The following is a 55,099-nucleotide window of genomic DNA, read 5'->3' on the forward strand; positions in this document are numbered from 1 at the left end:
AACCAAGCACTGATCGCTCTCGCAAGGCGGCGCTGCGACGTGATGTACGCCATGATGCGAGACGGGACACTTTATTGCCCTGCACCTCTCGCAACTGCTTGACGAAGTACATAGGGACACCCCCCGCTGCGCCCTAGCCGCGCTGTTTATCCGTGATGGCGGTAACGCCACCTTCTAGGCAAGCTATCCAGTCTTTTTCGTATTTGTTTAGCGAAAGAGCTAATAAATTTTATGTGCAGGGTTTTATGTCGCTGCTAAATACCGGGCGGTAGAGCTGGCTGCGATACCGGCGTTTGCATGTGCTGTTGCGGAGAGAAGGTTGGGAGCTCAACTGCGAACGCACCTACCGCGTGTACCACGCGGCAGGCCTGATGGTTCGTCGCCGTAAGCGCAAACGTATCGCTGGCATCGAGCGCGCAGCCAGGATGCAAGCCAAAGGGCCAAACCAGAGCTGGTCGATGGATTTCGTATTGGATGAATTTGTTGATGGCATGAGGTTGCGCTGCCTCAACATCGTGGATGATTTTACGAAGGAATACCTGGCCATTGAGGTCGACAAATCACTGCTTGGCTATCGAGTCGTGTCGGTACTGAGCGGCTAACTGACTAAGAATCGCTGGCAGGTTCTGTATTCCCGTGTTCCATTTGTCGAAGTCGAGTTTGTTTACTCCGACAACCATCCGAGAGAGGTTCGTTTTGCCTGTTTCCCGCATCTCCGCAATACCTTTTGAGGTATCCTTGATTTTCGTGAATCGACGGCGGTGGAACTCCAAAGCTACTTGATACGGAATCCAGATTCTGTCCGATATTTTTTCTAATACAGACAAGAATTCTTCTCTAGCAGTTTCCGGAAGAGCATACGCTTCCAAAACGACATTGGTATCGAATATGAAGCAAGCGTCCCTCCATAGCTCCTCCAGCGCATCATCATTGGGACGGTAGTAACCGTGAAAAAGTGTCCTCATCTTGTATCCGAATTTGTCTGAAGGGAGGGGTTCGCCCCGTTGCGGACTACCATGAATTTATAAGCGCCCGTTCAACGATTGCATTAGCCCACGCCGCTTTACGGCGTAGGCTGAATAAACTGTTAGAGATCAAGATTCGAGCAAACGGACACGCCTGATCCACAGGACCTCGGCGTCTTATTAACGAACGCCCTTAAACAGGCGGTCGTTTCACTCATTTCGTCCTTTGAATCTAAGATCAGTTCGGAATAATGCGATGCCTAAATATCGTCATGTTGGTACCATAATTGGCTTCTGTGTTTTGGTAGTAGACATACAGGCCGCCCGGGAGTCTGACAATGTCTGGATATTGAACCCAGCAAGAATCCGTCTTAACTGCTGTAATGAACGGATTTTTGGCCGACTTTGTCCAGCTGCTGATGGTCCCTGGAATATTAGAACGTCGCACACCCAGCCCCCAACGCCCATTGCACACGTAGTCAGTTGAGCCGTCATATACCATGTAGTAGTAGCCATCTTCATAGATGACGTTACCTGCGCTGTTATTGTTGGACTCCCAAGTGCCGGCAGCGGCCTGCGGGAATGCATAAGCTTGTATCTGAGCTGCGCTGGAAAAACTCAACTGCCCCTGGAACAGCCCGTTTGCAAGAGGGTATTGATAGCGACGGGTGGTTTTAGTGGTATCGTCAATCGTTCCCCACTGAATGTATTCAGCATTCGTCTCGACATCGGTGTAGTAATTGGGAACGCTGGCCCCTAGTGACGACACACCAGTGGTGCAGACCGGCACATTTTTCACGACCCAGTTATTGACGCCATCTGGCGAAGACGCTGACATGGACGAGAAATTGCAACCCGAAGAAAGTACGCCTTCGAAGACCATGTAATAACTGCCATCGGCCTTCTTGGTCACTTGCTGGTCATAGGCCTTGATGACCGATCCCAATGCTGTGGGAAGCTGGATGACAGCATTGGGGAAAACAGTAAAGGTCTTGCCGCCATCGGTGGAAGACGCCATGTAAATTTGATAGACGTAATTGCTCGTCCCGGGCGGGGTCAATTCCTGCCGGAAGTAGGCATACGTCGTCGTGGCATTCGCCTGGACGATGGAGACGCGCCCCGGATCCTTGAGGGCACTCAAACCGTTAGGCACACCGTTGAAAACCACTTGCTCCCTGGCCCCAAGCGCTGCCGAGCCGGCAGCATATAAGGCTTGCGCGCCCGACATGCGCTCGTAGGGCGTGCGACGTACCAAGCGTATCTTGTCAAGCTTCAGCTTTTCCGTGGAATAGTCGCCGATGCGCACGGTTTGCGCTCCGCCGGCATACACAAAGGAATTTAGTTGCACCCATTGATAGCCGGTGGAGCTAACGTTAACGCTGAATATCTCGGATGCTACGTCATCCAGCGCAACGCTTTCACCGAAGTTATGCGCAGCGCCATCGGAGGACGCCAGCAGCCCGTAGACGATATAGTCGCCAGGCTGCAATTCGGACGTCGCTGGCAACCACCACGAATAATTACCAGGCGTGGAGCGAGTTACAGCCCGCCCTCCCGATGCGGCAGCATCCGTCACAATCGTAGCTGAAGTGGCGAGTTCGGCCTCGATGGTGACGTCTTTGACAATGGCCAGTTTATCGATGTTCAATCCTGGTTGAGACCAATCAGATACCCGCAGCTGACTGCCAATCTGCGTCAAATCGAACGATGCAACACGCACCCAGGCATATTCATGGTTAGTGACGGTGATCGCCGACGCTGGAAGGCTCGTGGTGCCATAGAAAATGGCTGGACCGAAGCTGGCCTGAGAAATCGATCTCGAGTTCAAGGCAATCCGTGCATAAACCGAGTAGCTACCCGTTGACATCGTGGAGGTGTCCGTCAGCCACCACACATAAATGCCGTCGGCACTACGACTGACGACGGAGCCGCCGCTCGCACGTGCGTCGCTGGTAATTGTCCCGCCAGCCACCGACTCAGCTTCCACGGTCAGTTGTGTGAAGGCCGCTTGCGCAGTTTGTAAGCAAAGCAGTGACGCTATCAAAACCATGTATTTCTTCATCGCTTTTTCCGTCTACGAGTGAGATAAGAATGAAATTTAAGCCAGCTTGAAACAAAGCTAACTCGACGTCATTCTATAGAGAAGAGATAGTGACAATCTCTCACAATGTAACTCGCAGTGTCGGTAGTGAATCACCCCGGGTTTGAAGGAGGCTCCAACATTTGAGAAAATGGAGCCACCATGAAAAAATCAGTCCGATATTCCCCCGAAGTGATGGAGCGCGCCGTGCGCATGGTCCAAGAGGCCGGCAGCGAGTACGAGTCGCAGTGGGCCGCCATCACGTCCATCGCAGCCAAGATAGGCTGTACCTCGGAAACTTTGCGTTGCTGGGTGCGCCAACGTGAGCGCGACACAGGCCAGCGTGAGGGCACCATAACCGCCGAAAGCGAGCGCCTCAAGGCGCTGGAGCGCGAAGTTAAGGAGCTACGTAAGGCGAACGAAATCCTGCGTCTGGCCAGCGCGTTTTTCGCCCAGGCGGAGCTCGACCCTCGCTTCAAATCGTGAGAGCGTTCATCGACCAGCGCCGCCAAGCGTACGGGGTCGAGTCGATTTGCGCAGTCCTGCAGGTCGCCCGGTCCGGCTACTGGCGTTACGCTGCGCAGCGGCGCAATCCGGCTTTGCGCAGTGTTCGCGCAAAGAGTGACGAGGTGTTGGCCCCGCAAATTGAGCGCGTTTGGCAGACCAACATGCAGGTGTATGGCGCCGATAAGGTCTGGCACCAGCTGCGGCGCATCAAGCGCTCGAAGTTGCCCGCTGCACCGTCGAGCGCTTGATGCGCCGCGCCGGCCTGCGCGGCGTGATGCGAGGCAAGGTGGTGAAAACCACCATCGGCAACGCAGTCGCACCTTGCCCGCTGGACCGGGTCAATCGCCAGTTCAAGCACAGCGCCCCAACCAGCTCTGGGTGTCCGACTTCACCTACGTCTCGACCTGGCAAGGTTTTGTCTATGTGGCCTTTGTGATTGATGTCTTTGCCCGACGCATCGTAGGCTGGCGCGTCAGCAGTTCGATGCGCACTGACTTCGTCCTTGGTGCCTTGGAGCAGGCGTTGTACGCCCGCCAGCCCGAGCGTGACGACGCCTTGATTCATCATAGCGACACGGGCTCGCAATACGTTTCTATCCGCTACAGCGAGCGTCTGGCAGAAGCCGGAGTTGAACCCTCTGTTGGCAGTAAGGGCGACAGCTATGACAACGCGCTGGCCGAGACCATCAACGGCTTGTACAAAGCAGAGCTGATACATCGCCGCGCTCCCTGGAAGACGCGTGAAGCCGTCGAGCTGGCCAACCTGGTTCAATCATTATCGCTTACTCGAACCGCTTGGCTATCTACCTCCGGCCGAAGCTGAGGCAAACTACTATCGACAACTTTCCGAGCAAGCTAGGTCTCCTGACTCACACCAAACGGCCTCCTAAATTTCCGGGGCGATTCAATGCCGTCTGCCCGCCGGTGGTGCGCGACATCATTTTCGCTATGAAGGCGGCGGCATGAGCATGCAGCTCAGCTTCGACTTCGACGCGCCGAATCAAGCTGCGCCGGCGCGCCGCCGTGCCCAGCCGCGCGCGGCAAAAATCGACCTCGCGGAGGCGGAGCGCAAGCGCCTGACCGAATACTGGTCCGCGCGCAACGCAGCCGAAGACGCCGAAGCACGTGGCTACTGGATGGTAGGCATGGTTACCTGCCTGCCGCTGTGGAGCGAAGTGCAGGACAGCGACCAGACCTAAACGCAGATGCTGCCGGGCGTGATCGAAGTGATCGATGGCGACTTAGCCAGCGTACGCATCTACGCTGCGCCGGAGTATGGCTGCTGGCTGGAGAACTACTCCATCCACAAGAAGCTGGCTGTCAACGTACCACTGCGCGACCTGGGTAACTACTGCATCGATCGCGGGTTGCAGTGCGTCGTAGATGCCAGCCTCCTTGCGACCGGCGATCCAACATTGGCTGCCGAGGTGCGTGCACGCCACCGCACCGACATTTCCAACTTTACGCACAAGCGTGAGATGGGGCGGGTGGCGGCGTGAACGAGCTAGTTTCGAAGCGACTCCAACCGCACGGGCGAGATGACATATGTTGCCCCGTTATTGTCTTGCTTGATTACAAATCCGTAGTCAAACGAATCTTCATGGGGAACCCAGAAAACCACCGGCTCATTTCGGAAGTCGCCCTCCCACCCAACATTGGCTGCAAGGTCCTTTGCGGTCTCCCATCGTTTCAAGAATTCAGCGGGGTCGGGAAATGCGCCGGAGGGATTAGTTCCGTTTGCTTTAGCTGCCGCATCCAGAAGAGCCAATTCCCCCGCTGTAACGCTAACCGTTTTCAGTTGCTCCCAGAAGAAATCGATTGGGATCGATTCATAGACGAACATATTCCCTCCTAGTTGTAGGAAAGGAAATAATATCATGATCTACGACCTGTCCCGCGCGGAGCGCCAGCACCGCGCCATCCAGAACGAAAAGCCCGGCCCAACCCATGAGCCGAAGCGCTGCGCCTGCGGCAAAAACGTCACTGCGCGCCAGTTGGCGCAGCACGGCAAGTGCGAACACTACCGCCTGACGGCCGGCCTGGCCGAAGGTGACCTCGACAAGCTGCGCCACATGCTTGGCGCCACGGCGCACCACCCGCATATGAAGTGGGGCTTTCGCAACCACTACCTCTGCAACGTACAGGACCGCGAGGCCATGGAACGCTTGGTGGCCGCTGGTCTGGCCGTGCGCGGCGAGATGATGTTACGCACCCAGTACTACCACGCCACGCGCGTCGGCTGCCGCGCCGCAGGCCTTGACCGGTCGGGTATCGCACGCGCGTTGGGAGCGGTGTTGTGAGCCGTCTTGTTTCTGAAACTTCCCGAGTTCGGCCGATTTTAGGCGCCGGGTCGTGCATCAATATGCCGAGCTACTGCATTAAGACCATGCTGGCGCGCATCACTGGACTGTCTAAAAATAGTCTTGATTGTCGGGATGATCCGGCCATCAACCTCTACACCCGCCATCCATTGGCCACCAATAAGAGCGAGCAGCGTAATCCTAATTTTGTGCCCATTCTGTTCGAATTCCTCAACTATATTTTGGTCGCTCACATTGCCTCCCATGCAAAAAATTGGAGCATACCATGAACCAAATCGACATCTTCGCCTCTGGAGCCAAGCGCCTGCAGATGACCGACGCCATTGAAATGACGACGCAGTCGCTGTTGGCCTACGGTGCCTCGCACGATCACTGGGGCATCGCTTGGTCGGGTGGTAAGGACAGCAGCGCCACGCTGACGCTGGTGATGAGGCTGCTCGACAATGGCCGCGTGCCGCGCCCTAAAACCTTGACGGTGTTCTACGCCGACACGCGGCAGGAGCTGTTGCCGCTGGCGTATGCCGCGCACCAGATCATCGTCGAGCTGCGCGAGCGCAACATCCAGGTCGAATCGTGATGGCGCCGATGGACAAGCGCTTCATGGTCTACATCCTCGGCCGTGGCGTGCCGCCGCCGAACAACAACACGCTGCGCTGGTGTAAGCGGCAGATCAAGATCGATCCAATGCAGCACGCGCTGGAACATCGACTGGCCGAATTGGAGGGGCAAGTGCTCATGATCACCGGCGTGCGTCAAGGGGAGAGCGCGATCCGCGACCAGCGCATCGAGATGAGCTGCAGCAAGGACGGCGCTGAGTGCGGTCAAGGCTGGTATCAGAAGGTGCTTCCGGAAGCCAAAGGCCTGCGCGGCCGGCTTCGCGCCTACGATCACGAGTCTGAGATGGTCTGGGTGTTCGAGATGGCCGCCTACTAGATCGCAGAGCGTTTGAAGGCCGACGACAAGCGCTGTTTGGGCGTCCAAGCCGACTGCGACGATCTGCAGGAGAACGCGCATTTGCGCGGGTTTTACGAGAAATACGCTAGTCCTTCAACATGAAAAAGCACGAGATTTTGGAAGCCCCTTACAAGCCCCTTGTAAGCCCCTCCGAAGCCAAGAACAGGAACAGGAGCAGGAACAAGAGCAGAAACAGGAGCAAGGAAAACCCGTTTGCACCGAGCCGCAAAGCGACTCGCTACCGACTGAGTCCGGCTTGGTCGACCTGTCTGATGTCGCGGCGCTGGATGAAGCGCTCGCTGGCGGCACGTTGTCGCATCCGCCCACACCGACGCCAGCTCCAGCTCCAGCTCTGCGCCATCACCGCAGCTTGTGCTGATGATGCCGCTGGCCGGTAGCGGCGAGTTCAGCATCCTCCAGTCTCACATCGATGCGTGGGTTGGCGCCTACCCCGGCGTCGACCTAATCCGGCAGCTCGCCGCGATGCGCCAGTGGTGCGTGGCCAACCCGCGCAAGCGAAAGACCAAGCGGGGCGTGCTGGCCTTCTGCAATTCCTGGCTGGCGAAGGAGCAGGACCGGTCGAGTACGCGATTGCCGGCTGCCGGCGGCGGGCGGCCTGCGCAGTTCGACCTGGTGGCGCACGTGAAGCAAGGCAGCCACACGATCATCGATGTTGCGCACGGCGTGGTGCTGGCCTGTGCTGAGATCCAGAACCGCGCCCAGCGGATCGGGAAGGCCAGCGCAACCGGCGACGAAATGCGTGTCCTCAAAGACGGCTTGCCGTGGCTGATGGATTTCCTGAGGACGGTGTCGAATGTTGCCATCGCGCGGGCGGCAGCTGCGGCCGTCGCGGAGTACGATCGAAACGGAGTGGTGCGCGTTTGAGTAGCTGTTAAAAGATGGAAAGTTGCGAATAGAGCACTTTCTTGATATTGTTTTACCCTTTTGTTAATTATTGGAAATACATGATGCGTTTTACACATACACTCGCTGCGCTTGTTGCAATTTCTTGTTTGCTCAGTGGATGCGCTAGTCCGCAAAAAGTCGTTGCTAGTGGTGCCCCTATTTCCAAGGATCGTGGATATGTTGGCGGACTTTTTGTACAAAAAGTCGTTGCAGATGTCACGGGTTTTACTTTGACTAACGTGGATACAAAGCAAGAATTTGAGATTCCATTCGTGTCTGGTGTTGAAAAATTTAAGTCTGTCCCGCGTGAACAAAAATGGGTCATCGAAACTATCGTTATTGACATTCCACCAGGGAAGTACGCTGTTACCCACTGGTTTCAATACCAGATATCCACTAACGCCCGAAACATTAGGCATGAGTTTTCAGCAGCTGTAAAACAGAAAACCTTCATAGTTGAGCCCGGAAAGATGATGTTCTTGGGGAAATTCGCCGGGGATCAGGTCACGCTTGAGCAAAACGTTTTTCAGGTAACAAAGTATGAGCAAAGTACTCATGCTCTTCCGATTTCAAACAATGAAGCAAGGGGTGTCGTAAATAAAGTATATCCAGAGTTAAACTCCCTAAAATTTGAGTGTTTAAACTGCGCGCCATAGACCCATAGACCCATAGACCCATAGAGTCGAAAAGTGGGATGAATTCCGACTGGATGTTTCTTGGAATGCAACGCAGATCTCTAGGGCTGATGTCGGTAACCTTGACAGCAGCTGGGGGGCAGCAAAAAGGAATTCCGATCTTCCTTTTTTCCGTAGATGTGTTAACGTCCAGCCACACACCGAGGAGCGCACCACATGGGCTTTGCTGACCGATATCTTCACGCCGTCAATTCGTCCGACCTGCGCGACGATGAACTCCACCACGCCACCGATGCGCTGTGCGCCGCAGCGCTGGTCGACGCCACCGGTGCAGGCTTGGGTTCGCTGCTGTCGCGCGTGAAGTACGCCGACGGCACGCAGAGCAAATTGTTCGAATCCGGTACTGCCAACCTGGCGCAGCTGCTGCGCCTCTGGACAGCGCGCGTGATCGAAAAGGGCCGCGAGCGCAAATGGGTGAAAGAGGGAAGTGCTTGGGATGCGCAGGCCGCCCAGGCGCTTTACCGTCGCGTTGCCGAGCGGTCGCTGGCGCATTGGTTGGACGGCAAGTGTCAGGCGTGCAGCGGCAGTGGCAATACCGTGGACCGGCGCATCTGCGTGCCGTGTAAGGGAAGCGGGAAGGGTGAGATAATTGGTGTCGGCGGCTTCGAGATCGAGAAGGTCAAGGATATGGCCAGGGAGCTGGAAGGGCTGCTGCAGGCACTTAACGCACGCGCTGCAACAGCACTCAGAGGCGATTGGGTCTAATTCCAGGCTTCCCCTTAAATGCTAACGCCAAGCCATAGGGATACCCAAGGCTTTACGACAGACGGGTCGCCCTTCCGATCATCCTTGCTCACGAAGTCCTTGCCAAAAAGGACGCCGGCGCTGAACTTGGAATCCTTGATTGTACTCAGCGTGAATCCAAGAGAAGCCGAAAACGCCCCGATGTTTTGGTTGGCGGTCTTTGCCTCGTTCGGCACTGATACCAAGGCTATGCCGGCGGCGAATACGGGCCTCAGTTCATATCCAAAACCCTGAAGAACGGACCAGCGGACACCGATATAAGGCGCTATCGTCGCTGAGTTCACTAGTTTTTTGTCGTCACCGAGGCGGAATTTAAATGGTACGACCAGTGCGCCATAAGAGAGGCCAGTCGCCTTTATTGCAACTGAGTTATAGGTCGAGTTCGCGATTTTATAAGTGGTACCTTTTTGTACAGATTTGGCGCTCCCGCACGTATCTGTGCTCTTTGGCGCTTGCACGCCATGGAATTCTACGAACGTAAAATCGTTCGTTTTGCTTGTGATTGAGAGCGACGATTCGGATCCGGCGCAACGTGGTTGCTTGTCGACGTCTGCAGCGTCGGTTACTGGAACAAACCCGTACACATCGGTATGAAGTGCGAGGTGGTCACCGATGTCGTTGCCATCGCTACTTGGGTATTTTGGATCACCATCGCCGACAGCGAGTGCATGCGAGGCTGAGAGAGCGAGCGCTGTAACAAACGCGGCTTTCAATGCGAACGAATTTTTCATTTTTTTCCCTAGGTTTTGAATCAGATACCGTCTGACGCGGTTCCCTGATGTTATCAATTTGAAATTGTCTAAACAATCATTATGGGAAAATATCCAATATTTGTTGTTCTGGCGTCAATAGTGACTATTAAATGAAAAGGGAGTGGCTGTGTGCAACTACGCAAGCAACGTTGCTCGGTAGCTTGTTGATAGCCCTCGATTAGTACGTTAACGTCTACCTACACACACTCCCGGCACTCGTAATGCAGGCTTCAAGCCTCACCGATAGCTAGGATTCGAGGCTAGCACCAATCCATTGATGCTTTCGCTCGAGTGTACAGCTCACTTCGCAGATAGCGCTGGAGCGCAAAACGAAGCCACCCTTGCGGTGGCTTTTTCATTTCCCGCGCCAGATCGCGAGGCCCCATGAATACCGACCTGACTTCCGCCGATTACCTCGCCCGGATTCGTTGGATTCGCATGTGCATGGCGTTGCTCGCTGTGCAGAACGACATGGCCGCCGCGCGCGGTGCCGCAACGACGCTGCCACGTGAGCCGGCGCGCTGGTAGCGCCGCCCACCAGGAGATCACTATGACCACCACCGCCACCATGCGCGCCAAGCTACAGGTCCGCAACGTCGAGAACTTCACCACCAGCGAGCGCGTCACCTTCGGCACCGTCTGCAAATCGGGTGGCTAATCGGCCGATGGTACGGACGAGGACAACACCTTCGCAAAGTGGACGCCGTCTGCCGATCTGACCATGACGATCAACACCCCCGCGCTGCTGGGCAAGCACAAGATCGGCGATAAATTCTACGTGGACTTCTCGCCAGCCGATTAAGTCCGCGTGCGCAGGCCGCGCGAAGCCGGCCGCCAAGGAGGTGCATCATGAAGAAGTAGCGCCGCCAATCACTTTGTAGAAAACCATCAGCCGACCGCCGGGACGCTGTAACCCGGTACCCGAATTCGCTGTACCGGCGTTAGTCCCGGAGCTGCGGCCATGGATGAGACCGCAGGTCAGCATGCAGTATCCGCTGGTTTATGCTCGGCGACGTGCAATAGCGCCCAGTAAAGAAATGCCAGCGAGGAGCATCAAATATGCTGTAGGCTCCGGCACCGCAGTGATCGAAGCGTCGACCAGGCCAGTCCAACTTGGGCCGCCATTCGCGACGATCTCAACATACCGACCACTTGTCGAGAGGTTGAGGGTGATCACCTCGGCGTTGTGTCCGGCGGCGTCGGCGAATGTGGCGATCGGCGTCAATAAGCTCCAGTCCGAGCCAATCGCAGTATCCGATACATACACGTTTTGCCAAATCGATCCGTTCGGCGCCATCGTGATCGTGTATTTGATGCTAGAGAGGGAGAGGGATGAGCCGAGATCGACTTGCACCCATTGCGTGCCAAAGTTACCGGACGACCACCAGCCACCGTTGAAGAGTTCCTGAGCGGTCTGCCCACCATAGCTACCGCTTTCAGTGTAGCTGCCGGAGGACAGACCTGCCGCGATGTTATCCGCGGCATGCGACGAGGCTGCAAACACAGTAAGCGCTGCAGCCGCCAATACGGAAGTTAATTTACGCATCTTCACACCCTGTTCAAATGGTTTCGTGAATTCGATTTCCATTGGTGATGACACCAATGACTCTTTCCAGTTTTTCCTGCCCCCATCGAATTTCACGCGCGCTACCCTACTAATTAAAAATTTTCTGGTTTTCGTGAAATGCAAGGGGGGACTGGATAGGAACGTTATCGAAATTGCCTGTACCAGTCTACGATGTAAATGCATCAAGACTAGCGAAACACTAGTCACATCAGAACAGGCCCGTAAGGCCATCGTATGGCAGCCGGTCGGCGTGCGACATCAACCGGGAGCACGTGCGCAATGTGTTCCAGGTGCGGCCGACGAAGTACATCACGGCATGGGCGACGTTGTGAGCTGGCACGGCATTCTCGCGGCCGCGCTGGCCGCTGGTGCGCTGATCGCAGCCGAGCAAGCCTACGAAGAGCACCTGATTTCTAGGGGTGACAAGATCGGCTCTGATCGCGTGCAGGGGCAGTGGGAAAAACGCGAAGCGACCATTAAGGTAGACGCGGAACGTGAGGCGGCCGTAGACTCAGCCCGCGCCCGCGCCGAAACCGCAGCACTTCAATCGAAGTTTGACCAGCTGGCCGGACGCCAGCAGAAAGATCGGGTGGACCATGAAATCGCTACAAAAATCGCTGTTGCCGCTGCTCTTGCTGGCACTGAGCGCCTGTCAATCGCCATTGCCCCAGCTGCAACCGACTCGGTACGTGAAGGCGGAGAAGGTCAAAGTGCCGGACCTCGAGCCGGCGCTGCGCGAGAAACGCGAGCCGACCTCCAGCCGACAACTGCTGGAGCTATTCTACGAATCGCCGGCGACTATGGACAGCTTGTGCGGGACTATAACGCAGTCGTCGAACGATTCGATGCAGCGCGGGTTACTTGCAATACAGAATGACGACTAGCGCGGATTGGTCTAAATATTCTCATTGCTGGCGTTAGAGTTTCTCATACCTCACTGCAACTCACTCTCACAAGTCCGTCCCACCAGACCTCGTCAATCGCCCCGACATTCTCTGGTTGGCAGACGGTCGTGTAAAAAGCACCTTACATCAAGCGATCTCAGGAGTGGCAAGGCCACAAAATACCCATTTCCGCCCCGACTCAACAACAAACGCCTCCAGTTCCGCACAAGGTCCAGGATTACAGTAATGTACTACCGCATCCAAGGGTAGTGCTGAAATTATTTGATCTATCTCGGGCCGATCAACCACCCCATAAGAGTGACCAATTACTACACAATGCTTAGTCGCAGCATAACGGTGTTTAATCTCCTCCCACATGTGGCTCTGCCAGCTAAAATCTTGAAAAATATTTCTTTCGTGTGGCAGGACGGTGTATGCCTCTCTCCTTGGGTGCATTGTGCGATCCGCTGGAACCTCTTTGTATGAATGAGTGTCGTTCTTTTCTTGTAAAACTCTAATCGGATAGCCGTAGCCAGCGACAATTGTATTGTCGCCCATATCAAATCGATTGCAGCCATGAGGTTTGAATATGCTCAAGTACTTATCATGAAAACCATTTATGCATAACAATGGAATTCCAGTATTATAAATTGCTTTCTCCAATGTTGAATCATAATTAAAAGAAACTGCCCCTGAAATTCTTTGTATGTTTTCGTTTATAAAAACGAACCACTTCCACTTTGGCCATATAATAAGTTGTTGATCCAAGTGAGCAAAAGCCAACGCCAAGAAATGTCGGGCCTCAACTCGCAAACGAACATCGCCGTTTTCAATAATCTCCCTAAACAGGAGAAAATTGTCGCCGGAAAATGAATCTAAGTTCTTGGTTACGTATGCGTGGAACTGTGGGAACGCATCCTGCCACTTTAAATCGCCAGACTCTTGTTTTATATTAAAATTCCAGTTGAGTGGCTTTGAGGTGTTGATACCCGCATAGAAATTGCCATATCTGCAAAGATCTATAGATAAACCATTTCCAACAATTAGCAACACATCGTTCATGAAAAGTATTCCTTTTTATTTTATAAGGTGATTTGGTGGCAAGCCCGAACTGGGCGTGCGCTCGATGAGATTGGTCGAAGGCGACTAATGAGAACCACTAACGGCTTTAGAGGGAGTTTTGAGGCAGCCCGACAATCACAAGTTGGCCGGGCCGGTACACCTCGAATCGTTCTTCGCCATCGATGTGCCAGACGCAATAAATCCCATTCCTCACTCCCTCCCAATCGTGCTGCTCGCCTAGCGCGTTGTTGGTCACCTCCATGATCTGTCCGTCAGGATCACCGACAGCGCGCACCAGGCTGCCCACCGGCGGGCGACCGTCCTTCATTTCGTTTTTCATATCAATCCCATCTGGCTATCCGGCGCCGGCGCGGTCGGCTCGGTCTTCTTGGCGCGCGGCGGCACCGGGAATTCCCACGCACGCATTTTCTCGGCTGGATAATGGCGCAGGAAGCTGCACGCATACTCCGGGTCTTGCAGTTTAACTAGTCGTCCCATTCAGCCTGCGGCACAATCACCAGCGCACGCTTTTCATCGCCCGGCGTGTGGAACCGGCGCATCAGCGGGTGTTCGTCGGCGTTAATCGTGAGCTGCGTGAAGCTATGCTCCGGGCCGCTCTCACCTTCCCATTCGCGCACAGGCCACCCACCGCAAACATCGACTCGTCGGCCATGCCGATTCCCCAGCGCACAGGCTTTCCGCTTTCGTAGTTCGGTTCGTAGAAGGCGGTCATCGGTACCAGGCATTGCTGCGACTTCTTCCACGCACCTGAGAATGAGCGCAATTGGCCGACCGTTTCGGCGCGTGCGTTCATCGTGTCGAACGGCCGGACGCCGACGGGGATACGCTTGCGCGGCACGATGCCGTAGCTAGCCAGCATGCCTTCGCGCTTGCCATCGGCGCCGCGCCGCACGATTGGCGCACCGTAGTCCTTCCACGTTTCCGTTTTCCAAAAGCCGGTGTCGTGCAGGTCGATGATCACGCCCATGACGGCGTCGAGCATTTCAGGATCTGGTGGGCGGAAGTTGACGCACTTGGCTTGCTCCAAGTGTTAATAAGCAAATAATAGCGCTAAACCGCCGAAGTGATTATACTGTTTATGTGCACAGTGTTTACTTGAGGCAAGAATGAAGGTGTGGGCACAAAGGCGGCGGGAGGACGGCGCAGCGCTGGCCAGTCTGGTGCCGGTGGTGGAGGGCGCGTCGCTGCTGGAGCTACTGGTGGTCGACACGACGCTGGAAGGAAACCGGCGCACATCGAAAGTCGCGAGGCTGCAGACGATTGGCGAGCAGCGTATTCTCGCGCAGCTGGCGGTGCCGGAGCTCGTTCAGTTGAAGGGCTGGACACTGGCCCTCAGCGGGATCGAGGAGCGGAAGGGCGAGTCTAAACGAGTCCGCGGTACATCGCAGACCTGGGTGTGCCAACTCTACGTGCCAGGCAACGCGGTTGGCTTTCGGGTCAAGGATTTGCACCGGGCGGGCGTGGCGATACCTAGGGGCGCGGTACGGGAAGGTAGTGGTACGCGCGGCCGACTGGTGGTGGCCGGCGACCATTCCAACGCGCTCCATCGCAATACGACATGCGCCGAGCTGCACAGCCACCAGATTGCCACTTTCCCGCAGAAGCGTTTGATCAACTGCAGTCTGCTGTGGATGTCCGATTCCACCTTCGAGCTGGGTGGCCTGCATGTTAGCCCGGCTCACGATGATCGGCCAGAGCAGCTCGAGCGCGCCGGTTGGCTGTGCGAGCTCGATACCGAAGTGCGAGAACTGTCGAAGCGAGAGGCACGCCTGTTGCGCTAGTTCAGTGTAATTCTCAGTGTAATTCAGTGCAAAAAACTGGCATTCAGAGACGTCCTTGAGAAATTCCTCCCTATGAGAGCACTGCGTTTTCGCTACAGCAATGGCATTCACACTGCAGGGGTCGCAAGTTTGAAATTTGCACCTCTGGCTTCAGCTGTTCTTGGTCCGACCATCGTGCTCCTGTCTCCTGAGGTTTTATGTATGCTGGCCCAAGGAGGTCACCATTTAAAAATCGTCTGGGGTCTAGCAAATTGGTTTTGGGGGTCGTTTTGGGAGTCGCGAATGTTACCAATGCTCTTTAGACAGCCGTTTTTCGCTCTGCTCGGGATTTCAATACGGCTCCCACCGTCCCATCCTACTCAAGCGTTCTGAATTGATGGCATTTCGGATGGTATCGAGTCGTCGATAGAGCAAGAAGTCTTTATGGATCAAGGGCTTGCGTGGTCAATTAATAATCGAATGGGAGTGACGAGTCCGCTATAACCTTTTGATTTTAAAGGAAAAATTGCGAAAATATCGGAGGCGCGGTTTGAATTATCACCAGCGCGTACAGCTAGGATTGGATGGCTGATTTTGCTAAGTGGCATCGGATTGGCTATGCAGCGGCCTGTAAAGCCGCGTAGATCGGTTCGACTTCCATCCTCGCCTCCAAAGACTCCGAAGCGGGAGTAGCTCAGTTGATAGAGCGTAACTTTGCCAAGGTTGAGGTCAAGAGTTCGAGACTCGTCTTCCGCTCCAAAATGTATAAGGGCAGCCCTGTGTGGCTGCCCTTTTGCTCTTGGGGCCGATACGTCTTCCCAAAGTTTTGAACCATCAGTCAATTAGTGTAGCTGCTTGTCGTTCGATCGCAGGAGCACCATCCACGGTATATCGTATCGTCAGCACTTCGCCATCCTTGTAATCCATCTGGCCTTGGTCGGGCGGAAGAAGGGCAGTTTCCAGCAGCAGTCGATCATGGATGAGCGCAAGCTCTGTCGCGCTGTCATATTGAACGAGGAAGTTGGGAGTGGAGGTCAGAACAGGGCCGGTATAAATTCCACGGAGTTCGTCGGTGTCACCACATGAATAGCCGACACCATCCAGCGATTCCAGCAGAAAGCTCAACTCATCTTCACGCGCCTGAAGCGGTTTGATCAATTGCTCGACTGCCCACTCCTTGGCGTCGTCTGCTACGGAAAATTGGCCCTCGCGTTCAATCACAACTTGCAGTGTCGCACCTTTGCCATCGACGCTGTTATCGTAGACGTATACCGCGTCGGCGATTTCGGTCGCGCGCGGCAGCAGGGCTAGGGTTCTGTGGTAGCGTTCTCGCACTTTTTCTGGTTTCACATAATGGCCGGTCGTACTGCCGGTCTCGTAGCGGTATTTAACTCGTTCGACGTTTTTTTCTGGATCATCAGTGGTGATGAACGTCAAAAACAAGTGATAGCCTTGCTCCTTCAGTAAAAGCATTTCATTGATGCGCGAAGGGTGCGACATTACTGTCTCGAACGCAAACGGCAGCCTTCCTGCAATCGCATTGGCGCGTGCCTGCATCGCGGCGCGCTGAGCTGCTTCATCGCGCGCATTCTGGTCAGGAAACTCTCCTTCGAGGTCCTTGGCGACTTGGTCGGGGTTGATGAAGTAACTCGGCAGAGGAACGACGCCACGCATGGTGGCTAGTCCTGTGTGTTTGAGTTCTTCAATCAGTGAGGTCTTGCCGGAACCATTGGGGCCGGCAAAGACCACCACCAATGGACCCAGTGCGGACTCGTCTTTATTGTCAGCCATTGCAAAAAACGCGGCCTCAGCCGCGTTTCCAAAGTGGTTGGGTCATTTTCGCTTTGCCAGGCGTCGGCCTGCATAGCTCGCCAAATCAAACGTTGTCGCGGTGTTGATGTCGCGTTTCGGGGAAAGTGCGGCATGCCGCTTAATTTCGGCCAAGGTCTGCTCCATGTTGCCGACTATGGCGTTATCCCATTGCCTCACGGTGGCACCGAGAAACGGCGCATCGCCCCGCAACACGGTGGGGTGCTTAAATCGATGAGCTTCACCACGCATCTTGAGTTTCATGACATTCCTCCTACTACGATGGCTTCATTATAGACCAAAGCCGTACTCTATCCGCGTGTGGCCAACCTAGCGGCATCGCATGCACGTTTTTCTCAAAAATGTTGCCGCAGCCTAGCGCTCAGGGAGAGTGCTACCAGGGTCCGTTTCGGGGTGCAAGCGGGCTTAGGGTAGGGGGCGATGCAGGCCCGCAGTTGCTGTTGTGAGACAAACACAGGTATTTATTGCTGTGGTTTGACGGCGCTCAGAACGGCGCAAAATCACGGGCTGGTGCGGTGTAAAAGGCGGTATGGCTGTAAGTATTTGATTTATAAAGGCAGATACGGCCTGCAAAGCCGCGTAGATGGGTTCGACTCCCATTCTCGCCTCCAAAACACTCCACACGGGAGTAGCTCAGTTGGTAGAGCGCAACCTTGCCAAGGTTGAGGTCGAGAGTTCGAGACTTTTCTCCCGCTCCAATAAAGAAGGGCAGCCAGTTCATTCGGGGCTGCCCTTTTACGTTTGAATTCGGAAGGGAAGGGCACTTGCCCAAGGCCGTTTCCGACCGGCAGCTGCCGCAGCCGAAACCAGGCACCGCTTATTCACGGAAAATTCTGCTCTTTCACCAGCAACGCGACACAACCACCGCAACCAGCCAGGTCTCAGCTGCGCGCACGGCGGCGGGCCAGCGCGCCAAGTCCGGCGAGTCCGCCCAGCAGCATCAGGGCAGTGCTGGGTTCTGGCACGGCGCTGACCGTCCAGCGCATCGTGGGTCCGATGGACCCCTTGCAGACAAAGCCCGGGCCGGCGTCGCCGGTGTAGTTGTCGCAGGCGTCGCCCACGCCCTGAACTTTCACGCCAAAAAAGTTGGTGCCCGGCGGGCCGTAGACAGGGCCGGCGTCCGCAGAGATGAAGAAGCTGCTGTAATCGCTGTTGTAGAACACCAGCTTGTTCTGCCGGCCATCGAACGAGGCGATTGCGGGAGAGAGTCCGTACTCGTCGCCTGCGCTGCCGATCAGACCGGTCACGGCCACACCGTTGAGGCTGAAAGAAATGTGCGTCAGATCGTTGATCAGGTTGCCGCTGGCGTTGCCACTAAAGCCGCCGGTGATGACGTCGCCGTTGGACCAAGTGTAAGAGAAGGTGTAATTGTTGACGGCCTGTGCCATACCGGCTGATAAGCCAAGCAGGAGGACAACGATCAGACGCAGCATTTTGTTCATGGTTTGCTCCAAAACGAGGAAAGTCGGAACATGATAGCCGCTTTTTGTTGTAAATTTTATATTTATTCGTGCTGTCGTATTTTTGTGTTTAGCGAAGTATACGGTCTGTTTCCAATAACAAAAAAACGCCAGCGCGGAGGCTGGCGTTTCGGAATTCCATCCAGCATCTCCAGAAAAAGCCTGCTCCCATCGAGGCGGCTCATCGGCAGTCGCTGTCCAAGTGAAACGAACCCTGATTGGATGCCCATTCAAGATGTCATCTGCATAAAATATCCCGATGCGATTTTCAAACTTCCCGACAACAGGAGTATCTAGTTGCGTAGGACTACGTCCATCAAGCCACCCAATAGACCAGTTACCGGACTTTGGGCAGTACGAGGCGGCCCTTGGGCTGCGTCATATTCAGGGTATGCAGAATGCTACCTTGATTGCTTAGACCGGCTGGGGGGGCCGCGTCGGATAAGCAGCGGGCCGCCGATGCTGGCTTCGATCATCACCTCACGAAACCAACTGACGTCGCCCAGGTCAACGTATTGCTAGAAAAGATTGTCATGCAACATTGTTGGTGACGGGATGCGCGAACTTCTGGCACAAATTTATCCCGCACTGGTCTGCCGTCTTGGCGCGTGATTTGATCACCGGGCCGTGCTGCAACTGCTGCAACGGCAAGCTTCAGCGGCTAGCCTTGCAGCCCGCCGCGAGAACAGGCTGACGAACCAACGCAGTCAGCTCTTACCGACAATGCGGACAGACTTCGTCACGAGGTCCGCTTGGCGTTTTTCGAACAGATGGTGATTGTGTTAGGAAGCTATGCCGCCACGATTGTCCTGCCGTGCTCGGCGCGCCCGCTCGCTGCATTACGCTGTTAGTACGACGAAGTCGCTTAACAGCTTGGATGGCGGGTGCCAGTGTAGTCTCTTCATTCAGTACTGACCAGCATGCTAACCGCAAGGGCAGGCGCTTTGCACAACCCGATGATGTTGACAGTGCGCTTTGGTGGCGGACCCGGCAGGGGTACCGGTGCAGAACTTGATCAGGTAGCAGCGACAGTAGGGGAATTTCAGCTAGGACGGCGGTATGAACGTTCCCACTTCCAAAGCAGAATTACTCAAGGCAATCTCCACCCAGTTCGACAAGCTGATCACCGATCTGGTGGAGGTACCAATCGACCGTGCGCGTGAGGAGAACCTGGAGGGCATGTGGCAGCAACCAGCATGAGTCCCGCCGATCTGGTGGCGTATTTGCTGGGATGGAATGAGCTGGTGTTGAAATGGCTGGGTGCTGCGTCCCACAAGCCATAAACGCTTTCGCGTGAGCGATTGCCGACGCAATTTATGTATTAAATGCAAGAAATTGCGATTGGGAAATAACTTCGGTTAGAGCGTAATTGCAAAAAAATATGCTCAGGCGTAGACATCGATCAGGCCGTGGGTTGTCTGCGGATTTGGTGTACCTGGCGCGGCAGACGGCTTTTCAGTTTGTTCGATAGCCCGTTTGATTTGGCTGATACGCTCAGAGATTGCTTCTATATCGGCCTTGCCCTGCGACGTTTTGGCGGATGCGCAATTGACACAGTCGGATAACTGTTTTTGATAGCGCTGCAATTGCGCTTGCAAGCTGACCGACGAACGCACCCCAGTGCTATAGGTGGAGGCGGCCGGCGGGGAACCGAGTGTGATGGCGGACGGCATGATGAAGTGGTGGTTATTTTTTCATCTCATTGCTGGCAGTGTAATCTTTCTTCCTGCAGTCTTTTGCCATTGCGTCTTTGGACATCTGGTTTTTCTTCATCGCATCCTGTGCAAAGACAGTACCGGACATCATGAGGCAGACAGTAAGCAGTTCGGCGGAGATTTGTCTCATAATGTTTCCTTGAGGAAAATGGGCGCAATGTGGTCTCAGCGACATACGATAGTTAGTTCGCAGGGACTATCAGTTTGGTTACAGCAACGCCGGAAATTTCTCTAATTTTTCCAAACGCTGTCAACGAAGGCGGCTATGCAACTAGGCACTTAGGCTGTTCGTAGCTGTCGGATGCGGGCTTAAGGCAGGGGCCGGCGCAGACACTTTGGGCTGTTGTGAGACAAATGTAGCCCTGGATTGACGGCAATCAAAACGTCGGAAAATCACGGGCTGGTGCGGTGTAAAAGGCGGTATGGCTGTGCTGGTGCGGTGTAAAAGGCGGTATGGCTGTAAGTGTTTGGTTTTTTAAGGTGGAATACGCCTGCAAAGCCGTGTAGATGGGTTCGACTCCCATCCTCGCCTCCAAAGACTCCTAAGCGGGAGTAGCTCAGTTGGTAGAGCGCAACCTTGCCAAGGTTGAGGTCGAGAGTTCGAGACTCTTCTCCCGCTCCAAAATAAAGAAGGGCAGCCCAGTTTATTCGAGGCTGCCCTTTTTACGTCTGAGTTCGGAAGGGAAGGGCTCTTGCCGCAGGCCGTTTCCGACCGGCAGCTGCCGCCTGCGGATTCAATCGGTCAATGCAACACATCGTTCAAATCGTTGCGCTGGAGTTTCATAGTCTAACGTCTTTCTTGGCCGGCCGTTCAGTCGATTCGCCACCGCGTCGAGCTGGCCTTGTGAATAGTCTGACAGATCAAGCCCTTTGGGGAAATACTGCCGAAGCAAGCCGTTGGTGTTTTCATTGGAACCGCGCTGCCATGGGTTTTGCGGATCGCAGAAGTAGACTTGGATATCGGTCGCCAACTTAAATCGCTTGTGATCGGCGAGCTCTTTACCTCGATCCCACGTCAGGGATTTGTAGAGTTCCTGCGGCAGTTTCATGGCGTGCTGAATCAACGCGTTCACGACGGTTTGCGTGTCCTTGCCCGCTACCTTAACCAGCATAACGTAGCGCGTCTGACGCTCGACGAGCGTGGCGATTTGACTGTTATGACTGCCGAATAGCAGATCGCCTTCCCAATGCCCAGGGACCGCCCGATCGGCCGCGGATGCAGGACGCTCGCTAATCGAAATGGCATCCTTGATCCTGCCGTGGTTGTCGTTCTTCTGAGAGTGATGACGGGAGCGGCGCATGGCGCGAGTCCTGCGCAGATGCTCATGGTGTTCAACCTTGGCGCAGGCACGCCGAGGTGCCCTTGCTAATTAAGACGGCGCCAACTGAACACTTGGTTGACATTGCCGCCGTGCGCGCGGGTGATGCGACCGACCGAGGCTCCCGGCTGCAGCGACAGCGACAGCGCCACCAGAGGGTGTTTAACTCTAACGGCTGCTGACGATAATGGACGGGTGCATTCGTGGAAGTGATAGGTTGAAAATTTGTGCCCGTAATCGAAATTTTTAGGCACAGACGGTGGTGGGAGGAGGAAAGGCGGGGCAAATAGCGGGGGCCAATTCTGCGAGCAAACGAACAGGTATGGTGCAAATTTCGCTATAAATCGCGCGACTTTCTGCAAAAAACCAATCTACATGTTGACTACTTAACAGGGATTGCATATGATTTGCAAAAAAATGACAACGTTGGACATTTTGGTCTTACCAAAGAATCCGATCTAAATTGCAGTTGAGGAGACGGTGTGGCAACGATACATGATGTGGCCGAGCAGGCCGGGGTTTCAATCAAAACAGTATCGCGTGTACTGAACGGTGGCACCGAGGTGTCGCAGAAGACCCGCGACAAGATTGAGCAAGCAATGCGGACGCTGGAATTCACGCCGTCGGCAGCGGCGCGCATGCTGCGTGGCCGTCCGACTGGTCTGGTGGCCGTGATCGCCGAAAAGCTGACCACCACACCCGATTCCTCCGAAATCATCAAGGGTATCCAGCAAGTGTGCGAGCAAATGGGCAAGGTATTGTTGATCGGCGAAACCGGCGGCCATGCCGGCATTGCCGACCGCCTGGTGGCCGACATGCGCGAACGCCGCGTCGAAGCCATCCTGTTTGCAACGCCGTTCCACCGCCAGGTTGCACTTGATGCGCAACTTGGCAGTACGCCCACCGCGTTGGCCAATTGCTTCGAGGCCGATGGCCGCTACATGCAAGTGGTGCCCGATGACGAACGCGGCGGCTACGCAGCTGCGCAAATCGTGCTGCAAGCCGGCCATCGCAAGATCGCCTTCCTGCAACTGATCCCCGGCATGGTGGCAACCGGCCTGCGCCTGCGCGGTTTCGAGCAAGCCATGCGCGAACACGGGGTGACGCCGAATCCGGCGTGGCTGATCCACGGCGCCGAGGCAGGCGACGCCGATGAATTCTCCCATTTGTCCGACGCCGTCGACCGCCTGTTTGCCAGCGCCGACCGGCCGACCGCCATCCTGTGCGGTAACGACAAGATGGCGATGCGCGTTATCTTCATCCTGCAACGGCGCGGCTTGCGCGTGCCGGCCGATGTCTCCATCGTCGGCTTCGATGATTTCCGTTTGATTTCCGAAGCACTCGATCCAGGCCTGACCACGGTCGCTTTGCCCTACCGCGAGATAGGCGAAATCAGCGGGCGCTACGTACTCGAACAAACCGAGCAGCCGGCGCGGACGGTGCGCGTGCCTTGCGTGCCCGTCATGCGCGGCACCGTCGCCGCGCCGCCGGTCAAGGTCGCGCCATGAAGCGCGGATTGATTGTCATGCTGGCCGTGCTGAGCGGTCCGGTGCTGGCGGCACCGCAGGAAATCAAGCTCTGGCGCCACGACACCGGAGACCTCGACATGGCTGCCGGCCGTGCCGCCGTCGAACGTTTCAATCGCGCCCAAACGCAATGGAAAGTGGTGGTTGAAGCGATTCCGCAAGGCTCGTACACCGAATCGATCACCGCCGCGTCGATGGTCGGCCAGTTACCGTGCATCATCGCGCTGGACCAGCCGACCGTGCCTAATTTTGCCTGGGCCGGCCACATCCGTCCGCTGGAAACACTGCTGCCGCAACCTGCACTGGCGCAGTTGCTGGAAGGCGGGCGCGGGACTTACAAGGGACAGATTTACAGCGTTGGTCAGCTCGACGTGGTGCTGGCGCTGTTTGCGCGCCGCTCGCAACTGGCAGCCCTGGGTATCCGCGTGGCGACCATGGAGCAGCCGTACACGGCGGAAGAATTCCACCTGCTGCTGACCACCGCCAAGCAAAGCGGCCGCTATCGTTTCCCACTGGATCTGAACGGCCGCTTCAAGGGCGAATGGTATAGCTACGCCTTCTCGCCATGGCTGCAAAGCGCCGGCACCGACCTGATCGACCGCGCCAACTACCTGCGCGTGGATGGCGTGCTGAATAACGATTCGGCAGTGGCGGTAGGCCGCTACTACGGCAAGCTGTTCAAGGAAAAACTGGCCGAGCGCCATCCGGCTGACGACAAGGCATTCGAGCAGGGCCGGGCGCTGCTGCATTACACCGGTTCGTGGAAAGCACGTGATTACACCGAGCTGTTCGGTGACGACCTGGTGGTGATGCCGCCGCCGGATTTCGGCCACGGTCCAAAAATCGGCGCCGCCTCGTGGCAGTGGGGCATCACGCGCAGCTGCCGCCAGCCTGAGGGCGCGGCGGCTTTCCTCGCGCATTTGATTTCGCCGTCGGAAATTGCAGCCGCATCGCGCATGACCGGGTTGGTGCCGGTCAGCGTGGGGAGCGCAGCATTGACCGAACACTACCGCCCCGGCGGCGACTGGCGCACCTACTTTGACTACGCCCAGCGCTACGCCGTGCCACGCCCGGCGACGCCAGCTTATCCGGCACTGTCCTCGACCTTTGAAAAGGCCATGGCGGATATCCGCAGCGGCAAGGATGCGGCCGAGGCACTCGACGAAGCAGTCGAGGCCATCGAACACAATATCGCGCGCAACAACGGTTACGGCTATAGCGCGCGCAAAGCGGGAGGCGGCTTATGAAAATCACATTAGGACAGGATAGCCCGTTCGCGGTGGCGTTGTTTGCGTCGCCAGCCATGCTGCTGTTCGCGCTGTTTGTCGCGCTGCCGATGCTGCTGGCCGCTGGCGCCACCTTGACCAACCATCGCCTGATGTCGCCGGAGCCGACGCAGTACATCGGCCTTGATAACTACCGCCGCTTGCTGGCACTGGACGTGGCCGTAATTGAGCCGCTGCGCAACACCAGCGGTCAACTGGTGCAGGACGAGGAAGGCGTACGCTATCCAACCTGGCGCCAGGTGCGTCGCCAGCATCCGCAACTGGGCAGCTACCGCGAAGCGTTTCATGTGGATCTGGGCGAGCGCCGCGTGGTGCTGGCCGCCAGCGATCCGCTGTTCTATCGCTCGCTGATCAACACCTTCTTGTTTGCCTTGCTGGTGCTGCCGTTGCAGTGCGGCGCTGCACTCGGACTGGCGCTGCTGGTGAACCAGAAAATCCGTGGCCGCATTTTCTTCCGCACCGTGTATTTTGCGCCGGTAGTGACCTCGATGGTGGTGGCATCCATCGTCTGGGCCTTCATGCTGAACACCGACCGTGGCATGCTGAACGAGCTGCTGCGCAATGTGCTGCACGATCCCAACGCCGGTCCGGACTGGCTGGGCGACAGCCATTATGCCTTGCCAGCCATCGCGCTGATGTCGGCGTGGCAGGGCGCGGGCTTCCAGATGCTGGTGTTCCTCGCTGGCCTGCAATCGATCTCGCCCGAGTTGTACGAGGCGGCCAAGCTGATGGGCGCGAATAGCTGGCAGCGTTTTGTCCACGTTACCTTGCCGGGCTTGCGCAACACCATCGTGTTTGTGCTGGTGTCGACCACCTTGCTGGCTTTCGGTTTGTTCACGCAGGTCGATGTGATGACCTCGGGCGGTCCGCTCGACTCCACTTCAACCGTGGTGTACCACGCCGTGCGCAGCGGCTTCAAGGAGCAGGATGTCGGCTATGGCTCAACCATCACACTGGTGTTCTTTGCAATCGTACTGGGCTTGTCGCTGCTGCAGCGCCTGCTGGTGGCGAAAGGAGAAAAATAATGACCACGACCTGGCGCCAACGCCTGCGCGACCTCGCACTGTTCCTTGCCATGAGCGCGATCGGTATCGTGTTTATCGCGCCGCTGCTGTTCATGTTCATTTCCTCGTTCAAAAGCGATGGTGCGATTTTCGCCAATCTGAACAGCTGGTCGGCCTATCTGCCGTCGGCCGACTGGTCGATGCGCAACTACACAGCCGTATTTGAGAAAAGCGACTTGCCTGCCTTCCTGCTGAATTCGACGCTGATCGCCACCCTGATCGTGATCGGCGGCGTGCTGGTCAACAGCATGCTGGCGTTCTCGATTGCCCGCATGCGCTGGCGCGGCCGCAACCTGCTGTTGGCGCTGGTGGTAGCGCTGGTGATCGTACCGTTTGAAGTGATCGCCATTCCGCTGCTGTCGCTGGTAGCGCGCCTGCCGTGGCCAGCCATCGAGCATGGCCAACTGGTGCTGCACACCGGCTGGTTCAACAGCCTGCACGTGCAAGTGATTCCCTTCCTTGCCAATGCGTTTTGCGTGTTCCTGTTCTACCAGTTCTTCCGCGATATTCCGCCTGAACTGGACGAGGCCGCGAAGATGGATGGCGCCGGGCCGTGGACCGTTTACGCCCGCATCATCATGCCCAACAGCGGACCGGTGATTGCCACTGCCGCCATCGTGCTGTTCATCTCGGCATGGAACCAATACCTGTGGCCGATCATGGTGATTCAAGGCGAAGCGTTCCGCCCGGTACAGCCCGGCATCCAGCAATTTTTTGGACGCACCAACTCGTGGGGCCAGATCATGGCCTACGCCTCGGTGATTACTTTACCCGTGCTCGCGGTGTTCCTGGCTTTCCAGCGGCAGTTTGTCGCGTCGGTGGCGGGCGCCGGCGTCAAGGGCTAACTTTGGAAGCAACATGACACTTCACATCAGCGACAAATTCATCTGGGACTTCTGGCATTACGAGGAGGCTGGCCAGCAGCACCTGTACTTCCTGCAGGCCGACCGCGCCATCGGCAATCCCGACCTGCGCCACTGGAATGTCTCGGTTGGCCACGCGGTCTCGACCGACTTGCGCCAGTGGACGCCGCTGGGCACCGTATTCCGGCCGTCGGCCGAACCGGCCTGGGACGACTACACCACCTGGACCGGCTCCATCATCAAGGCCGAGGGCAGCTACCACCTGTTCTACACCGGCACCAGCCGTGCTGAAAACGGCATGCGCCAGCGCATCGGCCATGCGGTGGCGGATAGCCTGAATGGCCCCTGGACCCGCGTTGGCAGCGGCCTGGCACTGGATCTGGATGAACGGTTTTACGAAGAGCACGCGGAAGGGCGCTGGCACGACCGCGCGCTGCGCGACCCGTGGGTGCTGCCGGAAAAAATCGACGGCATGTATCACATGTTCTTCACCGCGCGCCGCAACGATGGCCCGAAATATGAACGCGGCGTGATCGGCCATGCCGTGTCTGCGGATTTGGTGAATTGGGAAGCGACCGCGCCAGTCTACGAGGGCGGCCACTACGGCCAACTGGAAGTGCCGCAGATCTTTGAGCGCGATGGCCGTTGGTACTGTGTGTTCTGCAACGTCGCACCGCATTGGTCGGAAGCGATGCGCGCTGCGCATGACGGCGGCGTGTCCGGTACCCACTATCTGGTAGCTGACAATCCGCTCGGTCCGTGGCAGCCTGCGCCGGGCTTCCTCGATGGCGATACGCCGTGCCGCCGCTACGCAGGTAAAATCCTGCGCGATCCTGTGACCGGCCGAGACAGCCTGCTAGCGTTTGAAGACAGCGGTGCCGATGGCCAGTTTGTCGGCCGCATCGGCGATCCGATTCCGCTGCGCCTGGAGAACGGCCTGTACCAGCTGGATGTCTCGCCAGCTGAAAAATGACAACGATGGACATCCGCATATAAAAATAATCAAGGAGACACGATGATGAACAAGTACCTGCTGGCCGGCCTGATGGCGGCGATGCAGGCGGCCGCTGCCTCCAGCGCGCCGCTACTCGCGCACTGGCCGCTGGACGACGGCAGCGGCAAGCAAGCGGTGGAGACGGTGTCGGGCCGCCATGACGCGGTCGACTACGTCTTCAACCACGCGCGCTACAAGCCGGACAGCGCGCCCTTGTGGCGGCCGGCCACCGCCTGCATCCGTGGAGGTTGCTTGCAGTTCGACGGCTACTCCACCGATATCAAAGCGCCCGCCTTGACTTCGACCCAACTGGCGAAAGGCTTTACGCTCAGCGCCTGGATAGCGCCGCATGCGTTCGAATGGGGCGATGGCGGCCACTACTCAGCCTTCCTGAGCCAGTTCGATACCGAGGCCAAGCAGGGCTTTTCCTTCGGTGTGTATCGCTTCGGTACCTGGGGCATCAAGCTGGGCATGGGCAGCGCCATCATTGATGTACGCGTCAAGGAACGCAAGCTGCCGCGCGACGCATGGTCGCACGTGGCGGCCAGCTACGATCCGGTGACCCGGCAAGTGGCGTTATTCCTCAATGGCGAGCGGCTGGTGCATGTGACGGCCCCCGTCGATGGTGTGTTCGGCATGCCAGCCGTGCCGCTGACTGTAGGCCGTTACTCGCAGCCGGAAACCGTCGGCGGCGTATTCAAGCTCAACACCTTCCTCGGCTTGATGGACGAGGTGCGCATCAGTGCCGGTCCATCCGATGCCGTCAGCGTGGCTGCCGGCATGAAGGCCGACCTGGCCGAACGCCACGGTGTCGTGCCGACGCTGTCGCCATCGGACCTGCGTATTGCGCCCGCGACCTTTGACGGCGACCAGTATCGCCCACAATACCACCTGATCCCGGACGCCGGCTGGATGAACGAGCCGCACGCGCCGTTTTACTACGGCGGCCAGTACCACCTGTTCTTCCAGAAAAATCCGTTCGGACCGTTCTGGCATCAGATCCACTGGGGCCACTGGGTCAGCCCGGACATGGTGCGCTGGCGCGAACTGCCGATTGCCCTGGCGCCAGAAGATGATGGCCTGGCCACCGACGGCATCTGGTCCGGCAGCGCCACTTATGACGCGGCTGGTGCACCAGTCCTGTTCTTCACCGCCGGTAACGACACCGCCAAGCCCAACCAGCGCACTGGCATGGCAACGCCGCACGACCTGCGCGATCCTGACCTGACGCGCTGGGATAAAACCCTGCAGCCAGTCACACTGCAACAAGAAGGCCAGGGCCGCTATGGCGAGTTCCGCGATCCGTTCGTGTTCCGCGACGGCGCACAGCAGCGCTGGTTCCAGCTGGTCGGCTCATCGCTGACCGGCCGCAGCGGCACGGCGCTGGTTTATGAATCGAGCGACTTGCGCAATTGGACCCCGCGCGGCCCGCTGTTCTCGATCGACGCCATGCGCTACCCGGGCTTTGACGCGACATGGGAACTGCCCGTGCTGCTGCCAGTCGGCAAAGGCAGGGATGGCCGCGAACGCCATGTGTTCCTCAACGACGTGCGCGGCCAGGCCTACTACTGGATTGGCGTGTTCGACACCACCACTGCGCGCTTTACGCCGGACGTGGAAGCGCCGCGCATGTTCGACCTCGGCCAAGGCCATTTTTCCGGACCGAGCGGTTTTGTCGACCCCAAGACTGGCCGTAGCATCGTGTTCTCCATCGCCCAGGGCGAGCGCACGCTGCAAGACGAATATGACGCCGGCTGGGCCCATAACGGTGGTCTGCCGATCACGTTATCGCTGGGCGACGATGGCGAGTTGCGCCTCGCGCCGATCAGCGAGACCGCCACACTGCGCCGCCAGCAGTTGCTCGACCTGCACGACGTCAGCGTGGCAGAAGCGCAAGCTGCGCTGGCCGCCATCCACGGCGGCGCGCTTGAAATCGCATTGGAGCTGGCGCCATCAAGCCAGCAAGGCAAGCGCGGACTGCGCGTGCGCAGCGCGCCAGATCAGACCGAACTGACCGACCTGTATGTCGACACCGCCAGCCAGCGGCTGGAAATCGACCGCAGCCGCAGCACCAGCGGCCGCCATGGCGGCGTGCAGGGCGGGGCGTTTGCCTTGAACGCCGAAGCACTGCGCCTGCGCCTGTTCCTGGACGGCTCCATGATTGAAGCCTACGCCAACGAGCGCAACAGCCTGACTAGCCGCATCTACCCAAGCCGGCGCGACGCCGATGGCCTGGGACTGCTGGCGCAAACCGGCGACCGCATCATCTCGCTCAAAGTGTGGGCGATGGGTAGCCAAGAAAAGAGGAATTGAGATGGTAGCAATCGCATTGCAGGGCGTCGGTAAGACTTACCCTGGCAACGAAGCGCACTACATTTTGCGCGACATCAACTTCACCATCGCCGATGGCGAATTCGTGGTGCTGGTCGGTCCATCGGGCTGTGGCAAGTCGACCTTGCTGCGCATGATCGCCGGTCTGGAAGACATCAGCGCCGGCGAAATCAACATCGACGGCGAGCGCGTCAACGACACGCCGCCCGCCAAGCGCGGCCTGTCGATGGTGTTCCAGAGTTACGCCTTGTACGCTCATATGACGGTGTTTGAAAACATCGCCTTCGGCCTCAAGCTGGCGCGCGTGCCCAAGGCCGAGATCAGGACGGCGGTGCAGGGCGTGGCCAAGATGCTGCAAATGGAGCATCTGCTGGAACGCCGGCCGCCGCAACTGTCGGGCGGCCAGCGCCAGCGCGTAGCGATCGGCCGCGCCATCGTGCGCAAGCCGCGCGCTTTCTTGTTTGACGAGCCGCTGTCCAATCTGGACGCCGCACTGCGCGCCGACATGCGGGTGGAAATCGCCCGGCTGCACCAGCAGCTCGGTGCGACGATGGTGTATGTCACTCACGACCAGGTCGAGGCGATGACGCTGGCCGACCGTATCGTGGTGCTGGGACCGTCCGGCGTGCAGCAGATCGGCGCGCCGATGCACTTGTACGACCAGCCGGCGAATATCTTCGTGGCTGGTTTTATCGGCAGCCCGCGCATGAATATGCTGCCAGGCAGGATCGATGCCGCCGGCCAGCTGTGGGTAGGCGAGGTGCGGCTGGCGTGGCAGGCGCCAGCCGGTGTGGCGATCACCGACGTCACGGTCGGCATCCGCCCCGAGCATCTGGCGGCGGCAATCGATGGCGCACTTGGCGGCAAGGTGTTGCTGGTCGAACGGCTGGGCGCGGAATCGTATGTGCACCTGCACGTGGCTGGGCTGGACAAGCCGTTGATGGTAGTGGTGCAGGGCGAGCCGCCAGCCAGCGGCGCGCAGTGGCGGGTTGGTCCAGCGGCAGGACGCATCCATGTATTCAATCAAGCCGGCCTGCGCATTGATGCGCGTGCGCCGGAGTTCAATGCAATGTCGGAGGTAGCATGATCGTGGTCTGTGGAGAAGCGCTGTTTGATGTATTCAGCGATGGCGAGACGCCGGACGGCTATGCGCTGTCGGCGCGCTTCGGCGGCTCGCCGTTCAATCTTGCGGTCGGGCTGGCGCGGTTGGGCGCGACGCCGCTGTTCTTCGGCGGCCTGTCGAACGACATGTTCGGCCGCAAGCTGACCGCCGCGCTGCAAAGCGAGGGCGTCGACATCAGCGTCGCGCCACGGCCGGCGGCATCCACCGCGCTGGTGACGGTGGATGTGGGCGCTAACGGTACGCCAACCTACACCTTGTACGGCAGCGCCACTGCCGAGCGTGAAGTGACGACGGCCGATCTAGCGCCGTTGCCGCTGGACGCCGCCGCCATCCACGTCGGTTCCTACTGCATGGCAGTGGAGCCGGTGGCGTCGACCTTGAAAGCGCTGGTCACGCGTCAGCAAGGCCGCAGCCTGATTGCCTTCGATCCCAACGTGCGCCTGACCATACAGCCGGACCGCAGCGTCTGGACTGATGCCATCAGTTGGATGCTGCCGGTCACCGACCTGCTCAAAATCAGCGACGAAGACATTGAACTGGTTTTTCCCGGCCTGGCGCCGCAAGCCTTCATCGACCTGGCGCTGGGCGCGGGCGTGGCGCTGGTGGTGGTCACGCTCGGCGGCAATGGTGTGCTGGCGGCTACCCGCGCGGTTGGCACGTTATCGCTGCCGGCGCAAAACGTCACCGTGGTCGATACGGTAGGCGCCGGCGACACTTTCCAGGCCGCGCTGCTGTCCCACCTGTCGCGGCAAAGGCTGCTGACGCGCGCCGCACTGGAAACAGCAGACCGGCCGGCTTTGCTGGCAGCGCTGCATTTTGCCGGCCGGGCTGCAGCCATCACCTGTTCCCGGCGCGGCGCCGATATGCCAAGACTTGAGGAGGTGCCTGACCACGATTAAAGCGCTGTACCTGGTATGACAACGTTAGACATAACAAAACTTACCCCGGCGGCGGCATGCCGCTTGATAATCATAATAGGAGATGAGGCATGAATTATTCGATTACCCGTTACACCCGTTACATCAGCCGTTCGGCGGCACTGGCCATTTGCCTGGCGCCGGCGCTGGTGTATGCGCAGCAGCAGGCCGGTGTCGCCAAGGATGCATCCAAGGCCGCCGAGATTAGCGATCCGGCGGCAGTGGTGATCGTCACTGGCGTGACCAAGACCACCACCAAGAAAAACGCCACCTTCTCGATCAATACGCTGGGCAGCGAGGAAATCCAGCGCCTCGCGCCGATGAGCACGGCCGATTTGCTGGCCAACTTCCCGGGCATTTATTCGGAAGGCAGTAGCGCCGGCGAAGCCAGCAACAACATTACCGTGCGCGGCTTGCCAGTCACCGGCGGTTATCGCTTTGCACCGCAGCTGATCGACGGCTTGCCGGCCTACGAGGAACCGGAAGCGCCGTTCATGAACAACGACGTCTTCATCCGCGATGACCTGATGACCGACAGCGTGGAAGTGGTGAAGGGTGGTCCAGGCGGCATCTTGTATTCCAACGGCCTTGGCGCGACCGTCAACCACGTCACCCGCACCGGCGGCGATCACCTCGCTGGCGGCTACAAGATTGAGTACGCCGACTACGGTTTCCTGCGCCAGGACGCCTTTATCTCCGGCCCGCTGACGCCGAACCTGACCGGCGCGGTGGGCGGCTTCTATCGCCGCAGCGACGGTATCCGCGACACCGGCTACACCGCTGACCGCGGCGGCCAGGTGCGTGGTAACCTGGTCTACACCAGCAATGACCGCAAGACCACCGCCCGCGCCGATGCGCTGGTGCTCAACGACCGTACCGCGTTCTACCAGAACTTGCCGATCTCGGTGCCGCGCTTCAGCAATCCGGGCACGCCAGCCAATCCGACTGCCATCAGCCAGGACACCATCCAGCCGCTGGGCATCGACTTCGCGCACGGCACCACGGCATCGCCTTACAACCGCTACTTCAACATGATAGGTGAATACGGCACCCGCACCATCGACCAGGCGGACGGCATCCATCCTGATTTCAAGATGCTGACGCTGAGTGGCTCGCATGAGCTGGAAGATGGCTGGAAGCTGTCGGCCGGGCTGCGCTACACCACCGGCACCAATGGCTTTAACGGCGTCTTTACCGGCAACGACACTGCCACCTCGGCCAACTTCCTCAATGCCCGCTATCAGAACGATGTGATCTCGGCAGCGCATGGCGCGGCGCTCAACTGCAACCTCAGCAACGCCAAGCTGATTGGCTTCTTCAACGTCCCGACCAGCAACGCCTGCGCTTCATTTGCTAACATCAGCCGCGACGACTTTATCAAGAAGTATGCGAAGGCGAGCGGCGTGGCGGCACGCTACCTTGATGGCACGCCGGTGCCGGTATCGGCCAACCTGAACTTCATGATCCCGTTCATTGCCGATGTTGACGCGTCCAGCACCTCGCTTGATTTGAAGACACAAAAAACGTTCACGCTGCAAGGTTCGCATGACCTGACCTTCGGCGTCTACAAGAGCCGCTACAACTACGCACCGAACTTCCAGCAGGCGCTGCTGGTAAGCGATGTCTCCAGCCAGTCGCGTCTGGTGGACCTGTACGCGGTCGATGCACAAGGCAAGCAAGTGGGCCCGAGCCTGACGCAGGGCGGGGCGATCTTGCCGGGCTGGGGCGGCTTCGTCAGCCAGATACATGGCGACAGCAGCGCAGCCTATCTGCTCGACCATTGGGAAACGATGGGTAACAAGCTAAAGATTGACGCCGGTGTGCGCTGGCAAAATCTGAAGGCCGATGTGGTGCGTCGCGACCGTAACGTCATCACCGACCTGACGCCGGCCGGCGTGGTGGTCGGCTCCACGCAGGACACCACTGCGGACAATGAAATCAGCCTGCCGGGCGATCCGCACAGCTTGCAACACACTTACCACGGCTTCGGCTGGTCGCTGGGTGGTAACTACAGCTTCAACAAAGCGTTTGCCGTGTACGGACTGGCGTCGGATTCGTTCCGCCTGCCGAGCCTGCAAGACTTGAACGACTTCGCTACCGCCGGCGCTACCGTGGTCAACGGCAAGCCGGTGGAAGTCAGCGCGGTCGAGCATATCCGCCAGTACGAGTTCGGCCTGCGTTACCTGACGCGCGGTTTTGGCGCCTCGGTGGCAGCGTTTTACAACAACTTCTCGCCGCGTAGCGCGATCAACATCTACAAGGACATTGGATCCTCGTCGTGCGCGGTGCAAGGCGGTGTCACGCAGATTAATTCCTGCCCGGACGTGGTCCAGCTATACCAGCGCGGCGTGCAGAACATCGGCACCGAGGTTGAACTGAGCTGGCGTCCGGCCGCGCTGGAAGGGTTGGAGCTGAAAGGCAACGTAGTGCTGCAGAATCCGAAAGTGAATGGCGCTAACTACACCATCACGCAGGAAGACAAGGACAGCAAAGGCGTCATCACCGGCTACCACTATGTGCAGATCAGCGAAGACGGCCGCCGTCCGCGCCGCCTGCCGAAAGTGATGCTCAACCTGATGCCGTCGTACGATCTGAAGCCGCTGACCGATGTGCCGGTGAGCCTGTATGCGCAGTACCAGTACTACGGCGCGCGCTACTCCGAGGCGACCGACAGCAACGTGACGCTGTACCCGTCCTACCACATCATCAACGCCGGGGCGCAGTACCAGATCAGCGAACGCCTGAGTGCGCATCTGCACGTGGCCAACCTGACTAACCAGCTGTCGTTCACCGAGGGTGATCCGCTGTTCAACGACCTGCTGTCGCCGGATGGCAGCCGTAACCGCGGCGTGGCGCGGCCGCTGTTTGGCCGTACCGTACGCTTTAGCCTGACGTACATGTTCTAAGCAGTGTGATGGGGATGGTCGTCCATGCGACGGCCATTTTTAAACATAACCGGCTCCCTGATGAATCGATTTTTTACCATGACCTTATTGACCCTCGGCGCCGCTGTGCTGGCCAGCGTCAGCGCGGCTGCGGACTACCTGCAAGCGTTCCGCCCACAACTGTCGTACTCGCCAGCGCACAACTGGATGAATGATCCGAATGGCCTGGTTTATCACGATGGCGAATACCATCTTTTCTATCAATACAATCCGAATGGCAGCACATGGGGCGACATGTCCTGGGGCCACGCGGTCAGTCCGGACTTGCTGCACTGGCAGGAACTCCCGCTCGCGCTGAAGGTGGAGAAGACCGCGCGGGGCGAGGTCACGCAGATGTTCTTTTCAGGTAGCGTGGTGGTTGATCAGGCCAACACCAGCGGACTTGGCGAGTCAGGCCGGCCGGCCATGATCGCCATGTACACCAGCGTCTATCCGCTGGCGCAGCAGCTCGCCAGTGGTCAGCCAGTATTGGCGGGCACGCAGGCACAATCGCTGGCCTACAGCCTGGATCGTGGCCGTAGCTGGACGCAGTACGCAGCCAACCCGGTGATTGCGCTGCCCCCCGCGCCGTACACGGACCAGTACCGCGAGTTCCGCGATCCCAAAGTGTTCTGGTACGCGGCGGGGAATAAATGGGTGATGGTGCTGGTGTTGCCGAACCTGCACAAAGCCTTGCTCTATAGTTCGCGCGACCTGCTGCACTGGCACTGGATGAGTGAATTCGGCCCGTCCAATGCGATAGGCGGGGCATGGGAATGCCCGGACCTGATCGAGCTGACGGTCGACGGCGATCCCAATCAACGCAAATGGGTGCTGGTGATGAGTCTCAATCCCGGCGGTCCGGCTGGCGGCTCCGGCACCCAGTACTTCGTTGGCGACTTCGACGGCGTCAAGTTTTCTGCCGACCCATCGCCCGGCGTGCAATGGCTAGACTATGGGGCCGATTACTACGCCGCCGTCAGCTGGAATGGACTGCCCGGCAATCGGCAGATCATGATCGGCTGGATGAGCAATTGGCTGTACGGGCAGCAGGTACCAACGGCGCCGTGGCGCAGTGCGCAATCGGTACCGCGCGAATTGTCCTTGCGGACGCTGGATGGCCGCGTGCGGCTGGTCCAGCAGCCGGTCACTGAGTTCCAAAGTTTGCGCACGAACTTGTTGTACCGCGAACCGGTGCTCAGGGTGCCAGCGAATGCTGTCACGCTGAATCACGTGCTGAGCGATGCCGGACCGGCGGAACTGGAGCTGCATCTGAAACCGGGCGGCGCACAGCGCACTGGCATACGCTTGCGCAGCGGCGCAACCGATCACGAAATCGAACTGGGCTATGACCGCGAGCACGGAACGCTCTATCTGGATCGAAGCCGCGATGGCTACAGCGCCGCGCTTGCCGGATTCGCCCAGCGCCAGAACGCGCCGGTGCAGCTGCGTGATGGCAAACTCCGTCTGCGGATCTTGTTCGACACAGCATCGCTGACCGTATTTGCAGGCGAGGGCGAGGCTGTGTTGAGCAGCCAGATCTTCCCTGATCCGCATCAAGCGCGGGTTTCGCTCTTTGCCGAGGGTGCTGCGGCTGAGGTGACGGACATCAGCATCTGGACACTGTCATCGATTTGGCGGCAGCCGGAATAGTCATTGGTCAGCGGGTGGAGCGCCAAGCCGCCGGCGTCAGTTCCTCCCACTGCCGGAAGGCACGGAAGAATGAGTTCTGGTCCTCGTAGCCCAGCATGTAGGCGACTTCAATGATCTCTATTTCGGGATCGGTCAGGTACTCCAGCGCCAGTTGGTGGCGGGTGTCGCTGAGCAGGCTCTGGAAGGTCAGCCCTTCGTCCGTCAGCTTGCGTTGCAAAGAGCGCGAGCTCATCGCCAGTTCGGTGGCGACCGCGCGGATGTCGGGACGGCCTGCCGTCAGCCGCCGGCGCAACACCCAGCGGATCTGCTCTGCCAGTGTGGCTTGCTGGGCTTGCTGCTCCAGCCGTCGGTCCAGCTCAGGGATCAGGATATCGAGCAACTCGGCGTTGTAGCCGACAAACGGCCGGTCTAGATCGGCGCGTCGAAAGACCAGACGGTCTTGCTCGGCGCTGAAGCGCACCCGGCAGCCGAAATAGTTTTCGTAATCGGCGGTGGCGCCTGGCGGCCGCGCCAGTTCGAGCGTCAACGCGGAGATCGGTGTTGCCGTTCCTTGTCGTCCCAATTCCAGCAGCGAGGCGAACACCGTATCGACCAGCGCGGGCGGCGTCGCCTGGCCGTTGGCGTGACTCCAGATCACGACAATTTCGCCACGCTCGCCGCGCTCATCGAGGCAAATTTCCTCCGGGGCGCACAGTCGCTTGAAGCGTGCCACGCGCTGCAAAGCATCACGAAAATCGCGCGCGTGGTAGGCCACCAGGAATGAAGGTGGCACCGCCAGTCCTTGCAAGCCGGTGGCGATGCGCAAGCCGATGGCGGGATCGTCACTCAGGCCAGGCAGCTCATTCCACAGCGCGAAGAACTGCGCCGTGGACAGCGGCGCCTGCCCGGTCACGACGCTCAACGGAATCCGCGCCTCGCGCAGCAAGTCAGTGCGGGCGATGCCCGCCTGCTTGATGCTGGCCCATAGCGCATCGGAAAACTTGATCTTATCCGCCACCGCTTGCTTCATGAATGCCGACTCAAAGAATGGTTGTATTAAAGAAGTTGGCCAGCTTTGCCACGGCCGGGTTCACGTACTCAGGCTTGTAGTATAAGCCGACATGGGTAGCGCCTTCGACCCAGAATAGCTCCTTGGGCTCGTGCGCGCGCGCGATCGCATCCTCGCCCATCCATTTGCTGACAGCCTCGGTACCGACGATCATCAGCAGGGGACGCGGCGCAACCAGCTCCACGAGACTGAAGCCATTGGCCAGCGCTGTGCGGTCGATGCTGGTCCAGGCCAGTTCATCGGCCTGGCGCGGGTGGCGGCCATTGTCGGTGCAATAGTACAGGTAGCCATCAAGATCCATTGGGCCACTGGCGCGCGCAGCCTCTTCGCTGGCCGGGCGTATCGGCATCATCGACGCCGGCTCGCCGCGCGCTTCGGCGGCGCGGGCTGCTGCGCAGGCGTCCAGCAGCGACTGGAACACTTTCGGATCCTGCTTGCCGTCGGCGCCGCGCCGGTGCCAGGTGGCGAGATCGACGCCGCTCACGGTGGCGACGGCCTTGATGCGATGATCGGAGGCTGCGGCCCCGACCACGTAGCCGCCCGAGGCGCAAATCCCCAGCGCGCCGATGCGCTCCGGATCGACCTCGGCGCGCAAGCTCAGGAACGACACTGCGCTCTTGAATTCCTCGATCCGGCGTGCGGCATCCTCTACGCCGCGCGGCAAGCCTTCGCTTTCGCCTTGAGTGGCCGTGTCGAAGGTGAGGGTGATGAAGCCCAGTTCCGCCAGACGCTGCGCGTACAGGCCGGCAGTCTGTTCTTTCACGCCACTGGCCGGATGGCCGACGACGATAGCGGCATGATTGCCGGGCGTGAGATTATTCGGGGTGTAAAGATGGCCGGCCAGTCGCCAGCCACTGCTAGTGAAATTGACATTCGTCTTCATGATTTTTTCCTGTTTCAAGTTGGTAGTCTGCGCCTGGGCTATTCCGGTAAAAGGCCCTGTGACCAAAGATGCCACCCCTGCCAGGGCGACCGTGGTCATGACACTGCGGCGCCGGGGATTGTGTGCCAGGTGGTTGAGTTCATCAGTACGTTTTAGCATCGCTTTTCCTGACCAGCGAAGCACCGCCCGCCACGCCGTTGATGGTGGTGCCGCCATTGTGGATCGATGCAAACATCGGCTGCATGTTTTGCGGGAACGGCAGCACTGGCTTGGTCAGACTGTCGAGGAGCGCCAGCTCCTCGGTGCTCAAGGTAATCTCGGCCGATTTCAGGTTGTCTTCGAGCTGGCTCACGCGGCGCGCACCGATAATGGTCGAACTCACGCCCGGCTGCATGCGCACCGAGGCAAGCGCAATGCGGGCCGCCGTTGATTCATGCGCCTTGGCGATTGTCTCCAGTTCATCGATCAAGACGAAGGTCGCCTCGTTGATACAGGTCGATGTAGTCAGTTTGCAGGCGCCGCAGCGAGTTCTCGCAATGCTGCACAATTGCCTTGCGACCCGAGCCACCGCTATTCGGATCGCCCAAATCCAAATTGCTGCTGAATTTGGTTGCGAGGACCAGGCGGTCACGGCGCGACGGATGGCGGCCGACGTGGTCACCGATGATCTTTTTCGAGTGACCATTGGTATAGCCGTTTGCCGTATCGATAAAATTGCCACCGGCAGTGATAAAGCGGTCAAGGATTTCCTGCGATTCCTGCACTGAAGTGCCCCAGCCGTGGTCTTCGCCAAACGTCATGGCGCCCAGGCAGAGCGGGCTGACGCGCAGCCCCGAGCGGCCCAGCGTTACGTAGTGATCGAGTGCCATAGATACTCCTCGTGTTTAAAGTTGGTATGCCCGTCTTCATCGGGCTTATCAGGAGTGTAGGCAAGTGCGGGGTTTCGTATTATGCAAAGCGCGCCAACAGACTGGCGGAACGCGCCAATCGATGCGGCGGCTCAGCGTGGCAGATCGCTGGCTTTGGTGGCGTCGAAACAGCGGTGACGGTATTCGGCCAGGCTCTCTTGCAGATAGCGCGTCACCGTGCCGTTGCGTTTGAGTTCAGCGAGCGCGTCCGCCATTTGTGGCGCATGGCTGGCATGGGCGCTGTTCAGATAGCAATGGCCGGTGGTGGACTGTACCTGCGCCAGCTGGCGGATGACGGGCGTGTCGGGTAGACCGCTATTGCATTCCCGGAACGCCAGGTAGTCTTCGACCGCTTCCTGCACATCGAAATACAAATCCGTGCGGCCCAGTTGCAGTTTGCGCAAGCCTTGGCCAACATCGCTGATTTGCGATAGCTGATCGGGGGCCAGCTTGGCGCTTAGAAGGGCTTCCAGTTCCGGAATGCCGCGCCGGGTTTCGCAGCGCAGGCGCAGCGACCGCAACTGGTCCATGCCTTCGAAACTGGCCGCTAGTCCGGCGCCGTACACGCAGAAATGCACCACATTGTTGGGCTCGCGTAGGCGTACCAGGCTCGGATATAGCGTCAAATAGCCGAAGGTACGTCCCAGCTCGCCGTCGGCCTGGCCTGCTTGCACCATCGCCGTTGCTCGCTTCGGCGGCACATCGAGATATTCAAAACTCAGTCCACTCATGGCGCAGACATCGCGATAGACCTTGATCAACCATTGGGTGCGGGGATTGTCATAGGGGCGCGAGAAAACAAACCTCAGCCTTTGGGCCGGCTTGAGGTTCAGGGAGAGCACGGTTGCCTGGAGAAATTGCCGCCGGGAGGTCATCGCCAGTCCTAATTTCCTGAATGTACTCAGGTTAGCATTGCAGACGCTCGCAGTGAGAAAATTCAAGCGGGCGCATCCTTTTTAGCTGCGTGCCGTGCGCATAACGACTACATTGGATCTACCGATGACCTCATTATTTCTGCATTTGCTGGAAACTTATAGTGTTCGTTTGCTCGCTGAATTGCCCGAACTCTAATTGACCGCTTTCCACTGCCAGGTAAAGGCTGCCACGCGGTCAAATGATCCGTCATATCCCAGCTCTTTTAGATCGCGATGGAGCTGATTTTTCGGGGGCTTTTTCTTTTCAGAGCAGAGCGGGGTGCTACACTGCGCCCTTACATTCTAAAGGCACCACCATGACCACCAAAAAACAGCCTCCTGTTAAACAGCCAGCCGAAGCGCCCACCGGACGGGTAGGAAATCCCTTTCTGAACGCGGAGTTCTACAACCGGATGCGCGACTACACCGAGCGCGACGCTGCCTTTTCGAAGGAATTGAAATCCATCGGCGAAAGCGGCGCGGGCAAGCAAAGCACCGACATCCGCACCGCGCCGTCGCTGCAATTGCTGCGTGCCGTCGTCAAGAAAGGCTTGTCGCTGGACGCCATGTTGGCGCGCATGGTACAGGGTGTGGAATCGGGCCTGTGGGAGCCGTGGATGAGCGCCTTCGGCATCGAGATCCGTGGCGTCAACTACGCCAAGCCAGAGCAGCGCAATGCCCGTCTGGCGATCGATATGAGTCTGGCGTGCAAGATCAACTCCGTATTCGCCAACGCCGGCGTCACTAACTGGCGCAGTTTGGTGGCCGAGGACTGCGTGCAGATTCAGATCGACAAGCCAACCGAAACCACCGGCGCCAAGGTCTACGCCATCTTCTACCTGGATGCGCCGGACAAGTGAGCCATGCCATGACGCTGGCGCAGCAAGTCGCGATCACTACATTGAAGACGCGCCGGCTTACGCCAGATTGAATGGCAACTGCCCACATGGACGCTAAAAGTAGGCGTATCAAGTATGCGTGCTGCCGGATAGTCGCCGAAGTTGCTCTGCTCAGTCACACTATCTTTCAAGGTAATGGCCGCCCTTTGCACATACATGACTGCTTGGCGTGCAATCCCTATTGCGCCAGGATTGCCTTTTCGGCCTTGGCAAGATTGCTGCGAAAAGCTTCCAGTGCCTTCGCATTGTTGCCCTTGCCGCCTAGCGCGACTGCTTGCAGGAACTGCTCCTTGGCCGCGGCTGGCTGGCGCATTTCAAGTAAAAGCTCGCCATAGCTGTCGTGCGCATTGGCAGATTCAGGGAAGGTATCGCTGTTGTACTTCATGATGAGGGTCGACATCGCGAGCTGGCGCCGTTCATTCAATACCGCGTACCCTAGTGAGTTAATGTCGCGTTCACTGAGCCCGCTTGCTGTCAGCGCAGCGGCAACAAGCTGTTCGACCTCGGCGCTGCGCTGGTTTTTCAGCATGGTGGCAGCCTGATCGAAGGTGCGCATCAGGCTATCGACTTTGATCTGATGGGCGCGGCGTTCGGCCAATACGGTGGCGCTTGCCATCACTTGCTGAATTGCGCCGATCACGAGTGCCGGCTCCTCCAGATGGATATTGTGCCCGCTGTTGGCGGTAACAATATGGCTGCCGCTGGAAAACTGGCGGAATAGCTGGTCGTGCAGATTGCGCCACACTGCGACCGCTGGCTGCGTGTGCATAAAGAACTCGGGATTCGGACGCACCATGGTGGAGGTCAGAATAATGGCCGGAACATCTGGCAGTTTTGGTGGAGGCATCTTGCCGGCTGTCGCCAAGGCGTGATCCAGCAGCTTGCTCTCGGCCTTAAATTGCGGCGGTGTCAGCGCGTCAATACGGCGATGGTCCTGGGCGAGTTTCGCCGCATCGACTTTGTTTAGCTCAGCGTCAAAACGTTCCATGGACGGGTCGACGAAGACCATGCCCGCAACCTGGTCAGGATGTCTGGCCGCGAATAAGCGGATCAGGTATCCGCCGTAGGAGTGACCCACCAGAATGAACGGCGGTTTGAGTTGCGCAGCTTCGATCAGTTGGTCGAGTTCGACACTATAGCGCTGCGGCAAACGCGGCTCTGGCCGCGCATCGGATTGGCCGATACCCGCCCGCGAATAGATCACTGTCCTGGCGCTCTTTGCGATCTCAGGCGCTACCTTTTGCCAAACGCCCAATGGGCTGGCAAAGCCGGATTCGAAAATCACGGTATATGGCCCCGAGCCCGTGCTGACCATGTCGACGTGGTATTTGCCGACGTCGATTCCGCCGCGTGGTTCGCCAGTGTTGGTGGCGCCGATGGAACTAGTCATGCAAATGCTACACAGCAGCGCGCAGGCGAGTCGTTTTCCGTAGAACGATTTCTTCAAGTTTAATTCCTCGCCAGAGTGGTGTTATCTCAGGCGAGGGATGATGCCAGCTAGTTGGTAAAGTGGCAAGCGGATGATGTTTTCATTATTTGTTGGCTGCTTCGCTCAGCCAGCCTGCCAGCCGCCACCCAGGGCTTTGTAGAGCGATACCGTGGCCTGCAAGCGTTTGAGTTTGAGTATCCCCAGCTCATTTTGCACGTCCGACAGGCTGCGCTGGGTATCGAGTACGGTCATCAAGTCTTCCGCCCCGGCCTTGTAGCGAATCTCTGACAAATTGAACGCAAGACGCGATTGTTCCAGTTCCACCTCTTTCAAGCGGCGCTGCTCGTCCAGGCTGTTGATCTGGCCCAGCACGGTGTCCACTTCCGCCAAGGCCGCGAGGACGGTCGAGCGGTAGGTCTGCACCAGTTCCTGTTTTTGTTCGATGGCGAGATCACGCTCGGTCCGCAGACGCCCACCATCAAAAATCGGCGCCACCAGCGAGGCGCCGACATTGGCGAACAAATTCTGGGCGTTGAGCAGCGACATCAACGCACTGCTTTGCGTGCCCGTCGAGCCGGTCAGACGGATGCTCGGAAACAGTGCTGCGCGCGCCGCCTCAACGTTGGCGCTAGCGGCCGCCAGCACCGCTTCCGAACGGCGAATATCGGGACGGCGCGACAGTAGTTCGGACGGCAGGCCCGCCGTCACTTCGGGCAATTGGATGGTGTCGAGGCCGCTATCGCTGATCTTGAAGGTTTGCGGCGACTGGCCGAGCAAGATGGCCAGCGCGGATTGCGCCTCGCGCTGCTGCTGCAGTAGCGCAGGGATGGTGGCATACTGGCTGGCGACAGCGGAACGTTGACGCGCCAAATCGACAGAGGTGGCGGCACCAACGCTGCTCTGTGCCTCGACCAGCGACAGCACATGCTCTGCGGTCTTGGCGTTCTCGCGCGCCACGTTGAGCCGATCGTGCAGGGACAGCAATTGCAGATACGTCGACACGATGCCGCTGGTAACAGTGAGAGCCACGGTTTGACGATCGTAGAAATTAGCCCGGAGCGATGCCTCTGCTGCGGCAACGCTGGCAGCGTTCTTGCCCCAGAAATCGAGTTCGTAAGACACCTGCAATTGTCCGCTGGTTGAAACGTTGGCGTTGCGATTGCCGGCGACCGGCAGATCCCGGCTGGCGCTGACGGATGCATCGACCGAGGGCAGTAGCGACACCCCGGCAATGCGCGCCTGTGCCGCCGCCTGGCGCATGCGCGATAACGCGGCGGCCAGTTGCAGGTTGCTTTCTTCTCCGTCGTGCACCAGTTGGCTCAGCTCGTCGCTGCCGAAGCGTTGCCACCACTGGCGGTCTGGCCATTCCTGGTTGCCGGGCTTACCCGCCTGCGACCAGCCAGCCGGCAATTCGATGGTCGGTAGCGGCTCCGCCACGGGCGCCGTATGCGCACAGCCGGCCAGTATGCAGGTCAACAGGGCTCCAGCCAGTGTGGACCCGTAGCGTGCAGCGCGTTGACTCATTGCGCATCCACCGGCGCAACCGGCTTGGCCGGCGACAGCAACGCACTCTTGGGCTGGGCGATGATGAACTGCACCTTGGCCGTCATGCCACTCATGAGTTCCTGTTCAGGATTGTCGACTTCGAACAGGACATTGTAAAAAGTCTGCTTGCCTTGCTCGGCTGTGCCGTCGGCAGGTACGAGAAGCACCTGGCGCAGTTTGCCCGACCAAGTGCGGCCGGGATAACCGGGCGTCTGAAAATTGGCTGTCATGCCGCGTTTCAGGCGCGTCACATCCACTTCCGCGACGCGCGCCTGTACCGTCATTTGCGACAGGTCGGCAATGCGCATCAAGGGCAAGCCTTGCTGGCCGATGCTCACAGTTTGTCCAGGGCGTGCATTCACCGCCACCACGGTTCCCGATAGCGGCGCCAGAACTTGCTTGTGGCGGCTGCTTTCTTCGTCGGATTTCAGCGTCGCTTCCAGTTGCTGGATCTGGGCGTTGATGGCGTCTACGCGGGCGCGGGCCGACGACAAATTCATGCGACTCGACTCAACGCTTTCGTCGCGGGTGGCATTTTGAGCCTTGAGCTGTGTCTGGCGCTTGAACTGCAATTCGGCGAAATCGGTTTGGGCTTGCTGGTCCGCCAGCTCAGCCCGCAGCCGCGCCATTTGAGCACGGTTACTGTCCATCTGGTTGGCGCGGATCGCCGGCGAAATCTCCATCACCAGCTGGCCTTCCTGCACGGCGTCGCCAACTGCAAACAGCACATCCTTAATCTGGCCGGCGACTTGGACATTCACATCCGCAAAACGGTAGAACTGCAATTTCCCGCTCGCGTCGACTGTTTGCGGCGCTTCTGGTGCATTCAGTGCTTGCGCCAAGGTGATATTAGCATTCAGCGCCAGCATCAGCGCTGCCACCGCCAGGCAGATAGGGCGGCGAGCGCCGTCGTTTTCGAGGTTCATCTGTTTTACATCGTTAAAAGCAGCGGCCATTTTAGCGCATTCATCTAGCGTGAGAGTTTCAGCAGTTTTCCATTCTCCGTTCGGGCGTAGCCGGCGAAAAAGGCCCACATCACTTCATCATCGGCTAGCCAGCTATGGCCGCCTCCCTCGGTGATATAGGCAGTCACCACGCATCATCCTGGCAGCCGTCGTACGACTCCTGGTAGACGGTGGACGAAATCCGTTGGGTGGTCATCGTATGCTGGCAGTGATTGAGTGTCGCCCAGCGCATTTCCGCGGCACGCATGGAATACTGCCAGTATGGCGAACCGCCGCCTTGCATCGGATTGGTGGTGTCGCTATTGCCGGCAAAGGTGATGATCGGCAAAGGCGATTCAGGCTGGCAGCTGGCAGGATCAGCCTGTGTCGTATCCGATTTGAGTGGTGTTCCGGCGCGCAGCCCAACTACCGGGGCGATAGCGGCGAAGCGCGTCGGCGCCACGCATCCCAGCCAGCTTGCCATGCGGCCGCCACCGGAAATACCCGTAACGTAGACGCGGCTGCGGTCTGCCAACCCTTGCTTGACTAGCAAATCCACGACAGCCAGCAAATAGCTGACATCATCTCTGTCGCCGGCGCCAGGCATGGTACCGCCAGCGGTCACCACCCCCGGTATATTCCATGCATAGCCGCGTTCCAGATGCATCGCACCGGTAGGGGCCGCGATGATGAAGCCGTGCTTGTTGGCCGCCGCTTTCAGGCTGGAGCGGGCGAGCATGGATGGACCTTCGCCCGAACTACCATGCAACAGCAGCAACAGCGGCGCTGCTGCGCCTTGTTTGACTGACGGCGAAAGATATATGGCGAATGGCGCTACGCCATTGCCTTCGAATTGATGCACGGCTGGTTCAGCTTGCTGTGCTTTCGCTTGCGATAAACAGCATGCAAGCATTAATGCGGTCGTCGTGGCCAGGCGTTTGGTGGCAGTCATACAATGATCTCCAGATTGATTGCTTAGTCCGGACTAGCCGCAAGGCGCAGTCGCAAACGGCGGTTCAGGTTCAGCGCCTTGATGTCAGCGCCAAATGCTTCGTCGATCAGGCGTGCTTTGAGTCCGGTGGTTTCGGCTTCTTTCAACGCCCGTTCGATGATGGGGCGGTAGCGGGCGGCAGACACATTCAGGTAGAAGGCAAAGTCGGCGCGATACTCTATCAGCAGATGCGGTTCCACCACCAGTTCGGGATGGGAGCGCGCCTCTTCCATCACTTCAATCACGCCACGCGGCAGATAATCGACATTGCGGTTTTGTGCGGCCACCATCGCGTATATGGTGTTCCAAGGTGCCGCGTGTTCGTACAGCGGCAAGCCCGCCGCCTTCCACACCTTGGTATCGCCCCAGCCGGCACCGAATCCAGCAGTGAGCCCGGTGCGCTTCAAGTCGTTCACTGTATGGACCTGTGCAAAGGCTTTTGCGTCGGCCGGGCGGATCAACAGCACACGTTGGCCGATCAAGCCATTGCTTAAGCCATTACGTACCCGGACCAGTTGCTTGCTGCTGTCTTTTTCCGGCGACTGCATCCCGTAGAACAGATTGATGTCGCCTTGTTCCAGCATCCACCACATGCGGCGGGCTGGAATGTCCTTGACGTAGTCGATATGGTAAGGTTGATGAATCAACTTTAACGATTCTTCCAGCAGTCGCACAAAGTAGGCGGCACGGCCATCAGACACCACGGCGATGCGTAATTCAAGCGGTGCGGCGGCGGGCGCAGATAATGCTGAGGCCGATATGAGCAGGGTAGAAGCGAAAAAACAGATAAATCGCATATTGACGTGGTAGTGGCCAGTTTGTAGTATCAATTGCATGAAACGATTCGTACATGCCATTGTAGTCTGTCTGCTGCTCACTGCGGTTTCCGCTGGACGTACCCATGCGGCCGAGTTGACGCTGTACGTGATGCAAGTCCCACCGCTGACCTTCAATGAACCTGGCCGCTATGGCATTGCCGGCGACCTGGCGCTGGCGGCCATCAAGCGCGCAGGCTATACGGCTAAAATTGTGGTCGTCCCGGCCAACCGGGCAATGGCGACGGTGCAGGGCGACGACGTCCGCGACGCGCTGATCATTCCGCTGGCGCGGCAGAAAGAGCGCGAACCTCACTACACTTGGATTGCCCCGATCGTCAAGGTGGACCGCACGTTTTTCGCCGTCGGGCGCAGTGTGGCTAGCTTTGACGAAGCTCGCGCGGCCTTTCGCGTGGTCGGCGTGGCGCGCGGCACGGCAGGTGTCCATATCCTGAACGAGCAGGGATTCGCCAAACCTCAAATCTACGAAATCAACGACAACGATGTCAGCCCACGCATGCTGCTGGCGCAGCGTTTCGATGCCTGGTATGGACCGACGCTGCAATTTCGCGAGTGGTTGCGCGAGGCCGATCCGCAGCACCGGATACGGGCCGGTGTACCGCTGGGGGCGACCTTCAATTACATGGCTTGTTCCAGGATCTGCGACCCGGCCATGGTCAAACGCCTGGCTGAAGCCGTCGATCAGCTGACCCGTGACGGCACTGCCAAGACCATCGAAGCGCGCTACGGGCGCATGTGATGTGATTATTTGCCCAGCAAGCGCAGCGACTCTTCCCAGTTGCCTTGCCACGCCTGCAAAAAGTCGTGCGACTTGAATGCGCGCTTTAATGCACCGAGTGGCGCACGGTAGACGTCATGCAGCCCCAGCGCCAGCGTGACCGGATTCCAGACCGCGTTGCGTTTCGATTTGCGGGCGCTGGCTTTGACGCGCGCGCCATCGTCGCCGAAGATGCCGGTGGCGTCGTCCAGTGCCCGCGCCAGGTCCAGGCGCACAATCGACGAAAACGCCAGGAGTACTTCATCTTTGCTGATACCCGATTCCGACTCCTTGGCGGCGGGCTGCGGCTTGTGCTGGGCTTCTTGTTTTAGCTGGCCGACCAGGCGCTCCAGGTCTTTCTTCTGAAAGCGTAACTGGTCGAGCGGCCTGCGAAAGCCGGGTTCAGGCAGGCGGGCCGGAAGTTTGTAAGCGTCCTTGGTGTAGGTAATCAGGATATCTTCGCTGCCGGCCGCAAGGCGCGCTACGTCGTCCTTGAAAAAAATTGGCGCTGCATAGCCGCCGTTGGCGTCGCCAAACAGCTCGGGATAGGCGGCGTCATAGTCCAGCCATACCACGGGTGTCAGTTCGTGTTCGAGCAGGCGCGTCAAGGTCCAGGCATCGCCGGTCTGCTGTGTCATCCAGGCGCAGGCTTCTTCAATCGTAGCGCGGAAGGGAAGGTCAATAGTACTCATGTGCAGCATGATAGCGTATGCGGGACGTAATGCAGCGTTAATCCTCAACTCGTTACCCTCAGCGCAGGAGGTGATGCATGGATTACGAATCGCTGGACCCCGAAGACTTGGCGGCCGGTATCAATGCCAATCTTGGTGGACGCGGCGCCGCCAACGAATAGTCGCCCGCAGCGCCGTCCGGCATTACTCCAGGCCCAGCTGGTGGCGCAGCTCGGCGCGGGCGGCCACCAGCTCCGCCTGATATTGCGGATTAGTGTTCATGACCGCATGGGTGGTGTACGCCAGCAGCTTGGACGCCGCAATATCGCTCGGATAGTGCACGCCGCACACCAGGCGATTGCGGGCATAGGCATCGGCCCTTGCCAGGATGGCGTCGCGCTGTTCCGGCACCATCTCGATCAAGGTCAGCGCCGCCAGATAGCCAGCGGTGGCGTGACCGCTCGGATAGGAATCGTCCTTGGTCTTGGTTTTGCAAACCGGCTGCAGCGTTTTATCGAGATTGTAAGGACGGATGCGCTTGAACGCGTCCTTGGCCGGGTTGGCGTTAATCCCTTCGTCGTTTTTCACGCGCTTGCCGAACGCGGTAGTCAGCGGCAGGGCGGCCGGATTGAATTTTTCACCCAGCACGGTTTTATAGATGAACAGCGATTCCTCGCTATCGTCTGCCTTGGCCTGTGCTTCGTCGGCGCTGGTGCGGGCGGATTGCAGGCGATGCAGTTCCGCCAGTTCGGCTTTGGTAACAGCGGAATCAGCTTGCGGCGGTGTCGGCAAGATCAATTGCGCCTGCGTTTGCGCCGGGGCGGCGAAGATCGGTTCGGCGGCAAAGGCTGGCGCGGCCAGCAGGGCCAGCAGTGGGAGGGCAAGTTTACGCATGGAGTGGACTTTCATTAGAAGTCGAGAGTTAGGGTGGCGGAGACGCTACGTGCTGGCAGCACAGTCAGCAGGTCGGCTGGCGATGGTGCGGCGCTGGAACTGGTTTTGCTGCCTGCCGAAGCGATATCAACGATGTTGTGGCGGTCGAACAGGTTGTTGACGCCCATCTGCAGCTTGGCCATTTTGACGAAGCCAACAGGATTCTTGACGCGGTAGTTGATGAACAGGTTGGCCAGTGTGACTGGATCGATGGCGAACGCTTCATGCGTTGCACCGTTATCGGCATACACCTTGGCGACGCGCTTGACGAACAGGCCAGTATTCCAGCCGCCATGCTGGTAATTCAGCGACACGGTTTCGGTGTTGGCAGGTGCACCCGCCACCCATTTGCCGGTGTCATATTTGGTGGTGCCGACCGTGGCGTTGCCGTAGATGCTGAAGCCGCTCCCCAGCAAGACCGTGCCTTCCGCTTCCACACCTTGGCTGATCTCCTTACCGTTCAGGTAGTAGACCGGCTCGCCACTGATTGGATCCAGCGACGATGAGTATGGACTGTCGAGGCGAATGCGGTAGGCGTCTGCCGACAAGCTCCATTTGTCCGACTGCCATACGGTGCCGAACTGGGTGGTGGTGGACTTGGTGGCCTTTGGCGGCGTGGCGACTTTGGCGTTCGGCACATCGAACACGCCAGTCGATGGAATCTGGTCGCCGCGAGCGATTTGTGCGTAGGCGCTCCAGGTTGGCGCCAGCTGGTAGTGCAGGTCCAGCGACGGCAAGGTGTCGGTGTACTTCACGCCATTGTCGATGTAGGGCGCGCCGCCCAGCTTGCCGACCGCGCCGCCGTTGTCTTGCAGGTGACGGAAGTTCTGCTTGTAAGAAGCGTATTTGACGCCGGGCGTGATTTGCAGCGCCGGCGTGACGTGGAACTCAAATTCAACGTAAGGCTGGACCGTGGTGGTCTGGTACGTTTCGCTGAAGTTGGGGATTGCCTGGTCAACCCAGGTGCGCGGATCGCTTTGGATCTGGTAGCGGTAGCTCTTGGCGTAGTCGTACCAGAGGCCAGTACGCAGCACGCCCAGCGACGATTCCTGGCTTAGGCGCAGCAGGTTGCCCTTGGTCAGGTAGGAGTTGAGTTTGTCAACCGCGCTGGTGGCGCTGATGACGGTGGTGCTGTTGTTGTAGTTCTGCTTGTTCCAGTAGCGGTAGACGTAGGCTTTGTCTTCCAGCTTCCAGCCGCCGCCGAGGTTGCTGGTCACGCCGAGGTAATTGAACGCGGTCGAGATGTCGTAGAAGTTGTAGCCCCAGTAGTTGCCCTTGCTTGGGTCGCCGCTCAGCAAGGTGTTGTAGTTGCCTTGGTTGTAGTTGGCGCGGCTCACGCCCTTGATGCTCGGCGTGTTGTTGGTCAAGTTCAGCCAGGAGGAGAACAGCGTCACGGCGGTGTTTTCGCTGACCTGGTAGCGGTATTTGAGCGAGGCGGCATCGCGCTTTTGCTGGTTGAAGGTCTGGTAGCCGTCCGATTTCATTTCGTGCAAGTTGACCAGCAGGTTGGAGCTGCCATCCGTACCAAAATTGCCGGTGGCGTGTTCCAGTCCGACCAAGGTGGTGTCCCAGGTGCCGTGGGAACCGGTAACGCTGGTGCGCTGCTGGCTTTCCAGATCGCGCGACAGCAGGTTGATCGAGCCGCCATAGGTGGCCTGGCCGATGGTGGCCGCCGAACCGGGGCTGCGATCAATCACGGCGCCGCCGGTGAACTGGCTAGGGAAGAACACCCAGGCGTGGTGGCTGACGCCGTTGGTATCGTTGAATGGAATCCCGTCAAAAGCAATCACACTGTTGCCGTCGCCGAGGCCGCGCATGGTGGTCTTGTTATCGCCAAGGCCGACGCCATTGGGGCTGTAGCTGAACATGCCCGGCGCCATTTGCAGCACCTGGCTATAGTCCGCCACCGGCGAGGTGAAGTCGCGCACAAACTGGTCGCTGACTTCGGACAACGCCGAGCGGGCGTCCAGTGAACCTTTGGATGGCGCGGCCGCAGCGGCGGTATTCAGCGACGAGCGGATTTCCACCACTGCGGTAGGGGCGGTCGCCGCGTTGGCGTCGCTATCCGTCGCAGCGGGCGTATCGGCCGCCTGGGCGTAGACGGTGTGCAGCAAGCCAGCCAGCAGCGCCAGCGCGAAACGTGGAGGGAGGGATTGAGGGTACATCAAGCGTCCTTTAGCAGGGGATGAAAAGCAGCAGAGGTTAGAAGCGCTTTATGTCGCCTCCATGACACGCGAAGATGGACGTTGTATTTTGATTTCTTAATTCGCGTTTAATGATTGCCAAGGCATGCTGGCGCGGTCATTTTCTTGCGCAAGGTGTGGTAATGCGTCTGCTGTTGATCGAAGACGACCCGATGATCGGGGAAAGCATGGAGGAAGTCCTGCGGCGTGAAAACTACGCCGTGGACTGGGTTCGTGACGGCGATAGCGGCTTGCTGGCCCTGCGCCAGGACGTATATGACCTGGTGCTGCTGGACCTCGGCTTGCCACAAAAGCAAGGCATGCAGGTATTGCGGCAGTACCGGGCGCATGGTGGTGCGACGCCGATTTTGATTGTGACAGCGCGCGACGCTACGGCCTCCCGTGTCGAAGGGCTGGACGGTGGTGCTGACGATTACCTGGTCAAGCCATTTGAGGTCGATGAGCTGCTGGCGCGCATCCGTGCTTTGCTACGCCGTGGCAAGCCGCAGCATCAGGCGGTGGTCAACTATCGTGGACTGCAGATGGATATGGCCGCCCACGTTGCCAGTCTGGACGGAGCGCCGTTGCATTTGCCAGCACGTGAGTTTGCCGTGCTGCGCGCCTTGCTCGATACGCCGGGCAAGGTCGTCTCCAAGAGCCAGTTGGAAGACCGGATCTACGGCTGGGGCGAGGAAATCGGCAGCAATGCCATCGACGTCTACATCCATCACTTGCGCAAGAAACTGGGGACTGGCTTCATCCAGAACATCCGTGGCGTGGGCTATAAATTGTCCGCTGCATGATGACTATCCGTACCCGTTTGTTGATCGGCCTGCTGGCCGGTGCGATTGGCTGCACGCTGGCGGCGGCCATGCTGCTGTACGGGCTGGCCGACCATGAGGCCGATGAGCAATCGGACCAGCGCCTGCGGCTGCTGGCCTGGTCGCTGCCGCTGCAGGCCCGGCAGGGTTGGAAGCTACCGCGCGAAAATGATCCCGATGAGCGTTTCGAGGTGCAGGCATGGACGGCCGAGGGCGTGCCGGTGCATCTGTCTTCGGTGGCGCCGGCGTTGCAGTTCCCGCGTCCGCAAGGCTTTTACACGGTCGGCTTCAAGGGCGAGCGTTGGCGCGTGTATTCGGATACCGTGGCGGGCTTCAACGTCCAGGTATCGCAACCGATTGCGATCCGCCAGCACGTCGCGGCCAGCATGGCGCTGCGCATCGCGCCGCCTTTGCTGCTGTTACTGCCGGCAATGGCGATCATGATCTGGGTGGTGGTGGGGCGCGCCATGCGGCCGCTAGATAAACTGACCCAAGCCGTGCGTGGACGTACGCCGACCGCCCTGCAACCGCTGGCGGCAAGCGGCTTGCCGCCGGAACTGCATCCGATTGTGACGGCGTTGAATGTTTTGCTGGCCAAGGTCGAAAGCGCGATCGCCACGCAGCGTAATTTTGTAGCGGATGCGGCCCACGAACTGCGTTCGCCGCTGACCGCGCTGAAGCTGCAATTGCAGCTAGCCGAGCACTCCGACGACGCCAGCCGGCAAAGCTCCTTCCGCAAATTGCACGAGCGCCTGGACCGGGCGACCCATCTGGTGCACCAGTTGATGACGCTGGCGCGGCAGGAACAAGGCGGCGCAGCGCCCGTCTATCATCGCTTCGACATGCTGGTGCTGGCCCGGCAGGTGGTGGCCGACCATGCGATTTACGCCGACAGCAAGCAAATCGAACTGGGCCTTAGTGCCGATGACGAAGCGTTCGATATCACTGCCTATCCGGACGGCGTGGCTGTCATGTTGAGCAATCTGGTCGATAACGCTTTGCGCTACACCCAGTTCGGTGGGCAGGTGGACGTGGCGCTGGGCCGGGAGCATGGCGCGCCATTCCTGCGGGTCACCGACAATGGGCCTGGCGTGCCGGAGGCCAACCGTGAGCGCTTGTTTGACCGCTTCTATCGGCCCGATGGGAATACCGTTTGGGGCAGCGGGCTGGGACTGTCCATCGTCAAGAGCGTGGCGGATGCGCACCAGGCCAGCGTCCGCCTCGGCAGCAATGGCAGCCGTGGGCTGGAAGTCACGGTGCGCTTCCCGGCGCAGCCGGTGGGGGCCGCTTAATCCGCAGTTAATGAACGGTTTGGTGTAATGGCTGCATCTACTTATTGCCGTTATCGAAAGCACCTACCGTATGTCTTTGCCCCGCTCCTTGTTGTCCACCAGTTTGGCCTTAGCAGCCGTCGTCGCTCATGCGCAAAACAGCGATGCGCCATCCACCGTGGTGGTGGCGGGCAAGCGCGCTGACGTCATCAATAAAATTGACCGCAAGGTCTATCGCGCCGACGCCGACCTGCAATCTACCACCGGCAATGCTAGCGACCTGCTGAACAATATCCCAGCGGTGGACGTGGATATCGATGGCAACGTCAGTCTGCGCGGTGACAGCAGCGTCACCATCCTGATCGACGGCAAACCGTCTAGCCAGATGCAAGGCGCAGCACGTGGCGGCGCGCTGATGGGCTTTGCCGCGGCGGATATTGAGCAAATCGAAGTCATTACCTCGCCGTCGGCCGAGTTCAAGCCGGATGGCGCGGGGGGCGTGATCAACATCGTCACCAAGAAGAACCGCAAGGCCGGCGCGGCGGGGCAGCTGCTGGCTAATCTGGGCAATGACAGCCGCCATAACGGTGCGCTGTCCGGCAGCTACAACACCGGCGCGCTTGACCTGAGCGGCAGCGTCGGCAACCGTAAGGACTGGCGCCAGCGGGTCAGCGACAGCCTGGCCGGCCCTCGTGGTGGCGATCTCACCAGCTCACATCAGGTGCTGGATGAGACCAACGACCGCTGGTACAGCAAAGGCGCGGCCAAGTATAAACCTGACGATACCCAGACCTTAGGCCTGACGCTCGACTATGCCGATCGCCATGAACAGCGCATTTCATCGCAAGACACGGCGACTGCTGGGCTGCCGGCCTTCCAGCGTTATGGCAATGGCGGCGGTCCGCGCACTGATGCCGGCGTGGCCTTGAGTTATGACCACAAGCTGGTGCAACCGGGCGAAGCGCTATCGCTCTATCTGCAGCGTAGCCACTCCATCGAAACCAATCAATACGACTATCGGACCCTGCACGCCGATCCCGCCTTGCAGCGTGACTTCAACCAGCAAGTCTATGACGTGTCGAAATTCACCGGAGGCTATGTGCGCCCAAACGGCGAGGGCGCGACGCTGAAAATGGGCTACGACGTTGAATACAACCACAACAGCTTCAACAACTGGAGCGCGACAGGCGATGGCGAACCGCCCACACGCAATCCCGCCGCCGACAACAACTTCCGTTATCGCCAGGCCGTCAACGCCATCTACACCACCTACGCGATGAAGCGCGGCGCGCTGGAAATGCTGGGCGGCCTGCGTGTGGAGCAAACCGACATCCGCACTTTGCAGCGCATTTCAGGCGACGCCAGCACGCAGCACTACCGCAAGCTGTATCCAACGCTGAACTTGCTGTACACGTTGAATGACAACGATGTGCTATCGCTTGGCTACAGCAAGCGCGTCAAGAAGCCCGATCCGGAAGACCTCAATCCTTACCTCAACGCGGCCGATCCAAGGAATCTGCGGCAAGGTAATCCGGCGCTGCGGCCACAGTTGACCGACGCGCTGGAGCTGGGCTATCGGCACGAAGCGGGTGGTGTGTCCTACGGCTTGACCGGCTACTACCGTCGCAGCCGCGATGGCGATACCGAGGTCCTGACGCCGCTGGATAACGGTGTGGTGCTGGTCACCAAGGCCAATATGCCGACCACCCAGTCGGGTGGTGTTGAGTTCGCAGCGGCAGGAAAGCTGCTGCCGGGTTTGAACTACAACACCAGCGGCAACCTGTTCTACAACCAGCTGACCGGTCCGGCGCTGGCTGGCGGCAGCAACCGCTCCAATGCCGGTT

At 58.8% G+C, this 55,099-nt stretch carries 56 protein-coding genes, 3 tRNA genes, 3 pseudogenes and 1 other annotated feature (1 of these 63 cut by a window edge); of the genes and pseudogenes, 34 read left to right on the forward strand and 28 right to left on the reverse strand.

The genetic code is table 11. The features are described 5' to 3' along the window. The first annotated feature begins 371 nt into the window (after positions 1-371). Complete coding sequence (locus GTP46_RS04565) at positions 372-602, forward strand: transposase family protein (protein WP_161005456.1); 231 nt, start codon at positions 372-374, stop codon at positions 600-602. Here the strand turns inward: GTP46_RS04565 and GTP46_RS30275 are convergent. Both GTP46_RS30275 and GTP46_RS04575 read right to left on the reverse strand, forming a co-directional pair. Beyond that, a complete protein-coding gene (locus tag GTP46_RS30275) occupies positions 561-965 on the reverse strand; it encodes a PIN-like domain-containing protein (RefSeq protein ID WP_161005457.1) in 405 nt (134 codons plus the stop codon). The two genes, GTP46_RS04565 and GTP46_RS30275, sit on opposite strands and share 42 nt — an antisense overlap. Positions 966-1,203: 238 nt before the next feature. Further along, positions 1,204-3,027 (reverse strand): hypothetical protein, encoded by a 1,824-nt coding sequence (locus GTP46_RS04575; RefSeq protein ID WP_161005458.1) that lies wholly within the window; start codon positions 3,025-3,027, stop codon positions 1,204-1,206. Between the two features lie 180 nt (positions 3,028-3,207). Between GTP46_RS04575 and GTP46_RS29630 the strand changes: the two are divergent. The 4 genes and pseudogenes from GTP46_RS29630 to GTP46_RS04590 form a co-directional block, all read left to right on the forward strand. Continuing rightward, positions 3,208-3,423 (forward strand): annotated as a pseudogene (locus tag GTP46_RS29630) (transposase); the annotation flags it as partial. 62 nt (positions 3,424-3,485) lie between these two features. Beyond that, positions 3,486-3,602, forward strand: a sequence feature (AL1L pseudoknot). A 121-nt stretch (positions 3,603-3,723) separates the two neighbouring features. Next, a complete protein-coding gene (locus tag GTP46_RS29635; RefSeq protein ID WP_229258800.1) occupies positions 3,724-4,374 on the forward strand; it encodes an IS3 family transposase in 651 nt (216 codons plus the stop codon). A 139-nt stretch (positions 4,375-4,513) separates the two neighbouring features. Further along, positions 4,514-4,750, forward strand: coding sequence for a hypothetical protein (locus tag GTP46_RS04585; protein WP_161005459.1), 237 nt, complete (start codon positions 4,514-4,516; stop codon positions 4,748-4,750). Between the two features lie 18 nt (positions 4,751-4,768). Continuing rightward, a complete protein-coding gene (locus GTP46_RS04590) occupies positions 4,769-5,050 on the forward strand; it encodes a hypothetical protein (RefSeq protein ID WP_161005460.1) in 282 nt (93 codons plus the stop codon). 5 nt (positions 5,051-5,055) lie between these two features. Here the strand turns inward: GTP46_RS04590 and GTP46_RS04595 are convergent, their stop codons facing one another. Beyond that, entirely contained in the window at positions 5,056-5,394 is a 339-nt protein-coding gene (locus GTP46_RS04595) for a hypothetical protein (protein WP_161005461.1), read from the reverse strand. 34 nt (positions 5,395-5,428) lie between these two features. Here GTP46_RS04595 and GTP46_RS04600 point away from each other — a divergent pair, with 34 nt between their 5' ends. The 7 genes from GTP46_RS04600 to GTP46_RS04625 all read left to right on the forward strand — a co-directional run bounded on the left by GTP46_RS04600 (position 5,429) and on the right by GTP46_RS04625 (position 9,132). Beyond that, the gene (locus tag GTP46_RS04600; protein WP_161005462.1) at positions 5,429-5,851 is read left to right on the forward strand and encodes a hypothetical protein; all 423 of its coding nucleotides are present in this window, start codon (positions 5,429-5,431) and stop codon (positions 5,849-5,851) included. An 86-nt stretch (positions 5,852-5,937) separates the two neighbouring features. Beyond that, complete coding sequence (locus GTP46_RS04605; protein ID WP_161005463.1) at positions 5,938-6,141, forward strand: polysaccharide deacetylase family protein; 204 nt, start codon at positions 5,938-5,940, stop codon at positions 6,139-6,141. Further along, on the forward strand, positions 6,138-6,449 hold the full coding sequence (locus GTP46_RS29370) for an adenine nucleotide alpha hydrolase family protein (RefSeq protein ID WP_202414141.1): 312 nt from the start codon (positions 6,138-6,140) through the stop codon (positions 6,447-6,449). The genes GTP46_RS04605 and GTP46_RS29370 overlap by 4 nt, the downstream gene beginning before the upstream one ends. A gap of 8 nt (positions 6,450-6,457) precedes the next feature. Continuing rightward, positions 6,458-6,805, forward strand: a complete 348-nt coding sequence (locus tag GTP46_RS29375) for a hypothetical protein (protein ID WP_202414142.1) — start codon at positions 6,458-6,460, stop codon at positions 6,803-6,805. A 399-nt stretch (positions 6,806-7,204) separates the two neighbouring features. Continuing rightward, a complete protein-coding gene (locus GTP46_RS04615) occupies positions 7,205-7,711 on the forward strand; it encodes a hypothetical protein (RefSeq protein ID WP_161005464.1) in 507 nt (168 codons plus the stop codon). Positions 7,712-7,791: 80 nt separating this feature from the next. Further along, positions 7,792-8,388, forward strand: a complete 597-nt coding sequence (locus GTP46_RS04620) for a hypothetical protein (RefSeq protein WP_161005465.1) — start codon at positions 7,792-7,794, stop codon at positions 8,386-8,388. Between the two features lie 195 nt (positions 8,389-8,583). Then, a complete protein-coding gene (locus GTP46_RS04625; RefSeq protein ID WP_161005466.1) occupies positions 8,584-9,132 on the forward strand; it encodes a hypothetical protein in 549 nt (182 codons plus the stop codon). 14 nt (positions 9,133-9,146) lie between these two features. Here the strand turns inward: GTP46_RS04625 and GTP46_RS04630 are convergent, their stop codons facing one another. Further along, the gene (locus GTP46_RS04630) at positions 9,147-9,902 is read right to left on the reverse strand and encodes a hypothetical protein (protein ID WP_161005467.1); all 756 of its coding nucleotides are present in this window, start codon (positions 9,900-9,902) and stop codon (positions 9,147-9,149) included. Positions 9,903-10,307: 405 nt separating this feature from the next. On the opposite strand from GTP46_RS04630, the gene GTP46_RS04635 reads away from it, so the two are divergent. Then, positions 10,308-10,451: a hypothetical protein gene (locus GTP46_RS04635; RefSeq protein WP_161005468.1), complete on the forward strand. Its 144-nt coding sequence runs from the start codon at positions 10,308-10,310 to the stop codon at positions 10,449-10,451. Between the two features lie 472 nt (positions 10,452-10,923). On the opposite strand, the gene GTP46_RS29640 is transcribed toward GTP46_RS04635, so the two are convergent. Then, positions 10,924-11,511: a discoidin domain-containing protein gene (locus GTP46_RS29640; protein ID WP_161005469.1), complete on the reverse strand. Its 588-nt coding sequence runs from the start codon at positions 11,509-11,511 to the stop codon at positions 10,924-10,926. Between GTP46_RS29640 and GTP46_RS04650 the strand changes: the two genes are divergently transcribed. After that, a complete protein-coding gene (locus tag GTP46_RS04650; RefSeq protein WP_161005470.1) occupies positions 11,495-12,367 on the forward strand; it encodes a hypothetical protein in 873 nt (290 codons plus the stop codon). The two genes, GTP46_RS29640 and GTP46_RS04650, sit on opposite strands and share 17 nt — an antisense overlap. A 154-nt stretch (positions 12,368-12,521) precedes the next feature. On the opposite strand, the gene GTP46_RS04655 is transcribed toward GTP46_RS04650, so the two are convergent. The 4 genes from GTP46_RS04655 to GTP46_RS04665 all read right to left on the reverse strand — a co-directional run bounded on the left by GTP46_RS04655 (position 12,522) and on the right by GTP46_RS04665 (position 14,439). After that, positions 12,522-13,436 carry a hypothetical protein gene (locus GTP46_RS04655; RefSeq protein ID WP_161005471.1) on the reverse strand — a complete coding sequence of 305 codons (915 nt, stop codon included), beginning with the start codon at positions 13,434-13,436 and terminating at the stop codon, positions 12,522-12,524. 106 nt (positions 13,437-13,542) lie between these two features. Next, positions 13,543-13,776, reverse strand: coding sequence for a hypothetical protein (locus tag GTP46_RS04660; protein ID WP_161005472.1), 234 nt, complete (start codon positions 13,774-13,776; stop codon positions 13,543-13,545). Continuing rightward, the gene (locus tag GTP46_RS30165) at positions 13,773-13,934 is read right to left on the reverse strand and encodes a hypothetical protein (RefSeq protein ID WP_308495415.1); all 162 of its coding nucleotides are present in this window, start codon (positions 13,932-13,934) and stop codon (positions 13,773-13,775) included. Before GTP46_RS30165 ends, GTP46_RS04660 begins: the two co-directional genes overlap by 4 nt. Positions 13,935-13,995: 61 nt before the next feature. Further along, a complete protein-coding gene (locus tag GTP46_RS04665) occupies positions 13,996-14,439 on the reverse strand; it encodes an SOS response-associated peptidase family protein (RefSeq protein ID WP_308495416.1) in 444 nt (147 codons plus the stop codon). Between the two features lie 124 nt (positions 14,440-14,563). Between GTP46_RS04665 and GTP46_RS04670 the strand changes: the two genes are divergently transcribed. Both GTP46_RS04670 and GTP46_RS04675 read left to right on the forward strand, forming a co-directional pair. Beyond that, positions 14,564-15,238: a hypothetical protein gene (locus tag GTP46_RS04670; protein ID WP_161005473.1), complete on the forward strand. Its 675-nt coding sequence runs from the start codon at positions 14,564-14,566 to the stop codon at positions 15,236-15,238. A 662-nt stretch (positions 15,239-15,900) separates the two neighbouring features. After that, a tRNA-Gly gene (locus GTP46_RS04675) sits at positions 15,901-15,976 on the forward strand. A 75-nt stretch (positions 15,977-16,051) separates the two neighbouring features. Here the strand turns inward: GTP46_RS04675 and GTP46_RS04680 are convergent. Then, on the reverse strand, positions 16,052-17,008 hold the full coding sequence (locus GTP46_RS04680) for an ATPase (RefSeq protein ID WP_161005474.1): 957 nt from the start codon (positions 17,006-17,008) through the stop codon (positions 16,052-16,054). Between the two features lie 42 nt (positions 17,009-17,050). Further along, positions 17,051-17,290, reverse strand: a complete 240-nt coding sequence (locus GTP46_RS04685; RefSeq protein WP_161005475.1) for a hypothetical protein — start codon at positions 17,288-17,290, stop codon at positions 17,051-17,053. Between the two features lie 280 nt (positions 17,291-17,570). On the opposite strand from GTP46_RS04685, the gene GTP46_RS04690 reads away from it, so the two are divergent. Beyond that, positions 17,571-17,658: transfer RNA gene (locus GTP46_RS04690), tRNA-Cys, on the forward strand. A 270-nt stretch (positions 17,659-17,928) separates the two neighbouring features. Here the strand turns inward: GTP46_RS04690 and GTP46_RS04695 are convergent. Beyond that, positions 17,929-18,489, reverse strand: coding sequence for a PEP-CTERM sorting domain-containing protein (locus tag GTP46_RS04695; protein WP_161005476.1), 561 nt, complete (start codon positions 18,487-18,489; stop codon positions 17,929-17,931). A 1,077-nt stretch (positions 18,490-19,566) separates the two neighbouring features. On the opposite strand from GTP46_RS04695, the pseudogene GTP46_RS29645 reads away from it, so the two are divergent. Continuing rightward, a pseudogene (locus GTP46_RS29645) lies at positions 19,567-19,790 on the forward strand (ClbS/DfsB family four-helix bundle protein). A gap of 102 nt (positions 19,791-19,892) precedes the next feature. On the opposite strand, the gene GTP46_RS04705 reads toward GTP46_RS29645, so the two are convergent. Next, positions 19,893-20,180, reverse strand: a complete 288-nt coding sequence (locus GTP46_RS04705) for a FlxA-like family protein (protein WP_161005477.1) — start codon at positions 20,178-20,180, stop codon at positions 19,893-19,895. Between the two features lie 13 nt (positions 20,181-20,193). Next, positions 20,194-20,352, reverse strand: coding sequence for a hypothetical protein (locus tag GTP46_RS29395; RefSeq protein WP_202414145.1), 159 nt, complete (start codon positions 20,350-20,352; stop codon positions 20,194-20,196). Between the two features lie 416 nt (positions 20,353-20,768). Between GTP46_RS29395 and GTP46_RS04710 the strand changes: the two genes are divergently transcribed. Continuing rightward, positions 20,769-20,844, forward strand: a tRNA-Gly gene (locus GTP46_RS04710). Between the two features lie 112 nt (positions 20,845-20,956). Here GTP46_RS04710 and GTP46_RS04715 read toward each other — a convergent pair. Beyond that, a pseudogene (locus tag GTP46_RS04715) lies at positions 20,957-21,556 on the reverse strand (IS30 family transposase); the annotation flags it as partial. 467 nt (positions 21,557-22,023) lie between these two features. Here GTP46_RS04715 and GTP46_RS04720 point away from each other — a divergent pair. From GTP46_RS04720 to GTP46_RS04765, 10 genes are all read left to right on the forward strand, one after another. Next, positions 22,024-23,049 (forward strand): LacI family DNA-binding transcriptional regulator, encoded by a 1,026-nt coding sequence (locus GTP46_RS04720; protein WP_161005478.1) that lies wholly within the window; start codon positions 22,024-22,026, stop codon positions 23,047-23,049. Continuing rightward, positions 23,046-24,314 carry a sugar ABC transporter substrate-binding protein gene (locus GTP46_RS04725; RefSeq protein ID WP_161005479.1) on the forward strand — a complete coding sequence of 423 codons (1,269 nt, stop codon included), beginning with the start codon at positions 23,046-23,048 and terminating at the stop codon, positions 24,312-24,314. Before GTP46_RS04720 ends, GTP46_RS04725 begins: the two co-directional genes overlap by 4 nt. After that, a complete protein-coding gene (locus tag GTP46_RS04730; protein WP_161005480.1) occupies positions 24,311-25,378 on the forward strand; it encodes a carbohydrate ABC transporter permease in 1,068 nt (355 codons plus the stop codon). The genes GTP46_RS04725 and GTP46_RS04730 overlap by 4 nt, the downstream gene beginning before the upstream one ends. Continuing rightward, positions 25,378-26,262: a carbohydrate ABC transporter permease gene (locus GTP46_RS04735; RefSeq protein ID WP_161005481.1), complete on the forward strand. Its 885-nt coding sequence runs from the start codon at positions 25,378-25,380 to the stop codon at positions 26,260-26,262. The genes GTP46_RS04730 and GTP46_RS04735 overlap by 1 nt, the downstream gene beginning before the upstream one ends. Positions 26,263-26,275: 13 nt before the next feature. Then, positions 26,276-27,253, forward strand: coding sequence for a family 43 glycosylhydrolase (locus GTP46_RS04740; protein WP_161005482.1), 978 nt, complete (start codon positions 26,276-26,278; stop codon positions 27,251-27,253). A 42-nt stretch (positions 27,254-27,295) separates the two neighbouring features. Beyond that, entirely contained in the window at positions 27,296-29,587 is a 2,292-nt protein-coding gene (locus tag GTP46_RS04745) for a GH32 C-terminal domain-containing protein (RefSeq protein WP_161005483.1), read from the forward strand. A gap of 1 nt (position 29,588) precedes the next feature. Further along, entirely contained in the window at positions 29,589-30,692 is a 1,104-nt protein-coding gene (locus tag GTP46_RS04750; RefSeq protein WP_161005484.1) for an ABC transporter ATP-binding protein, read from the forward strand. Next, complete coding sequence (locus GTP46_RS04755) at positions 30,689-31,627, forward strand: carbohydrate kinase family protein (protein WP_161005485.1); 939 nt, start codon at positions 30,689-30,691, stop codon at positions 31,625-31,627. The genes GTP46_RS04750 and GTP46_RS04755 overlap by 4 nt, the downstream gene beginning before the upstream one ends. 89 nt (positions 31,628-31,716) lie before the next feature. Further along, the gene (locus GTP46_RS04760; RefSeq protein WP_161005486.1) at positions 31,717-34,551 is read left to right on the forward strand and encodes a TonB-dependent receptor; all 2,835 of its coding nucleotides are present in this window, start codon (positions 31,717-31,719) and stop codon (positions 34,549-34,551) included. Between the two features lie 78 nt (positions 34,552-34,629). Then, positions 34,630-36,222, forward strand: a complete 1,593-nt coding sequence (locus tag GTP46_RS04765) for a glycoside hydrolase family 32 protein (protein WP_161005487.1) — start codon at positions 34,630-34,632, stop codon at positions 36,220-36,222. Between the two features lie 7 nt (positions 36,223-36,229). On the opposite strand, the gene GTP46_RS04770 is transcribed toward GTP46_RS04765, so the two are convergent. The 5 genes from GTP46_RS04770 to GTP46_RS04785 all read right to left on the reverse strand — a co-directional run bounded on the left by GTP46_RS04770 (position 36,230) and on the right by GTP46_RS04785 (position 39,792). Beyond that, entirely contained in the window at positions 36,230-37,231 is a 1,002-nt protein-coding gene (locus tag GTP46_RS04770; RefSeq protein WP_161005488.1) for an AraC family transcriptional regulator, read from the reverse strand. Between the two features lie 10 nt (positions 37,232-37,241). Beyond that, complete coding sequence (locus GTP46_RS04775) at positions 37,242-38,153, reverse strand: alpha/beta hydrolase (RefSeq protein ID WP_161005489.1); 912 nt, start codon at positions 38,151-38,153, stop codon at positions 37,242-37,244. Positions 38,154-38,295: 142 nt separating this feature from the next. Then, positions 38,296-38,622, reverse strand: coding sequence for an aldo/keto reductase (locus GTP46_RS29400; RefSeq protein ID WP_202414146.1), 327 nt, complete (start codon positions 38,620-38,622; stop codon positions 38,296-38,298). After that, positions 38,612-39,022 (reverse strand): aldo/keto reductase, encoded by a 411-nt coding sequence (locus tag GTP46_RS29405; protein ID WP_202414147.1) that lies wholly within the window; start codon positions 39,020-39,022, stop codon positions 38,612-38,614. Before GTP46_RS29405 ends, GTP46_RS29400 begins: the two co-directional genes overlap by 11 nt. Before the next feature lie 131 nt (positions 39,023-39,153). Beyond that, positions 39,154-39,792, reverse strand: a complete 639-nt coding sequence (locus GTP46_RS04785) for a transporter substrate-binding domain-containing protein (protein WP_161005490.1) — start codon at positions 39,790-39,792, stop codon at positions 39,154-39,156. A gap of 500 nt (positions 39,793-40,292) precedes the next feature. Between GTP46_RS04785 and GTP46_RS04790 the strand changes: the two genes are divergently transcribed. Then, positions 40,293-40,835 (forward strand): hypothetical protein, encoded by a 543-nt coding sequence (locus GTP46_RS04790; protein ID WP_202414148.1) that lies wholly within the window; start codon positions 40,293-40,295, stop codon positions 40,833-40,835. 217 nt (positions 40,836-41,052) lie between these two features. Here GTP46_RS04790 and GTP46_RS04795 read toward each other — a convergent pair whose 3' ends face one another. From GTP46_RS04795 to GTP46_RS04815, 5 genes are all read right to left on the reverse strand, one after another. Next, complete coding sequence (locus tag GTP46_RS04795; protein ID WP_229258801.1) at positions 41,053-42,321, reverse strand: alpha/beta fold hydrolase; 1,269 nt, start codon at positions 42,319-42,321, stop codon at positions 41,053-41,055. Between the two features lie 105 nt (positions 42,322-42,426). Further along, positions 42,427-43,779: an efflux transporter outer membrane subunit gene (locus tag GTP46_RS04800; RefSeq protein ID WP_229258802.1), complete on the reverse strand. Its 1,353-nt coding sequence runs from the start codon at positions 43,777-43,779 to the stop codon at positions 42,427-42,429. 44 nt (positions 43,780-43,823) lie between these two features. Then, a complete protein-coding gene (locus GTP46_RS04805; protein ID WP_229258803.1) occupies positions 43,824-44,774 on the reverse strand; it encodes an efflux RND transporter periplasmic adaptor subunit in 951 nt (316 codons plus the stop codon). A gap of 163 nt (positions 44,775-44,937) precedes the next feature. Then, complete coding sequence (locus GTP46_RS04810) at positions 44,938-45,744, reverse strand: CE1 family esterase (RefSeq protein ID WP_202414149.1); 807 nt, start codon at positions 45,742-45,744, stop codon at positions 44,938-44,940. 23 nt (positions 45,745-45,767) lie between these two features. After that, positions 45,768-46,619 carry a hypothetical protein gene (locus tag GTP46_RS04815; RefSeq protein ID WP_229258804.1) on the reverse strand — a complete coding sequence of 284 codons (852 nt, stop codon included), beginning with the start codon at positions 46,617-46,619 and terminating at the stop codon, positions 45,768-45,770. Here GTP46_RS04815 and GTP46_RS04820 point away from each other — a divergent pair. Continuing rightward, positions 46,618-47,358 carry a substrate-binding periplasmic protein gene (locus GTP46_RS04820; RefSeq protein WP_161005492.1) on the forward strand — a complete coding sequence of 247 codons (741 nt, stop codon included), beginning with the start codon at positions 46,618-46,620 and terminating at the stop codon, positions 47,356-47,358. The genes GTP46_RS04815 and GTP46_RS04820 overlap by 2 nt on opposite strands. 5 nt (positions 47,359-47,363) lie before the next feature. Here the strand turns inward: GTP46_RS04820 and GTP46_RS04825 are convergent, their stop codons facing one another. The 3 genes from GTP46_RS04825 to GTP46_RS04835 form a co-directional block, all read right to left on the reverse strand. Continuing rightward, positions 47,364-48,068, reverse strand: a complete 705-nt coding sequence (locus GTP46_RS04825; RefSeq protein WP_161005493.1) for a hypothetical protein — start codon at positions 48,066-48,068, stop codon at positions 47,364-47,366. A 183-nt stretch (positions 48,069-48,251) separates the two neighbouring features. Beyond that, complete coding sequence (locus GTP46_RS04830) at positions 48,252-48,941, reverse strand: acid phosphatase (RefSeq protein WP_161005494.1); 690 nt, start codon at positions 48,939-48,941, stop codon at positions 48,252-48,254. 14 nt (positions 48,942-48,955) lie between these two features. After that, positions 48,956-51,145 carry a TonB-dependent receptor gene (locus GTP46_RS04835; protein WP_161005495.1) on the reverse strand — a complete coding sequence of 730 codons (2,190 nt, stop codon included), beginning with the start codon at positions 51,143-51,145 and terminating at the stop codon, positions 48,956-48,958. Between the two features lie 161 nt (positions 51,146-51,306). On the opposite strand from GTP46_RS04835, the gene GTP46_RS04840 reads away from it, so the two are divergent. From GTP46_RS04840 to GTP46_RS04850, 3 genes are all read left to right on the forward strand, one after another. Continuing rightward, a complete protein-coding gene (locus tag GTP46_RS04840; RefSeq protein ID WP_161005496.1) occupies positions 51,307-51,966 on the forward strand; it encodes a response regulator transcription factor in 660 nt (219 codons plus the stop codon). Further along, complete coding sequence (locus tag GTP46_RS04845) at positions 51,963-53,276, forward strand: ATP-binding protein (protein ID WP_161005497.1); 1,314 nt, start codon at positions 51,963-51,965, stop codon at positions 53,274-53,276. Before GTP46_RS04840 ends, GTP46_RS04845 begins: the two co-directional genes overlap by 4 nt. A 70-nt stretch (positions 53,277-53,346) precedes the next feature. Beyond that, positions 53,347-55,099: the 5' portion of a TonB-dependent receptor domain-containing protein gene (locus tag GTP46_RS04850; RefSeq protein WP_161005498.1), read on the forward strand. Its footprint extends 335 nt past the window's final position; only the first 1,753 of its 2,088 coding nucleotides appear in the window; the start codon lies at positions 53,347-53,349; its stop codon lies off the right edge, out of view.

It is taken from the genome of Duganella flavida (genome assembly GCF_009857445.1).
GTDB lineage: Bacteria > Pseudomonadota > Gammaproteobacteria > Burkholderiales > Burkholderiaceae_D > Rugamonas > Rugamonas flavida.

What these genes read in the sequence shown, in the direction of transcription:
- GTP46_RS04565 (WP_161005456.1), top strand. Translation starts at nt 372, where the DNA reads ATGGTTCGTCGCCGTAAGCGCAAACGTATCGCTGGCATCGAGCGCGCA.
- GTP46_RS30275 (WP_161005457.1), bottom strand. Translation starts at nt 965, where the DNA reads ATGAGGACACTTTTTCACGGTTACTACCGTCCCAATGATGATGCGCTG.
- GTP46_RS04575 (WP_161005458.1), bottom strand. Translation starts at nt 3,027, where the DNA reads ATGAAGAAATACATGGTTTTGATAGCGTCACTGCTTTGCTTACAAACT.
- GTP46_RS29635 (WP_229258800.1), top strand. Translation starts at nt 3,724, where the DNA reads ATGGCGCCGATAAGGTCTGGCACCAGCTGCGGCGCATCAAGCGCTCGA.
- GTP46_RS04585 (WP_161005459.1), top strand. Translation starts at nt 4,514, where the DNA reads ATGAGCATGCAGCTCAGCTTCGACTTCGACGCGCCGAATCAAGCTGCG.
- GTP46_RS04595 (WP_161005461.1), bottom strand. Translation starts at nt 5,394, where the DNA reads ATGTTCGTCTATGAATCGATCCCAATCGATTTCTTCTGGGAGCAACTG.
- GTP46_RS04600 (WP_161005462.1), top strand. Translation starts at nt 5,429, where the DNA reads ATGATCTACGACCTGTCCCGCGCGGAGCGCCAGCACCGCGCCATCCAG.
- GTP46_RS04605 (WP_161005463.1), top strand. Translation starts at nt 5,938, where the DNA reads ATGCTGGCGCGCATCACTGGACTGTCTAAAAATAGTCTTGATTGTCGG.
- GTP46_RS29370 (WP_202414141.1), top strand. Translation starts at nt 6,138, where the DNA reads ATGAACCAAATCGACATCTTCGCCTCTGGAGCCAAGCGCCTGCAGATG.
- GTP46_RS29375 (WP_202414142.1), top strand. Translation starts at nt 6,458, where the DNA reads ATGGACAAGCGCTTCATGGTCTACATCCTCGGCCGTGGCGTGCCGCCG.
- GTP46_RS04615 (WP_161005464.1), top strand. Translation starts at nt 7,205, where the DNA reads ATGATGCCGCTGGCCGGTAGCGGCGAGTTCAGCATCCTCCAGTCTCAC.
- GTP46_RS04620 (WP_161005465.1), top strand. Translation starts at nt 7,792, where the DNA reads ATGATGCGTTTTACACATACACTCGCTGCGCTTGTTGCAATTTCTTGT.
- GTP46_RS04625 (WP_161005466.1), top strand. Translation starts at nt 8,584, where the DNA reads ATGGGCTTTGCTGACCGATATCTTCACGCCGTCAATTCGTCCGACCTG.
- GTP46_RS04630 (WP_161005467.1), bottom strand. Translation starts at nt 9,902, where the DNA reads ATGAAAAATTCGTTCGCATTGAAAGCCGCGTTTGTTACAGCGCTCGCT.
- GTP46_RS04635 (WP_161005468.1), top strand. Translation starts at nt 10,308, where the DNA reads ATGAATACCGACCTGACTTCCGCCGATTACCTCGCCCGGATTCGTTGG.
- GTP46_RS29640 (WP_161005469.1), bottom strand. Translation starts at nt 11,511, where the DNA reads ATGGAAATCGAATTCACGAAACCATTTGAACAGGGTGTGAAGATGCGT.
- GTP46_RS04655 (WP_161005471.1), bottom strand. Translation starts at nt 13,436, where the DNA reads ATGAACGATGTGTTGCTAATTGTTGGAAATGGTTTATCTATAGATCTT.
- GTP46_RS04660 (WP_161005472.1), bottom strand. Translation starts at nt 13,776, where the DNA reads ATGAAAAACGAAATGAAGGACGGTCGCCCGCCGGTGGGCAGCCTGGTG.
- GTP46_RS30165 (WP_308495415.1), bottom strand. Translation starts at nt 13,934, where the DNA reads ATGGGACGACTAGTTAAACTGCAAGACCCGGAGTATGCGTGCAGCTTC.
- GTP46_RS04665 (WP_308495416.1), bottom strand. Translation starts at nt 14,439, where the DNA reads ATGCTCGACGCCGTCATGGGCGTGATCATCGACCTGCACGACACCGGC.
- GTP46_RS04670 (WP_161005473.1), top strand. Translation starts at nt 14,564, where the DNA reads ATGAAGGTGTGGGCACAAAGGCGGCGGGAGGACGGCGCAGCGCTGGCC.
- GTP46_RS04680 (WP_161005474.1), bottom strand. Translation starts at nt 17,008, where the DNA reads ATGGCTGACAATAAAGACGAGTCCGCACTGGGTCCATTGGTGGTGGTC.
- GTP46_RS04685 (WP_161005475.1), bottom strand. Translation starts at nt 17,290, where the DNA reads ATGAAACTCAAGATGCGTGGTGAAGCTCATCGATTTAAGCACCCCACC.
- GTP46_RS04695 (WP_161005476.1), bottom strand. Translation starts at nt 18,489, where the DNA reads ATGAACAAAATGCTGCGTCTGATCGTTGTCCTCCTGCTTGGCTTATCA.
- GTP46_RS04705 (WP_161005477.1), bottom strand. Translation starts at nt 20,180, where the DNA reads ATGCCGTCCGCCATCACACTCGGTTCCCCGCCGGCCGCCTCCACCTAT.
- GTP46_RS29395 (WP_202414145.1), bottom strand. Translation starts at nt 20,352, where the DNA reads ATGAGACAAATCTCCGCCGAACTGCTTACTGTCTGCCTCATGATGTCC.
- GTP46_RS04725 (WP_161005479.1), top strand. Translation starts at nt 23,046, where the DNA reads ATGAAGCGCGGATTGATTGTCATGCTGGCCGTGCTGAGCGGTCCGGTG.
- GTP46_RS04730 (WP_161005480.1), top strand. Translation starts at nt 24,311, where the DNA reads ATGAAAATCACATTAGGACAGGATAGCCCGTTCGCGGTGGCGTTGTTT.
- GTP46_RS04735 (WP_161005481.1), top strand. Translation starts at nt 25,378, where the DNA reads ATGACCACGACCTGGCGCCAACGCCTGCGCGACCTCGCACTGTTCCTT.
- GTP46_RS04740 (WP_161005482.1), top strand. Translation starts at nt 26,276, where the DNA reads ATGACACTTCACATCAGCGACAAATTCATCTGGGACTTCTGGCATTAC.
- GTP46_RS04745 (WP_161005483.1), top strand. Translation starts at nt 27,296, where the DNA reads ATGATGAACAAGTACCTGCTGGCCGGCCTGATGGCGGCGATGCAGGCG.
- GTP46_RS04750 (WP_161005484.1), top strand. Translation starts at nt 29,589, where the DNA reads ATGGTAGCAATCGCATTGCAGGGCGTCGGTAAGACTTACCCTGGCAAC.
- GTP46_RS04755 (WP_161005485.1), top strand. Translation starts at nt 30,689, where the DNA reads ATGATCGTGGTCTGTGGAGAAGCGCTGTTTGATGTATTCAGCGATGGC.
- GTP46_RS04760 (WP_161005486.1), top strand. Translation starts at nt 31,717, where the DNA reads ATGAATTATTCGATTACCCGTTACACCCGTTACATCAGCCGTTCGGCG.
- GTP46_RS04765 (WP_161005487.1), top strand. Translation starts at nt 34,630, where the DNA reads ATGACCTTATTGACCCTCGGCGCCGCTGTGCTGGCCAGCGTCAGCGCG.
- GTP46_RS04770 (WP_161005488.1), bottom strand. Translation starts at nt 37,231, where the DNA reads ATGAAGCAAGCGGTGGCGGATAAGATCAAGTTTTCCGATGCGCTATGG.
- GTP46_RS04775 (WP_161005489.1), bottom strand. Translation starts at nt 38,153, where the DNA reads ATGAAGACGAATGTCAATTTCACTAGCAGTGGCTGGCGACTGGCCGGC.
- GTP46_RS29405 (WP_202414147.1), bottom strand. Translation starts at nt 39,022, where the DNA reads ATGGCACTCGATCACTACGTAACGCTGGGCCGCTCGGGGCTGCGCGTC.
- GTP46_RS04785 (WP_161005490.1), bottom strand. Translation starts at nt 39,792, where the DNA reads ATGAGTGGACTGAGTTTTGAATATCTCGATGTGCCGCCGAAGCGAGCA.
- GTP46_RS04790 (WP_202414148.1), top strand. Translation starts at nt 40,293, where the DNA reads ATGACCACCAAAAAACAGCCTCCTGTTAAACAGCCAGCCGAAGCGCCC.
- GTP46_RS04805 (WP_229258803.1), bottom strand. Translation starts at nt 44,774, where the DNA reads ATGAACCTCGAAAACGACGGCGCTCGCCGCCCTATCTGCCTGGCGGTG.
- GTP46_RS04810 (WP_202414149.1), bottom strand. Translation starts at nt 45,744, where the DNA reads ATGACTGCCACCAAACGCCTGGCCACGACGACCGCATTAATGCTTGCA.
- GTP46_RS04820 (WP_161005492.1), top strand. Translation starts at nt 46,618, where the DNA reads ATGAAACGATTCGTACATGCCATTGTAGTCTGTCTGCTGCTCACTGCG.
- GTP46_RS04815 (WP_229258804.1), bottom strand. Translation starts at nt 46,619, where the DNA reads ATGCAATTGATACTACAAACTGGCCACTACCACGTCAATATGCGATTT.
- GTP46_RS04825 (WP_161005493.1), bottom strand. Translation starts at nt 48,068, where the DNA reads ATGAGTACTATTGACCTTCCCTTCCGCGCTACGATTGAAGAAGCCTGC.
- GTP46_RS04830 (WP_161005494.1), bottom strand. Translation starts at nt 48,941, where the DNA reads ATGCGTAAACTTGCCCTCCCACTGCTGGCCCTGCTGGCCGCGCCAGCC.
- GTP46_RS04835 (WP_161005495.1), bottom strand. Translation starts at nt 51,145, where the DNA reads ATGTACCCTCAATCCCTCCCTCCACGTTTCGCGCTGGCGCTGCTGGCT.
- GTP46_RS04840 (WP_161005496.1), top strand. Translation starts at nt 51,307, where the DNA reads ATGCGTCTGCTGTTGATCGAAGACGACCCGATGATCGGGGAAAGCATG.
- GTP46_RS04845 (WP_161005497.1), top strand. Translation starts at nt 51,963, where the DNA reads ATGATGACTATCCGTACCCGTTTGTTGATCGGCCTGCTGGCCGGTGCG.